Raw genomic sequence first — 56546 nt, 5'->3', positions numbered from 1 at the left:
CTCCCGCTGGCCCGCCAACGGCTTCCCGTGGGGCAGGGTCGGGTTCAGCCAGCCCGAGGGCGCCTACACCCCGCTCGCGGCAATCGGCGGCGCACCGTTGGTCGGCTTCGCAGTCCTGACATCCGGTTTCGGCCTCGCATGGCTGATCGTGCGCCTCCGCCGCGACGGCGCCACGCCGTGGACCGGTCTCGCACCCGCCGCGGCCTGCGCCCTCGTGCCGCCGCTGGCCGGCCTGGCGCTCTGGCCCGCTGTCGGCACCGGAGCGGAGGCCGGCAGCCGCACCGTGGCCGTCGTGCAGGGCAACGCACCGAACGCCGGCATCGGCCTGTTGGGCGAGCGCGAGACCATCCGCGCAGGTGCGCTGGCCGAGAGCGACCGGCTCGCCACCGGGATCGACCGCGGCGAGGTGCCCCGGCCGGACCTCGTCGTGTGGCCGGAGACCACCGTCGACGTCGTCGGCGGCAGGGACGCCGACGTCACCGCCGCGGTGGACGAACTCGGCGTGCCGACGCTCGTCGGATCGTTGTACCGCACCGACGACGGCAAGACCGACAACGCCGTCGTCGCCTGGCGACCCGGCGAGGGCCCGGGGGAGCGGTACACCAAACAGGAGCTCGTGCCGTTCTCGGAGTACGTGCCGATGCGGCAGATCGCCGCCTGGTTCACCCCGTTCGTCGGCAACACGCGGGACATGCGCTGGGGCGGCGAGCCCGGTGTGTTCGACATCGCGGGCACACGCGTCGGTACCGCGATCTGCTACGAGGCCGCCTACGACTATCCGTCGCGCGACGCGGCCGACGCCGGTGCCCGCATGATCGTGCTGCCCACGAACAACGCGTGGTTCGGCGACGGTGAGATGACCTACCAGCAGCTCGCGATGGCCAGGCTGCGCGCGGTCGAGCATGGCCGCGCCGTCGTCGTCGCCGCGACCAGTGGCGTGAGCGCCGTCGTCCGGCCGGACGGTACCGTCGCGCAGCAGACGGAGATGTACACGGCCGATTCGCTGGTCGCCGACGTGCCGCTGCGGGAAACGACTACGCTGGCGGACCGGTTCGGACCGTGGACCGAACGCGTGATGCTCGGCGCGGGTGTCTGCGCGGTGCTGGCGGGACTCGTCCTGCGGCGCCGTGCGGTGCAGACCACCGGCCGTGTCGGCTGACGCCGGCCGTCCGGGCACACGTCACGGAGGCAGAACCGGGTGAGAGCCCGGCGCGGCCACGATGCGGTGGCCGGTGAACCACGGCGCACCGGATGCCGGTGACGCCGCAACCGACACAGGGGAGACAGGGGAGCGACATGGCGGAGGGCGCGCACGCCGGCGAGATCGATCCTGTGCTGGTGATCGTCCCGACCTACAACGAGCGGGAGAACCTCACGCCACTCCTGCAACGTCTCCACGACGCGCTGCCCGAGGTGCACGCGCTCGTCGTCGACGACGGCAGCCCGGACGGCACCGGCGAGCTCGCCGACAAGTTCGCCGCCTCCGACGACCGCGTCCACGTGCTGCACCGCACGGAGAAGTCCGGGCTCGGAGCCGCCTACATCGCCGGTTTCCACTGGGGACTCGACCACGGCTACCGCACACTCGTCGAAATGGACGCAGACGGCTCCCACGCCCCGGAGGACCTGCCGCGGCTGCTCGCCGCACTCGACGAGTCCGACCTGGTCATCGGTTCGCGTTACGTGCCGGGCGGAGCGTTGGTCAACTGGCCGAAGCACCGCGAGGCGCTCTCGCGCGGCGCCAACCTCTATTCGCGGATAGCGCTCGGCGTGCCGGTCAACGACATGACAGCCGGGTTCCGCGCCTACCGCGCGCCGGTGCTGGCCGCACTGCCGCTCGGCGAGGTCGTCTCCGCTGGCTACTGCTTCCAGATCGACCTGACGCTGCGCACGGCCGAGGCCGGGTTCGACATCGTCGAGGTGCCGATCACGTTCACCGAGCGGGAGATCGGCACGTCGAAGATGAACGGCTCGATCGTCGGTGAGGCCATGCTGCGCGTCGCCCAGTGGGGCCTGCGACGGAGGCTGGGCCAGTTGCGCCGGCTGGTGACCCGGCGCTGACCATGCTCACCCCAGCCGACGTGGCCGCCGCCCGTGACCGGATCCGCGGCCACATCCGCACCACGCCGCTGCTGCAGGCCGACACCGCCTCGCTGCACCGGGACTCCCCGCCGCACGCCGACGCGGCGGCCACCGTGTGGCTCAAACTCGAACAGCTGCAGCACACCGGGTCGTTCAAGGCCCGGGGCGCGTACAACCGCATCCTCGCGGCGGCCGCCGACGGGCAACTGACCGAGGCCGGTGTCGTGGCGGCCTCGGGTGGCAACGCGGGCCTGGCCGTCGCACACGCCGCCGCCCGGCAGGGCGTGCCCGCACGCGTGTACGTGCCCGAAACGGCACCGGCGGTGAAACAGGCCAAGCTCGCGGACCTCGGCGCCACCGTCGTGGCCATCGGGACCAAGTACGCCGACGCCTACGACGCCGCGACGGCCGACGTCGCCGAGACGGGCGCGCTGTTCTGCCACGCCTACGACCAGCCAGAGATCTGCGCCGGACAGGGCACACTGGGTGCGGAACTGCTGGAGCAGACCGGTGGCGTCGACACGATCCTCGTCGCGGTCGGCGGCGGCGGGCTGCTGGCCGGCATCGCCGCGGCGACCGAGGGGCGGGCCCACGTCGTCGGTGTCGAACCCCAGACGATCCCCACGCTGCACACGGCGCTCGCCGAGGGCACCCCGGTGGACGTCGACGTCTCGGGCGTCGCGGCCGACTCGCTCGGCGCCACCCGCCTCGGCGAGATCGCCCACGGCGTCGCCACCCGCACCGGCGTGTCCTCGGTGCTGGTCGACGACGCCGACATCGTCGCGGCACGGACGCTGCTGTGGCGCGAGTACCGCATCGCCGTCGAGCACGGAACCGCGGCGGCACCGGCGGCCCTGCTGGCGGGCGCCTACCGGCCTGTCGCAGGCGAGCGCGTCGCCGTCGTGCTGTGCGGCGCCAACACCGACCTGTCGGATCTCGTCTGACAGTTCCGCGGCGCAGTCCCCGGCGGTCCCAGGGAACGCCGGGGATGCGGTGCAAGACCCGTCGCCCGGAGACCGTCGCTCGGAGGCCTCCGGCGTGATCGGCCCGCGTCGTCCTCGGCAGGTCGACCATTCCGGACATCGGCCGGCGCCGAGCGAGCTACGATCACGCGAGGCGGCGCAGGCGGGAGGGCACGGACGATGACGATCCTGGCGCTCGGGCTGGCGCTCGCCGTGCTGGCCGGACTCACGGTGATGCAGCTCCTGCTCATCGGCGGCCGACCGGTCGGGGAGTACGCGTGGGGAGGCCAGCACCGAGTGGCGACACCCCGCCTGCGGCAGGCGGCCGTGGTCGCCGTCGTGTTGTACGCCGGGTTCGCTCTCTTGCTGCTGAGCCGAGCCGGCGTCCTGCACGGTGGCGACACCACGGCGATCGCGGCGGCCACCTGGGTGCTGTTCGCCTACTGCGCGAGCAGCATCGCGCTGAACGCGATCTCGCGCAGCCGGCGCGAACGCATCGTCCAGACGCCCGTCAGCATGCTGCTCGCCCTCGGCGTGCTGGTCATCGCGATCAACGGTCCCGGCGCCTGACACCGCAGCCCGCGCCGCACGACGCCGGTGTTCACCCCGCGACGATGCCGCGGTCGTCGTCGGCCGTGACCGCAGTCAGATGCCGCCGGGCCTGCTGCCCGGTCTCGATCCGCCCGGTCTCGATGAGGTTCTGCAGCGTCTCGAGCCGTGCCTGAGTGGTGTTGTCGGCAGGTTGGAACACCCGGAGGGTCAGGCGCGTGTTCTCGGCGACCGTGAACCCGAGAGTGTGGAGCATCAGGGTGCCGACGTAGGGATTTCTGATCTGCGGCTGGCAGCGGGATTCGACGCCCACGGCACCGGAGTCCCAGAGGTCGACGAACCGGGGGACGGTGCGCAGCCGCTCCAGCAGCGGCGGCCAGGCAGGGTCCGTGAGAGTGGTGCCGTAGACCCCGCGCATTCTCGCCACGAGTGCGGTCGCGTAGTCGTCGACGTTGACGAACGCGGCCCTCCATTGTGGATCGGCGAGAGTCAGCAGGACGTTGTTGCGGTCCTCCGGGGCGTAGGACTCGATGTCGTGCACCAGGTAGCGGTAGGACTGGTTGTACGCGCGCAGGAAGTACTGCGAGTCGGTCACCATGGCGGGAAAGGGCGACAGCTGGTCGAGCGTGGTGCGGAGCCGGTCCGAGATCGCCGATTCGCCCGCGTGGTCGGCCGCGGCGGTGTAGCCCGCCAGCCGGAACAGATGGGCACGTTCGGCGTGGCTCAGCAGCAGCGCGTCGGCGATCGATTCGAGCACGGTGATCGACGGCTGCACGCGGCGGCCCTGTTCCAGCCACGTGTACCAGGTGGTTCCGACGTTCGCGAGCACCGCCACTTCCTCCCTGCGCAGCCCGGGAACCCGCCGCCGGGTGCCTGGCGGCAATCCGACCTCGGCCGGTGTGACACATGCGCGCCGGCTCTTGAGGAACACGCCGAGCTCCTCGCTACTCGTGGCCATGCCCCGATTATGCGTCCCGGCATGTCACCGAGGGTGGTGCTCGCGCCACCAGCATGCCGACACACTGGGCGCGCGAGGTGCCCGCCCGCACGCTCGAGGCATGACAACCACCGATGCACCTCCGGCCGACCCCGAGGTCGGCATCGCGGCCCTGTGGCCGCTCTACCTCGGCTCGTTCTTCTCCACATCACTGATGGCGCTGTCCAACACGGTCGCTCCGGCTACGCAGGCCGCGCTCGGCGCCACGGATTCCGAACTCGCCCTGGCGACCGCCGCGCTGGGCGCGGCCTTCGCGTCCGGCCTGGTTTTCGCCGGCCGACTCGGCGACCGCATCGGGCGCAGGCTCCTGTTCCGCAGCGGCATCGCGTCGATCGCGGTCGCCTGCGTGCTCGTGGCCTTCGCACCGAGCGTGCCGGTCCTCGTGGCTGCCCGGTTCGTTCTGGGTGCCGCTGCGGCGGTCACGCTGCCGCAGGTGCTGGCGACGATCCAGCACACCTTCGACGGAGCCGCCCGGGCGCGCGCGATCGGGTGGTACGGCGCGTCCTCCGGCTTCGGCACCATCGGCGGACTGGCCACGGGTGGCGTGCTGGTCGACGCGCTGGGCACGGCCGGTGGGTGGCGGGCGTCGTTCCTGGCCTTCGCCGTGTTCGCCGGCCTCGGCTGGTTCGGGTCGCGCCGGGTGCCGGAGACCCGGAGCAATGCACCCGGCACCCTCGACCACACCGGCACGGTCCTACTGGCCGTCGGACTGTTCACGCTGATCGTGGGCCTGTCACTGGGTCCGGGCCGGGACTGGTCCGGGGACGTGCTCGCCGTGCTGGGCCTGGCCGTGGTCGCGTTCACCGCGCTCGGCGTCCACCAGTGGCGGCTCGAACGGCGGGGCGGCGAGCCGGTCCTTCCCCCGTCGGTGCTGGGCATGCCTGCCATGCGGATCGGTCTCGCGATGGTGGTGATCTTCTTCGTGGGTTTCGGGGCGTTCATGTTCGACTTCGCGCTCATCACCCAGCGAGGCCACGGCCTGTCCGTGCTGGAATCGGGTGCTGCGCTGCTGTTGTGCTGCGTCGCCTTCGTCGTCGGCATGCGGCTCACGCCGCGGGTGGTCGGCCGGTTCGGCGGTCCGCGTGTCCTGGCCGCGGCGGCGTTGGCCCAGGCCGTGCTGCTCGCGGTCATGGCCACGATCTCGTTCGTCGGCCCCGCCGGGCGCTGGTCGTGGGAGTTGTGGTTCCAAGTGCCGGGAACCGTCTACGGCGTGGTGCTGGCGTTGGAGTTCGGACCGTTGCTCGGTGTCGTGATGGACGCGGTGCCGAAGGAGATCGCCGGTCTCACTGGCGGACTGTTCTCGACGATGCAACAGGCGAGCGTAGCGATCGGTGTGGCCACTCTGGGCGGGCTGCTGACCACGATCGCGGCGACCTCGGGGTTCGACACCGCGTTCGGCGTGGTCGCTGTGATCAACATCGCCGGTGCACTCGGGTTCGGTGCGGCGGCCGTCGTGCTCGGCCGGCGGAGCCGCGCGCAGGGGGCCGCGCAGGGGGCATAGTGCGGCCGGAGCCGGCGATGCACCGGCCGCGACCACTCCGGACCCTGCGTCGCTGACGCTCGGCCCGCACCGTCACGACGAGGAGGATCTCAGTCCGCATGGCCGGTCCCGGGAAGTTCGGCCTCGATGTGGGCGATCAGCTCAGATGGGCGACCACGTTCACGACCGTGCCGCCGGGATCCTCCACGAAGAAGCGGCGCACACCCCACGGCTCGTCGGTCAGCGGATAGACGACACGCAGACCTCGCCGCATCACCTCGGCGTGCGCCGCGTCGACGGCCGCAGGCTCGCCCACGTCGATCCCGAAGTGCGGCGAAGGGTTCTCCATCCCTCGTGGAGGGATCAGGACCTGGTCGGAGGGATCGGCAGGCGACGCCAAGCCCAGGACCGGCTCTTCCATGACGACCTCGAACCCGAACACCGCGACGTAGAACTCCCGGGACGCCGGAAGATCGTCACCGTCTGCGTAGGGAATGACTCTCTTGATCATGCACGCACGATCGCATGCCGCCGTGCGGTTGGCTTGGAGAAATCGGAGGCGCTGCTCGCGGCCGCGGTGACGGCTCGGGCCGGTGCGACGAGCTCGGGTCGGGCGGTGGCAGGGGAGCGAACGGACCCGGACAGACGTTGGCGCCCGCACCTCAAATGAGATGCGGGCGCCAACGATGTGGTGGGAGCGGAATCTCCGGCCGACGACCCGGACGAGCCTCGCCTCGGCGGGGCCGTCAGCGACGCCGCGTCACGCGCGGCCCCGGCGGGCCTTCAGCTCCTCGAGGCGCTCGTTGAGCAGTTCCTCGAGTTCCGGCACCGACCGGCGTTCCAGGAGCATGTCCCAGTGCGTACGCGGAGGCTTGACCTCCTTCTGCTCCGTCTGACCGCCCTCGATGATGTCCGACTCACTGCCGTGCAGTCGGCATTCCCACGTCGCGGGGATCTCGGCGTCGTCGGAGAACGGAACCTCGAACTCGTGGCCCTTGGGGCACGCGTAGCGCACGCTACGCCGCGGAGCGAGGTCGTGATTGCGGTCGGTCTCGTAGCTAACCGCTCCCAACCTGCTGCCACGGAGAACACGGTCGGCCATGATGAGTCCTTTCAGTCGGCTCCTGGCGGAGCCCGGGTCATGCTCACCGAGTGCAACGAACGCCGCCGCCGGGTTCATTCCCCGTACGCCGGATCGTAACCCACGGCACTCGGTACACCCGCCGCGACGAATCGCGCCGGGACAACGGTCTTCTCCCGAAAGGGAGACGGCAGCCGCGCTCGTATGACGCTCCGATGGCGCGCTTCTCGGACACACCCCCGCACGGGGGACCCCGCGGGTGCGGGGCCGAGCCGATCGTCAGGTCAGCCGCAGCTGACCGTGGCCGGAACCGGCAGGTCCGAGATCTCCGAGGCGGTAATGCCGCCGACACAGTACTTGGTAACGCACCGTAGTGCTGTCGGTCTGCGAGGGTGGTGTCGTCCGATTCACCTCCGCGATGGACACCTCGCCGTCGTCGTCCGAGGTGTGGGCCACCGCGGGTGACACGGTCAGGGGAGCGCCCGGCGGGTTCGGCGTGGCGCCGTCCGCGCCGGGGGCGTGCGTGTCGCCGGCGGTCTCGTGCAGCGGCTGCGCGTCCTCGGTCACGTCTGCCGTGTCGGCGACGACCACCGTGTCACCGGTGCGCTGCACTTCGTCGCCGTACACCCGCGCGTTGAACCGGCCGGGCAGTCCACACCAGCACAGCACCTCCACCTGCACCGGCTGCAGCTCGTCCGCGAGTTCGAACAGCCGCCGCGCGCCGGGGAACAGCCTGCTGCGGAAGTCGGTCGCGATGCCGAAGCAGTACACGTCGATCGTGGCCTCGTCGGCGAGCTCGCCAAGTTGTTCGACCTGGGCAGGGGAGAGGAACTGCGCCTCGTCGACGATCAGGTAGTCGACGTGCGTGCCCTGTTCCCACGCCTGCCGCACCACGCTGCGCAGATCCGTGCCCACGTCCAGTTCGAGTGCCTCCCGCGTGATCCCGATCCGGCTCGTGATCTGGCCGGGCCCGGAGCGGTCGTTGCTCACCAGCAGCAGTCCCTGTCTGCCCTGCCGCGCCAGATTGTGATCGATCTGCAGCGCGAGGGTCGATTTCCCGCAGTCCATCGGACCGTACGAGAACTTGATCTTCCCGACGTTCGGCACCTCGCGGCGCGAACCCCAGGCGGGGACCGGGGAAAGAGCGTCGGTCGGGTCTGCTCCGGGGCTCTCGAGCGCTGTCACGCCGGAGAACCCTAGCGGCCGGCGACGCTACAGCACCTTAGGCTCCTCGTTGCCGGCCGCCGCGATGGCCCTTCTCACAGGCACCAGCGCCACGAGGACGAAGCCGGCCACGAAGAAGATCACCAGGGCGATGATCGCGTACCGGAACGACCCCGTCGCCTGGCCCACGCCCGCGAACACGAGCGGCCCCAGCCACGACGTGCCACGCTCACCGACCTCGTAGAGCGAATAGAACTGCGCTTCCTTGCCCGCCGGGATGAGCTGGCTGTACAGCGATCGCGACAGCGCGTTCGTGCCGCCGAGAACCAGGCCGATCCCGACGGCCAGCGCGTAGAACTGCATCGCCTGGCCCTCCTCGACGAAGTAGGCGAACACCAGCACCAGCACCCACACGGCCAGGCTCGCCAGGATCACCTTCTTCGCTCCGAATCTGCGAGCCGCGAAGCCGTGCAACATACCGCCGATGTAGGCCACGAACTGGATGACCAGCACCGTCGCGATCAGCACCTGGTCGCTGAACCCGAGCTCCTCCGTGCCGTACTGCGCAGACACGCTGACCACGGTGTTGATGCCGTCGGTGTAGACGAGATATGCGCCGAGGAAGCCGAGCGTCAGCGGGAGGGCCTTCGCCGCCTTGAACGTGTCCTTCAGCTCCACGAATCCGGCCGTGAGCACGCGGAGGCCCTTCTCGCCGCCGTGCGGGCTCTGGTGTTCCTGCAGCCTGCGCAGCGGGATCAGCGTGAACAGGGCCCACCACAGTCCCGAGGAGAGATAGCAGATCCGCACCGCGGTCGACTCGCTCACGCCGACCATGTCGCGACTGAGATAGAAGGCCAACTGCAACGCGAGTGCGACACCGCCGCCGAGGTAGCCGAACGCCCAGCCCTTGGCCGAGACGTCGTCGCGCTCATCGGGTGTCGCGATCCCGGGCAGGAAGGCGTAGTAGGTCACGATCGAGGCGCCGTAGCCGATGTTGGCCACGACGTAGAGGACCGCTCCCAGCTCCCATCGCCCGTCGTCGACGAAGAACAGCAACGCCGACGCCGTCGCACCGAGGAACGCGAACCCCGCGAGGATCCTCTTCTTGCGCTGGCTGCGGTCGGCGATCGCGCCGGCGATCGGCAGGATCAGGACCTGCACGATCGTCGCGACAGCCAGCAGGTAGCCCCACAACGACCCGGCGGGGAACGACAGCCCGAACGCCGAGATGTCGCAGTCGACGAGCCGGTTCTCGCCGCCGTCGGGACCGGTGCAGGCGGCCGCGCCGTTGCGTGCGACGTCGGCCCGCGCGGCGTCGGCGGCGACGGAACTCATGTACAGCGCGCCGAAGACGGTGATCACCGACGTGTAGAACGCCGAGTTCGCCCAGTCGTAGAAGTACCAGCCGCGTTGCTCCCGTTTTCGCTGTGCGGGATCGGCGGGCGGTTGCGGGCCGGGCAACGTGCTCGTCATGCGGTGTCGGTGTCCTTCGATGTGGTCGTGGTCGTTCGCGTGGGCCGGATCGGCCACGCCTGTCGCCGTCGGTGTGACGCCCGGGCCGCGGTACCGGTGCCACCGGCCCGACGTTCGGCGGTGCCGTGCATCCGGGTGATCCCGGGTGTCGTAGCAGTATCCCCCGCGTGTGGTATGTGATACTGCCGTTTCCAGTGTGACTGTTGTGGCGGTTGTCCGGTTTGCTTACCGTGCCGTTATGAACAGCCGCCGACTCCGTGGCCTGGCACGGGGATCCACCAGACTGCTCCTCGTCGCCCTGGCCGCGCTCGGCGCGCAGTTCGCGCTCGCGGTACCCACGTCAGCCGATCCCGACCGCGCCGACTGGGCCAAACTGCGTATGTGCGAGTCGACCGAGCGGTACCACGTCAACACGGGAACCGGATACTACGGCGCCTACCAGTTCGATCTGCCGACCTGGCGGAGTGTCGGCGGCACCGGTAGACCCGATCGGGCGACGCCGGCCGAACAGGATTACCGCGCGCTGTACCTGTACCGCATGCGTGGCTGGCAGCCGTGGGAGTGCGCGGGAATGGTCGGGTTGGCTGACGACGTCGACGCACGGAGCAAGGTGGTGCCGAGTCGCGGCGAGTCCGCATACATCGGCGGCAGGCAGCCCGCGGCACCGTCGCCGAGTCGGCCGGCCATGCCGGACTGGCCGGGCGTGGTCTACGCCTACGGCGACTGCGCCCCGCAACTGCGCACGTTCCAGTTGCGCATGAACGACTTCGGCTACGACTTCGAGGGCACCGGCTGCTATTACGACGAGACGAAGGAAGCAGTCCTCGACCTGCAGCGGGCCAACGACATCCGCGATTCGGGCAGGCTCGGCCCCAAGACCTGGAAGGCCGCGTGGGAGGGAACCGCGCCGCCGCGGTGAGGACGGCCGCGGCGGCGCGGTCTCAACCATCCGCGGAGTCCGCGCTCCCGGCCGGGTCGGGGGCGGCTTCCGACCGCTCCGTGGTCCATGCGCCCCGCTCCTGCAGCACCTCGCGCAGCACGTCGGGACGGTCGGTGATGATGCCGTCCACTCCCTGGTCCAGCAACGTGCGCATCTCGTCGGCGTCGTCGACGGTCCAGACGTGCACCTCCACACCGGCGCTGCGCGCCGCGCGCACGAACGCGCGGTCCACGACCGTCATGCGGCCCTGCCGTCGCGGCACCTGTGCCATCGACCCGCGGGAGAAACGGCCGAGCCGCAGGAACGGCGCCCAGCCGTTCGCCCACAGCACGGCCACCGAACGCGGGCCGCACGCGGTGAGCAGGCGCTCGCCGCCCAGCGCACGCAGCCGTGCCAGCCGGGAGTCGGCGAACGCCGCGGCCGCGACCCGGTCGAAGGTGCCGGTTCGCGTCAGCACCCGCACGAACGGCTCGACCGCGTCGTCGGCCTTTACATCGATGTTGAACCGCACATCCGGCAGTTCTTCGAGGACGTCCTCGAGCCGCGACACCGCCACACGGCCGTCGATCTTCGCGCGGCGGACCGCTTCCCACTGCTGTTCGGCGATGGGGCCGGTGCCGTCGGTAGTGCGGTCGAGCAGCGCGTCGTGATGCACCACGACGACGCCGTCGGACGTGGCGTGCACATCCGTCTCGACGTACCGGTAGCCCTCCTCGGCCGCGCGCCGGAAGGCGGGCAGCGAGTTCTCGAGTCCGTCGAGCTCGCCCACGTGCCAGCCGCGGTGAGCCAGCGCGCGGGGGAACGTGTCGTCGAGATAGGGATGCGGATGCCGATGCCAGGTATGCGCCACGCCGTCCAGTCTGCCGGACCGGCGTGGCCGCGGCATGGACTGCGCATGGCCGTCTAAGGTCGGAGTGGTGAGTGAGGCACCGTCCCGCGAGGAACTGCAAGCTCTGCGTACACCCGTGCCGCAGCACTGCGGCTGGTGCGGCCGCGCCGTCGAACAGCCCGCTGCGGCAGGGCGTCGGCGACGGTACTGCGGCCGCTCGTGCCGCCAACGTGCCTACGAACGTCGGACGGCCGTCCAGCGCACCGGACTTCCCGAGGATGCCGTGGTGCTGTCGGGCGCAGAGGTCGCGTCGCTGCAGGACCGGCTGTTCCAGCTCCGCTGCGCCGCCGAGGACGTCGCCACAGCGGCCGCGGACGGCGCTGGACCGGACGAGCTCGAGAAGCTGTCCACCGAGGTGGCTCGCATCGCCCATGACATCGAGGCGCTCCGCTGAGTCGGCGTGGTCGACGCGTGGCGGGCTGGCGCTGTGGGGTGTTTGGGCTGTGGGGTTTGGGCTGTGGGATGCGATCACGCATGCGTCGCTCACGGACGTGACGGTGCTCGGCGCGCGATGAGCAGTCGCCGTCGTCAGCGACAACCACCCGCCGCTGAAACACCCGCCACTATTTCGACACCGTGACAAAACAGCGGCGGGTGTCCGGACCTTCGATCCGAAGGGGAGAGGTGCCGATCAGCCGCGATAGAGCTTCTCGTGGTAGCGCTCGCCGTAGTGGTCGTCCAGTTCGCCGAGTGTCATGTCGGTGTTCTCGACCCGATCGGCGATCATGGCGCGCCGCGGCAGATCGTCGGGACGCCAGGATTCGGGCTGCCACAGGCCGGACCGGAGGAACGCCTTCGAACAATGGAAGAAGATCTGTTCGATGTGGACGACGACGGCCAGTACGGGCCGGTGACCTTTGACGATCATGTCGTCGAAGAACGGCGCGTCACTCACGAGTCGTGCGCGGCCGTTGATGCGCAAGGTGTCACCGCGGCCCGGGACGACGAAGTTCAGGCCGACGTGCGGGTTCGCCAGGATGTTGCGGTAGCCGTCGGCACGGCGATTTCCCGGCCGTTCCGCGATGGCGATCGTGTGGCCGTCGAGTACGTGCACGAGACGGCCCGCCGGGTCGCCTTTCGGTGAGACGTCGCAGCGGCCGTCGGAATCGGCTGTCGCCAGGAAGCAGAACGGCGACATGGCCAGCCAGTCCCGGTCGATGTCGGTGAGCTCGGTGCGTTCCTTGGTCCAGGCGCGTGGCTGGGGTTCACCGAGCAGCTCCGTGAGTGCCGCGGCGTCGGTGATCTCCGCATGTGCGAGCGTGGGAGCTGCTGTGTACGTCGCTGTGTGCGCCGTCGTGAGTGCTGCCGTGGGTGCAGTGGCGTCCTGGACGGCTGTCGTTCGGCCCGTGGCGATGTGGTCGTCGGCGTGGTCATCGGTGGTCACCGCATCGAGGCTACGGAGGCCGGCGCCGCGGGCACAGATGTCGCGGACCTGTCGGCCGCTGTGTCGGGGCCTGTCCAGCGGTTTTCGTGTGTGTCCGATGCCGCTATCCGGATCCACACCGCCGTTATACGAGTGCCGATAATGCACATTATGTTAAGTAGTGTTCTGAGGGGCGCCCCCGGCCGCTCTCCGGCCGAAGCGCGCCAGGCAGTGCCACAGCTGTTTGATCCACTGCCGTGGATGCTCCCCGCGCCGTGCGGCGTCGCCGATGACGTTCGGGGTCAGCACGGGTGCCAGTTCCCGCGCGAGTGCGACGATGTGCGCTCCGCGGTACGACTCGTCGATGTCGTCCGGTGCAGCCAGGAACCCTGGATGGAACTCGACGCGCCAGCCGGTCCGTGCGGCCGCCTCCGTCACGTCGGTGTCGGCGAAGCACGGATCGCGCCGCCGTAAGGACGGCACCACGGTTCCATGCCCCGTAGACGGGCCGCTCCGACGCCGGTCAGTGGTCGTAGTGGCGATGGAACAGCCTGCTCTCCCACTGTCACCGGTCCCCTCCCGGAAATGCGGTGAGCCCACCGTTGGAGACACCGGTCGTGAACTGTGACCGGTAGACGTTGTCCGCTGCGAGCGATTGGATGATCTTCTGCCCGCCGTGTGGTCAATCGGGGTGGAACTGCAGGGTCACGGCCTCGACGCGGGCGGCGGGCCGCATGTGGTCGTCACCGTGGGCACCCATGGCCGCATCGTAGGCATCCGCTCCCCTGTTTCCAGGATCTCAATTGAGCGGGCTGACCGAACGGTCGGTCTCGGTCCGAACCTGTGGTCGCAAGCGTGGCTGCTTCGTCCGCGTCCGTCCCCGCCTTACACTGCTCTCCCCTGTCACTTGCCGTTGTGGCGGGCCGGAGGCCGCCCGCGAGAACGGCGTATCCGATGGCAGAACCGTAGACTGACGACAACGGCCGCCGGCGCGGACGAAGGAGGCACATGGGCCACCGACACCCGGTGACGCGGGTCGTGCTCGCCGTGGTCGGCAGCGTGGTGCTGCTGATCGGACTGGCACTGCTGGTGCTGCCCGGCCCGGGACTGCTGCTGGTGCTCGCCGGGATGATCGCCCTCGCGGCGGCGTTTCCCGCGCTGCAACGCTACATCGAGCCGGTCAGAGCGCGGGCGATGCAGGCGGCCGAGAGCAGCGTGGCGACTCCGCTGCGCATTGCCGGGTCGGTGCTGGCCGGACTGGGGCTGATCGGCGCCGGGGTCGTATCGGGACTCGTGCCCCAGCTGCCGCTGGCGGGGTGGGCCACCGGCGTGAGCTTGATCATTTCCGGGATCGTGTTGCTCGGCCTGCTCTACTACAGCCACCGGCGCGTGCGGTCAGGTTCCGCATACGCCAGCGGAAGCCGCGAAACCCGCTAGGCGGCCCCGGCACTCTTGGCCGGTGGTCCCTATGAACGCCAACGGTCACGAGGGTTGACCGTACGCTCGCGGTGGTTCGTGGTTCGCGTTCGTTTCCACGCCGGAGACGCGGGTGGGCCGGTGAGGATCCCGGGTGGAGATACGCACCGCCTCTCCCCTGTCCCGTACGGCACCCTGCTCCGTGTGGTGCTCACTCCGTGCGGACCGATGGGCGACACTCGGCCGCGGTGCGCTTCAGTCCCGGTCGCGACCTTTGGCGTCGAGTGCGGCCGCTTCCTCCGGGGTCGGCGCGGTGCCGCCGAGGTGTGCAGGCAGCCACCAGCGGTCGTCCTCGCCGGCAGGCCGGTCCGGGTAGCCGGCCTGCAACTCGTCGAGGATCGCCTGGAGCCGCACGCGGAGGTCGCTGCTGAGCGCGTCGGGGTCGTCGCCGGGTGTCGGGCGCAGCGGCTCCCCCGCGTGGATGTGGATCGGGACGTGCCGCTTCGTGAGCTCCTTCGGACGCCCCTTCGTCCAGAGCCGCTGCGTGCCCCACAGCGCCATCGGCACGACCGGCACGCCCGCGTCGGCGGCCATGCGCACGGCACCCGACTTGATCGGCTTGATCGTGAACGACCGGCTGATCGTCGCCTCCGGGAACACGCCGACCACCTCACCGGAGCGCAGTCGGTCGACCGCTTCGTCGTAGGAAGCCTTGCCCGCTCCCCTGTCCACCGGGATGTGGTGCATCCCGCGCATGAGCGGACCGGCGATCCGGTTGTCGAAGATCTCCTTCTTGGCCATGAACCGCACCAGCCGCTTCGCCGGCTGCGCGCCGAGACCGCAGAAGATGAAGTCCAGATAGCCGATGTGGTTGCAGGCGATCACCGCACCGCCGGTGCGCGGGACGTGTTCGGTGCCCGTCACCCGCAGTCGGTTGTCGAGCACACGGAACATGGTCTTGGCCGCCAGCACGACGGGCGGGTAAACGATCTCTGCCACACCGTCAGGCTACGCAACCGTAGGTTTACCCGCTCGTGGCTGGGTCGCCGATCACAGCCGCCACAGCTGGCGTGCCGCGGCCAGCGACGCCTGGTAGTCGTCGTAGCCCGACCGGTAGAACTCGGCCGCCGACGGGTCGAACTGCACGGTGCGCGAACTGGCGGCCCAGCGTTCGGCGTCGTACGGCTCGCCCAGCGCCTCGGCCGCCACGAGGACCGCTCCGCGTGCGCCCACACCCGGGTCGCTCGGGATGACGATCGGCCTGCCCAGCACGTCGGCGAAGATCTGGGTCCACTCGGCCGAACGGACCCCGCCCCCGCAGGCGTACAGCGTCCCCGACAGCCCAGCGGCGTCGAAGCAGTGCCGGGCGGCGTAGGCGATCGACTCGCACAGCGCGCGCACGATGTCCGCCGGTCCGTGTTCGAGGCTGAGCCCGGAGAACTGGGCGCGTGCCGCCGCGTCCACGAACGGCGCCCGCTCCCCCGACGCCGACAGGAACGGCAGCGCGCGGACCCCGCCCGCGCCCGGGCCGCTCTGCGCCAGCAGTTCGCCGATCCGCCCGACCTCGATCCCGAACATCCGGCACGCCCAGTCGATGCTCGCGGTACCGACCATGGCGGGCATGGCTCGCAGATACTGCCCCTCGTCGGGCGTCGACAGGAACATGCCCGCGGGTTCGCCGTCCGGGTCGAACGTGGCGTCGCCGGTGAGTACCTGGCACGCGAGCGTCGTACCGGCCGTGAGGATGCCGTCGCCCGGTTTGCGCACGCCCGCGCCGATGGCGCTGGCCGGCAGGTCGAACGGTCCCGCCGTCACCGGCAGGCCGGCGGGGAGCCCGAGCAGCTCGGCGCCGTGGGCGTCGAGAGCGAACACGCTCCTGGGCGCGGCCGGTTCGGCGAGCAGATCCCTGCGGTGCGTGAGGCCGCACGCGGCGATGGCCGCGTCGTCGTAGCGGCGGGTCGCAGGGTCGAGGAACGGCAGCGACGCGTCGGACACGTCGACGGTGATCTCGCCGGTGAGCCGTTGCAGCACGGCGTCGACGCAGTACCCGGCGACTGCCGCACGGTCCAGTGTCTCCGGTTCGTGGGCGTCCAGATACGACAGCACGGGGCCTGCGCAGCCGGGGAACATGCCCGATCCGGTGCGGCCGAACACCTCCGAGGACACGCCACCGGCCTGCCATTCGGCCAGCAGTGCGTTCGCCCGGCCGTCCAACCAGGACACGGCGGGACGGACGGCACGGCCGTGCTCGTCGCGCAGCCACACGCCGTCGCCCTGGCCGGTGAGCGCGACGGCGCCGACCGGCTCGGCCAGCTCGGCCGCGACCTGACGCACCACCGTCGCGACGGTGCCGACGACCTGGTCGAGGTCCTGTTCGACGCGGCCGCCGGGCAGTTGGACGAGCTCGGACGGGGTGCACGCCTCGGCGACGGCCAACCCGTCGTCGTCGAACGCGACGGCCTTGGTCAGCGAGGTTCCGATGTCGACGCCGATGATGCGGGTCATCGCAGCACTGCCGGGTTGGCGACGTTGCGCAGCTGCTCGCCGCGCGCGTAGCGGCCCACCTCCGCCGCGACGATCTCGGCGGCCCGCTCCGCGGTCTGCTTGCTGCAGCCGGCCAGGTGCGGCGTCGCGATCACGTTGGGCAGGTCCCGCAGTTCCCAGTCGGCGGGCGGCGGCTCCTCGTCGTACACGTCGAGGGCCAGCGCTCCGAGCTTGCCGCTGCGCAGCAGCCCGGGCAGCGGGGCGTAGTCCAGCAGGCCGCCGCGAGCGGAGTTGACGAGAACCGCGCCGTCGGGCAGCAGCGCCAGCTTCTCGGCGTCGATCAGGTGCCTGGTGTCCTCGGTGAGGCGTGCGTGCAGGCTCACGACCGGGCTGCGCCGCAGCAGGTCGTCGAGGTCGACCAGCTCGGCACCGTCGGCGGCGATCCGGTCGGGGTCGGCGAACGGATCGGCGACCAGCACGCGGGAACCGAAGGCCACGAGTACCTTGGCCACCCGCGCGCCGATCGCGCCGTAGCCGACCAGGCCGACCGTCGTGCCGTCGAGTTCGAGACCTGCGTTGGGGTAGGCGTAGTAGTCCCCGCGCCACTGCCCGCCGAGCAGTTCCGCGGACGCGGTGGGGATGCGGCGCATAGCGGCCAGGATGAGACCGAGGGCGAACTCGGCAGCCGCGGCCGCGTTGCGGCCCGGCGCGTACGTCACCGCGACACCGGCCTCGGTGGCAGCGTCCAGGTCGACGTTCACCGGGCCCCCGCGGGAGACGGACACCAGCTTCAGCTGCGGTGCCGCGGCGAACACCTGTTTCGTGAACGGGGCCATCTGCGTGACCGCGACCTCGGCGTTGCCGAGCGCCTCGATCACCTGTTGTTCGGTGCCGCTGGCCTCCTGCACCCCGCCGACCGGGCCGAACGGTTCGACCGGCCAGGGCAGCGACAACCGCGACAGCTCGGCGTCGGGGACCTGGCCGCGCACCGCGTCGGCGAGCAGCTCGGTCCTGACGAACTCGTCTCCTGCAGCGAGTATCCGCAACGTCATTGTTCCTCTCGGTGCTGGGTTCCCGGTACCGCCGGACTCAGGTCGCGGCGCCCGCTTGTTCGTAGTCGGTGATGTGGGCGACCTTGGCGGCGCTGGCCGAGGCCGGGTCGAAGGTGTAGCCGAGCCACTCGCCGACGATCCGTTTGGCGAGTTCGGGGCCGATCACGCGGGCCCCGAACGTGATCACCTGGCAGTTGTTCGACTTGACGGACCGTTCGGCGGAGTAGGAGTCGTGGGCCACGGTGGCGCGGACACCGGGCACCTTGTTCGCCGAGATGGCCACGCCGATGCCGGTACCGCAGACCAGTACCCCGCGATCGGCCTCGCCCGCGGCGATCTTCTCGGCGGCGGCCAGTCCGAGCACGGGATAGGCCCGGTGGTCGTCGGGTCCGTCGACGCCCACGTCGATCACTTCGGTGACCCGGTCGTCGGCGGACAACAGGTTCCGCACCTCGTTCTTCAATCCCACGCCGGCGTCATCGGCCGCGACGACGACTCGCATCAGTTCTGCCCTCCCAGTACGTCGCCGACCGCGGTGACGAGGAGCGCGAACGACGTCGCCCCCGGGTCGGCGTGTCCCTTGCTGCGTTCTGCCAGACGTGCTGCGCGGCCCTTGCCCGGCAGCAGGTCGGCGGTCTCCTGTGCTGCGGCCGTGGCCGCCTGGGCGGCCTTGCGCCACGCGTCGGCGATGCCGGAGCCGGTGTGGGTGCGGAGTGTGGCGCGGAACGGTTCGATCGCGTCCAGCATGGTCTTGTCCCCCGGCTGGGCCTTGCCCAACGCGGTGAACGCCTGCACTGCGCTGTCGACGGCGTCGGCCAGCGTCTCGGCGGTGATGTCGCCGCGCAGCCCCGCGCCGGTTTCGGCCAACAGCACCCCGTACAACGCGCCGGAGGCGCCGCCCGCCGCGTCGGCGAACGCCGTGCCCGCGGCGAGTAGTTGCTCGGCCGGGTTCTCGCAGGTGCGTGCGGCCGCGACGGCCGCGCGCATGCCGCGGGTCATGCCGAGCCCGTGGTCGCCGTCGGCGGCCACGGCGTCGAGCCTGCCGAGCGTGTCCTCGTTCTCCTCGATCAGGCGGAGCGCGGCGGTGAGCGCCCTGTCCACGGTGCTCTCCCCCGCAGCCTGCGGTGCGGCCAGCGCGTCGTCGACCGTGATCGAGGGCCGCACCGGCGCGGCCGGTCGGCCGTCGCTGCGGTATCCGGGGGACGAGCACGGTGCGGCGTACAGCTCGGCCAGTTCGTCGTCGAGGACCATGGCCGACAGTGACACGCCCGCCATGTCGAGGGAGGTGACGAACTCGCCGACCTCGATGTGGACGGGATCCAGACCTGCGGCCGTGAGACGTTCGTGAATGCGCTTGTAGGTCACGAACATCTCCTCGTACTTGGTGCGGCCGAGTCCGTTGAGCAGGACCGCGATGCGGCCGTCCCCGCTCGGCAGCTCCGGCAGGAGACCGTCGACGAGCTCGTCGGCCAGTTCGGTGGCTGCCAGTCTGCCGACGGTGCGCACTCCGGGCTCGCCGTGGATGCCCAGGCCGAGCTCCATGTCGGTGTCGGCGACGGTGAACAGTGGTTCGGTGGCTCCGGGCAGGGTGCAGCCGCCGAAGGCGGCGCCGAACGTGCGGGTGCGGGCGTTGGCCTTCACCGCTGCGGCGTGCACGCCGTCGAGGTCGTCGCCGCGTTCGGCCGCGGCGCCTGCCACCTTGAAGACGAAGAAGTCGCCCGCCACGCCGCGACGGCTCGCGGGGTCCTCGGCGGGGCCGCTGGCGACGTCGTCGGTGACCAGGATGGTGCGGCTGTCGATGCCCTCGGCGGCCAGCCGTCGTGCCGCGAGTCCGAAGTGGAGCACGTCGCCCTGGTAGTTGCCGTAGCCGAACAGGACCCCGGCGCCGCCGTCCGCCTCTCGCGCGGTGCGGTAGACCTGCTCGGCGCTGGGGCTCGTGAACACGTCGCCCACGACGGCGCCGTCGGCCAGTCCGTGACCGACGAGGCCGGCGAACGCGGGGTAATGTCCGCAGCCGCCGCCGATGATCACCGCGACCTTGTCCTGCCTCGGTGTGTCGGCGGCGACGACGCCGTAGGCGTCCGGAACCTTGCGCACCTCACGTCCGTACGCGGTGACGAAGCCGTCGACCCAGTCCCGTTTGAAGGTCTCGGCGCTTCCCAGCAGGGTCATGATCGCACCAACTCTCCGGCGAGGTAGGCGAGCAGGGTTCGGCGGACGTCGTCGTTGTCGGCCGCAACGGCGGCCGCGAGTTCGAGTGCGTCCGGCTTCGGTGGGTAGGTCGGGTTGGGCAGTGCCACGACGGTGAGTCCGGCGGCCGCGGCCGCCCGGATCCCGTTGCTCGAGTCCTCCACCCCGAGGCAGCGCGTGCCCGGCAGCCCCAGCCGCGAGGCGGCCTCGGCGTACACATCGGGGCTCGGCTTGCCCCGCGGCACCTCGGCGCTCGACACGGTGGCGCTGAACTCGCCGGTCAGGTCGTGCGTGGCCAGCACGGCATCGATCACCCGGCGCGCCGCCGAGGACGCGAGCGCGATGGGTGCGCGGGCGGCGACGCCGCGCACCATGGCGTCCGCACCGGCCAGCAGGGGCGCCTCGCCCGCCTCGATCGAGGCGATCATGCCGTCGACCACCGCGTCCTCGACCTGCTTCGTGGTCTCGGTCGTGCCGCTGCGGTCGGCGAGATACGCGGCCCATTCGGGCGCGCTCATCCCCTGCACCGTCGCGGTGTCCTCGGCCGTCCATTTCACACCGTGTCGCGCGGCGTAGGCGACCCAGTTCTCTTCCCAGAGGTGTTCACTCTCGACCAGTACTCCGTCGAGGTCGAACACGACCGCGCCGAACGTCATTCACAGCCCCTTTCACGTCGCAGATGTTAAATTAACACCAGAGTCGCGATTTGTCATCGGAGGTTCTGCATGGGAGCTCGACTACTGCTGGTTCGGCACGGGGAAACCACGTGGCACGCCGAGAACCGGTACGCGGGAAGCAGTGACGTGGCACTGACCGAGCGCGGTGCGGCGCAAGCCGCGGCGCTGGCCCGGCGCATCGCGGGCGCCGCCGAACCTCCCGTGGCGATTCACGCCTCCCCGTTGCGCAGGGCGATGGCGACGGCCGAGCCGGTCGGCTCCGCCCTGGGCCTGCCGGTCGGCGTCGAACCGGAGCTGCGGGAGGCGCACTTCGGCCTGGCCGAGGGCCGCACGCTCGCCGAACTGCCGGCCGCCGTGGTCGAGCGGTTCCGCGCCGACCCGGTCGCGGGCGCCTTTCCGGACGCCGAGCCGCCCGCGACGGTTGCCGATCGCGCGGTGACCGCCCTCGCCGGTATCGCGGAACGGGCCGAGGGTGCAGGGGGTCGAGCCCTGGTGGTGGCACACAACACCCTGCTGCGGTTGGCGCTGTGCCGGCTCCTCGGCATCCCGCTGTCGAACTACCGCCGCGCACTGCCCCGGTTGGAGAACGGCGCGATCACCGAGGTCGGCATCGAGGCAGGACACGCCAGCCTGTACCGGCTGAACGCGCCCGCGGAATGAGATGCTGGGCCGCGTGACGGAGAAGAGCGACAAGAGTGCGGGGCAGCGCGCCGGCAGGCAGCAGCGCATCACCGACTACGTGGTGAACAACGGCTCGGCGTCGGCGGCGGAGCTGGCCGAGTTGACGGGTGTCAGTGTGATGACGGTCCACCGTGACCTCGACGAGCTCGCGCGCCGCGGCCTGCTGCGCAAGTTTCGCGGCGGGGTGTCCGCACAGCCGTCGACGGTGTTCGAGAGCAACTCCGAGTACCGCCTCAACGCCAACGTCGACGCCAAGGCCGCCATCGCCCGGCAGGCACTGACCTATGTGGAACCGGGGATGTCGATCCTGCTGGACGACTCGACGAGCGCCCTCGCGCTGGCGAAGCTGCTCGGCGAGGTCACGCCGTTGACCGTCGCGACGAACTACCTCCGGGCGATCGACGTGCTCAAGGACGTCGAGGACGTGCGCCTGATCGCGATCGGCGGCGACTACTCGCCCACGCACGACGCCTTCCTCGGCATGCCGTGCCTGGAGGCGGTCGAACGGCTCACCGTGGACACGACGTTCGTCTCGACGTCGGCGATGAACACCGAGCTGACGTTCCATCAGGAGCCCGAGATCGTGATGGTCAAGCGGGCCATGCTGCAGAGCGCGCAGAACCGCGTGCTGCTGATGGACTCGAGCAAGATGGCACGCACCGCACTGCACCGGCTCGCGCCCGTCACCGACTACCACCGGCTGATCGTGGACTCGAGCACCCCGGAGGCGACGGTGGAGGAGCTGCGTAACCGCACGGAGGTGGACGTCGCGCCGCTCTGACGGCGCCACGGAAACCTGAAATCACATCTTGTCTGTGAACATCACATGGGTGATGATGCTTCGAGCGACACCCATGGAGGCAAGATGACTGCGCAGACAACACCGACGTTGTCCGGATCCGGCGGAGGGTTCCGCGGGTTACTCGAGAAGTGGGGCCTTCCCGCGCCGTTGCTGTTCGGCTACGTGGGCCTGCTCCTGTTCATGATCGGTGACGGCGTCGAATCCGGGTTCATCGCGCCGTTCATGGCCGATCACGGCGCCGGAACCGACATCCGCGCGTCGTACGTGATCACCGTGTACGGCGTCGCCGTGATGCTCGCGTCCTGGCTGTCCGGCGCCCTGTCCGAACTGTGGGGGCCGCGCCGGGTCATGATGCTCGGCCTCGCCATCTGGCTGGTGTTCGACGTCCTGTTCCTCGCGATCGCGGTCACCGGTGAGAACTACGCACTGATGATGGTGTTCTACGGTATCCGCGGGTTCGGCTACCCGATGTTCGCGTTCGGGTTCCTGGTGTGGATCACGGCAGTGGCACCGGTCGCGCGGCTGGGAGCCGCCGTCGGATGGTTCTACTTCGCCTTCACCGGCGGACTGCCGACCCTGGGCTCGCTCGTCGCGAGCGTCACCAACCCGATCTTCGGCCACTACGGCACGCTCTGGCTCTCCATCGGCATCCTCGGACTCGGCGGCCTGGTCTGCTTGCTCGGCGTGCGGGAGCGCACCGGCTTCCAGCGCCTCGCTCCGCCCGAGGTGAAACCCGTGCAGAGTCTAGTCTCGAGCGTGTCGATCGCGTGGCAGAAGCCGCAGGTCGGGCTCGGCATGATCGCGCGCGTCATCAACACCGCACCCGAGTTCGGCATGCTCGTGTTCTTCCCGACGATCTTCGCCCACCAGATCGGCTTCGGCGAAGCACGTTGGCTGCTGCTCGTGTCGGTCATCTACGGCACGAACATCGTGTTCAACCTGATCTTCGGCGTCGTCTCCGACAAGATCGGCTGGCGCACGACGATCTTCTGGTTCGGCGCCGTCGGCTGTGCCGTCTCGATCCTCCTGCTCTACTTCGTGCCGCTCGCCCTCGGTGCCGACTACTACTGGGTGGCCCTGCTCGTCGGCGCGCTGTACGGGGCGACGCTGGCAGGGTTCGTGCCGATCTCGGCGTTGCTGCCGTCGCTGGCGCCCGAGAACAAGGGCGGTGCGATGGCGTTGCTGAACCTCGGTGCCGGTGCCGCGACCTTCGTCGGGCCCGCGATCGTGAGCCTGTTCCTCGGGCCGACCGGAGCCGCAGGCGTGGTGATCATCTTCTCGGCGCTGTACGTGGTGGCCGCGGTGATCGTGCGGTTCCTCAAACTCCCGGAGGCCACCGAGGAGGCCATCGCGAAGGACACGAACCTGCAGGCGGTCACCGAGGAGGTCACCGACGAAGCGGTGGTGCCGCGGTGACGGTCGTCGGCATCGACGTGGCGACCGCGGGGGTCCGGGCCTTCGCGGTCGCCCCCGACGGGGCTGTTCTCGCCCGCGCCGCCGCGGACCTGCCCCGCCCCGTCCGTTCGCCCGAAGGGCACAGCGAGCAGGACGCCCGCACCTGGTGGCCCGCGGCGGAGTCGGCGATCCGGCGGGTGTGTGAGCGTCCCGAGGTGGGCCCGGTCGAAGCGGTGGCCGTGTCGGCGACGTCCGGCACGATCGTCGCGGTCGACCGTCACGGCGAACCGGCGTCACCCGCGCTCATGTACGACGACCGGCGGGCCGCGCAGGAGAACACCGTCGCCGCGGAGGCCGGTGCCCAGCGCTGGGCCGCACTCGGAATGACGGTCTCCCCGACCGCGGCGCTCGGCCGGATCGCGTGGCTGCACGCGGCGTACCCCGACGCGGCCGGCGTCGTGCACACACCCGAGCTCATCGGTGCGGCGCTCACGGGCCGGCCGGTCGCCGCTGACTGGTCGCACACACTCAAGAGCGGTTACGACCCGGTCCGCGGCGAGTGGGCGTGGGAGGTGTTCGACGCACTGGGAGTGCCGGCGTCGTGGCTGCCCGAGGTCGTGGCCCCGACCCGCCTGCTCGGTGAGACGCAGCGGCCCGTCGCGGGACTGCCGAAAGGATGCCCGGTGGTCGCAGGCATGACCGACGGCTGTGCCGCGCAGCTCGCCACCGGCGCGGCACAGCCGGGCCGGTTCGTGGGCATCCTCGGGACGACGTACGTACTGAAAGGCGTCACCGAACGGCTCGTCGCCGACCCGTGGGGCGCGTTGTACAGCCATCGGCATCCGGACGGTTGGTGGCTCGCCGGCGGCGCGTCCAACACCGGCGGCGAGGGCGTGACCGGTGATCTCGCGCGGCTCGACGACGAGGCGGCCGCGCGTGGCCCGGCCCGGATGCTGGCCTACCCCTTGGCACGGCACGGCGAACGGTTCCCGTTCCCGGCACCGGAGGCGACCGGATTCGTCGTCGGCGATCCCGCCGACGACGTCGAGCTCCACCGGGCCCGGCTCGAAGGCGTCGCGTTTCTCGAACGTCTCGCGCTCGAACACATCCGTGACCTCGGCGTGGACGTCCGCGGGCCGTTGCTCGCCGCCGGGGGCGGCAGTGCGAGCACGCTGTGGACCACGATCCGCGCGACCGTGACCGGCCGGAGCATGCAGGTGTCGGCGCACGCCGAGACCGCCTACGGCGCGGCGCTGCTGGCCGCAGCAGGCACCGCGCCCGGAGGACTGTCGGAGGTGTCCGCGCGGATCGACGCGGGTGGCACGGTCGTCGATCCCGACCCGGCACAGCGCGACCGGCTCGAGGAGTCCTACCGGCGGTTCACCGCCGAACTGCGTGACCGGGGCTGGCTTCCGGAATGAGCCGCGGCCGGGGCCGGTCGCAGCCGCGCACGGCGCCGGTTCTGCCGGTTGCCCCGGGCAGTCGCGCGGTCGAGTGGCCGTCGGTTCGGTGTCGTACCCGGTGCGGCGGTGCCGTGCACCCGTCACAATGAGCGCATCCGACGAGCGGACGACGCCATGACTGATCGTGACACCACGGCCCACGATGCGCCGGCGTTGCCGGCGGTGGTCGACCGGGCCACTTTCCAGGCCGAACTGGATGAGCTGCGCGTGCGGGAGAAGGCGCACACCCGCGAGGGTGACGCGATCGCCTCGGCGCGGCGGCGGCTGCCCATGGTCGAGATGGACGCCGGCCTGGAGCTGCTCGGCCCTGTCGGGCCGCTGACCCTGCTCGACGCGTTCGAAGGCCGCCGACAGCTCATCGCCTACTACTTCATGTGGAACCCCGGCAGACCCGCGGCCGAGCAGTGCGAGGGCTGCACGGTGTACACGAGCCAGGTCGGCGAACTGTCCTATCTGCACTCCCGCGGCGCCACCTATGCAGTCTTCTGCCAGGGCCGCAACGTCGCCGTCGACGGGGCCGACGCCCGGGTGAGCTACGACGAGAGCCTCCGTTATCGCGACTTCATGGGCTGGGACATGCCGTGGTACTCGGCACAGCCCTCCCTCGACGCGCTCCTCGTCGGTCGTGAGATCGGCTTGTTCCACCTGGTGTGCTACCTGCGAGACGGTGACCGTGTCTTCGAGACCTACTGGACCACACGCCGCGGCGTCGAGGCGATGGACTACAGCTGGGCGCTGCTGGACCTGACCGTCTACGGGCGGCAGGAGGCCTGGGAAGACTCGCCCGTGGGCTGGCCGGTCGAGTGGGAGGCCGACGAGGACCAGTACCGGACCGACGGACGGCCCACCGCCCAGTGGTCGCGACTCGACGCCGGACGCTCCGACGAGCTCGGAACCACGGGGACGGGGACGGCATCCGGACCTCACTGTCACTGACAGCACCGTTCGCGTGCCGGTGTCGTGGCGGTCCGGTACTCCGCAGCGGGTGTCGCCGGATACGGACCGGCCGACAGCGCCCTGAGCGTTGAACGGTGATCATCGGCCGGTCTAGAATGCCGACCATGCTTGCTGTGCGGAGCGCCGACGCCGATCGCGTGTTCGCGGTCTTCGGCGACCACAGCTATCGCATGGACCTTCGCGGCTGACCAGCGCCCGGCACCGCACCCGCGGTGTGTCGGATGCCCGCGGTGTGTCGGCGTCCGCGACGTCCCGGCGCTGTCCCGGCGTTGGCGCTGTCGCGAGCCGGTGACGTCGCAGTGTGCAGCGCTCCGGCGCGTGTGTGTCGTCCGGCGCCACGGTGTCCGATCGCCCGGTGGTTGCGGTGCCTGCCTCGGTGTGTCTGGTTCCAGCGGTCGCCTTGCGGGGTCTCGCCCCGGCGTTCCGCTCGTCGCGAAGGGTTTCGTTCATCCATGTCCATTCCGCTGCCCGAATCCGGTCCGCTGATCGATCTGCACCGGCATCTGGAAGGTTCGATCCGGCCGTCCACGGCGCACCGCCTCGCCGCGCGGGCGGGCGCCCGTGCGTCCCGGAGTGAGTTCGTGGCGGGCCGTGAAGGCGACCTGCTCCCCTACCTGGCGAAGATCGACAACGCCGCGAAATTCGCGACCATGACCGACGACTGGTGGTGGATCACCCACGAGGCCGTGGCGGACGCCTGCGACGACGGGCTCACCGCGGTCGAGTTCCGGTTCAGCCCACAGTTCATCGCCGCTCAGACAGGGCTGGAGGCCGACGCCGTCATCGAAGTCGTCACCGATGCCGCCGCGGGCCACGGGCTGCCGATCGACGTCGGGCTCATCGGCATCGTCGTGCGTGACGAAGGCCCGGACTCTGCCGGTCGGCAGATGCGCAGGCTCCTGCGGCACGCCGACCGGCTCGTCGGTGTCGACCTGGCGGGTGATGAGGCGGGATACCCCGTCGCGCAGTTCTCCCCCGCGTTCGGCCTGGCCCACGACGCAGGCGTGCCGGTCACGATCCATGCCGGCGAGGCGGCCGGTCCGGGGAGCGTGTGGAACGCCGTCCGGGAGCTGCGCCCGATGCGGATCGGCCACGGAGTGCGGTCCGCCGAGGATCCGCGGCTGCTCGACCACCTCGCCGCCCACGGCATCACGCTCGAGGTCGCGATCACCAGCAACGTGCAGACCGGTGCGGCCGAGAACCGGCGGCACCACCAGCTGGGCACCCTCGTTGCAGCGGGCGTGCCGGTGGCGCTGTGCACCGACAACCCGTCGGTCAGCAACACCCGCCTGAGTCGCGAGTTCGACATCGCACGAGAGCTGGTGGGCGCCGAGGCGGCCGAGCGCATCCGCAGACACGGGTTCACCGCCCGCTTCGGCCGCCGTACGCGGCGCTAACCTGAGGCGGTGCCGCCATCGCCGATCGTGTCGTCCCTCCGCAGCGCCGGATGCGTGTTCGCCGAGGACGAGGCCGCGCTGCTGCAGGACGCGGCCACCGGCCCGGCGGAATTGGAGCGGCTGGTAGCACGCCGAGTGGGTGGCGAGCCCCTCGAGTACGTGCTCGGCTGGGCCGCCTTCCGCGGGCTGCGCGTGGCGGTCGATCCGGGCGTGTTCGTGCCGCGGCAACGGACCGGTTTCCTCGTGGAGCAGGCCCTCGAGGTGCTGCCGGCCGGTGGTGTCGTCGTCGACCTGTGTTGCGGGTCCGGCGCGCTCGGTGCGGCGGTCGCGGCGGAACGTCCCGATGCGACGGTCCATGCCGCCGACCTCGACCCTGCCGCGGTGCGGTGCGCCCGCCGGAACCTGCCCGGTCGCGTCCACGAGGGCGACCTGTTCGCCGCGCTGCCGCCCGGTCTGCGGGGCACCGTGGACGTCGTCGTGGCCAACGTGCCGTACGTGCCGTCGGAGGCGATCGCGTCGATGCCGCCGGAGGCCCGTGACCACGAACCGGGGATCGCGCTCGACGGCGGCGCCGACGGGCTCGACACGCTCCGCGCGCTCGCAGGTGAGGCGCCGTCGTGGCTCGCCCGCGGCGGCCACGTGCTGAGCGAGACCAGCGAGCGGCAGGCCGTCGGCGCGGCCGCGGCGTTCGCCGGGGCGGGGCTCGTGCCGCGCGTGGAGCGGTGCGAGGACCTCGGCGCCACCGTGATCATCGGCCGCAGCGCGCCGTAGGCGCCACCCGCCACTAGTGCCCGCCCTGGGAGCCTTCGACATCGGGGCGGGCGTGCGGGTTGCGGATGACACCGACGATGTTGCCGAACGGATCGCGCACCGACGCCGTGACGAAACCCTCGCCCCGATCGATCGGGCCTTCGTGTTCGGTGGCGCCCTTCGTGAGCAGTTCCTCGTAGGCGGCGCGCGGGTCGTCGACGTGCCAGTAGAGGACGATGCCGCCGTCCCCGAGTCGGTGCGGCGCGTAGCGCGCGTCGATGATGCCCAGCTCGTGCTGCTCCGGCCCGATCCGGAACTCGATGTACGCGGGAGGCCCGTCGAGCGGGCGGACGAAGTAGGGCTGGATGCCGAGCAGATCGGCGTACCAGTCGCTCGCCTGGGACACGTCGTCGGCGAACAGGCTGACGGTGCTCATGCCGTGGAACACGGTGACTCCTCTGGTCGGACTCTGCTGGTCGGACTCTTCTGGTGGGAGCTGGCCGGGTGCTGTGTGGACTCTCCCGGTCGACCGGGGCCGCCGTGGACGACCGCTGCCGTAGGGAACCGTTGTCTCACCTACCCCTGACAAAACACGTGAGCTGAACCACCGGCCTCGCGACGAAACGCCCGCGAGCGCGAGAATGAGCGGACGCTTACCACGAGGAGTCCGTTGTGACAGAGTCATCGACGTCGCAGGCCGTGCCGCAATCGTCCGAGCAGGAGCCGGTGTTCGCATCGGTCGACGAGGTCGTCGAACGCCTGGCAGGGGCCGGATACCTCGCGTCGAACGCCGTGGCGACCACGGTGTTCCTCGCCGACCGGCTCGGCAAGCCACTGCTGGTCGAAGGTCCTGCCGGGGTCGGCAAGACCGAGCTGGCCCGCGCCATGGCGGCCGCGACCGACAGCGAGCTGATCCGGCTGCAGTGCTACGAGGGCATCGACGAGTCACGCGCGTTGTACGAGTGGAACCACGCCAGTCAGCTACTGCGCATCACGGCGGCCAAGGACGAGAGCTGGGACGCCACCCGCGAGCACGTGTTCAGCGAGGAGTTCCTGCTGTCGCGCCCGTTGCTGACGGCGATCCGCAACGAGGACCCGACGGTGCTGCTCATCGACGAGATCGACAAGGCGGACGTCGAAGTCGAGGGGTTGCTGTTGGAGGTGCTGGGTGACTTCCAGGTCACCGTCCCCGAGCTCGGCACGATCACGGCGACGCGGCGGCCGCTCGTGGTACTCACCTCGAACGCCACGCGCGAGCTGTCCGAAGCGCTGAAACGCCGATGCCTGTTCCTGCACCTGGACTTCCCGCCCGCCGAGCTGGAACGGGACATCGTCACACTGCGCGTGCCGCAGCTCGACACCGAGCTGGCTGCCTCGCTGGTGCGGGTGGTCGGCGCGCTGCGGGAGCTGGAACTGCGCAAATCGCCGTCGATTGCCGAGTCGGTGGACTGGGCGCGCACGCTGCTGGCGCTCGGGGCGGACACGCTCGACGAGCAGGTCGTGCGCGCGACGCTCGGGGTGATCCTCAAGTACGAGACCGACCAGCGGAAGGCACTGTCCGAACTGCGACTCGACCGGGTGCTCTCCCCCGGTGACGCCACCGACAGCGTCGCGGCCGCCGCAGGAACGGCGTCGTCCGGAAACTTCTCGCCCGAGAACGCCGCGTCATGACGGCGCACGCCGTGGCCGGCAGGCTCGTCGAGTTCGCGCACGCGCTGCGCGAGCACGGCATCGCCGTCGGAACCGGCGAGACGGTCGATGCTGCGGCAGCCGCCGAGGCCGTCGGGTTGGCCGACCGGGAGCGGCTCCGCGAAGCCCTGGCCGCGAGTGTGTTGCGGGGCGCGGCCCAGCGGCCCGTGTTCGACGGTGTCTTCGACCTCTACTTCCCCACCGCGCACGGCACGTCGGAGACCACGGTCGACGAGCCCGCCACACCGGCCCGACTGCGTGATCAGCTTCTCGACGCTCTCGTGGCGGGGGACGACGCGCGCGTGCGTGCGCTGGCAGCCACCGGAATCGACCTGTTCGGCGGCTACGGCGCGGCCTCCGGCGGACAAGGTGGACAAGGCGGGCAGGGAACGCAGGGCACCACGGGCGAGGCAGGCGGGAACGGCGGTTCTGCCGCGCGGTTGAGTGGTTGGTCGGCGTATCAGACGTTGTCCGAGGTGCGCCCCCAGGCGTTGCGGGCCCGGTTGCGGGACGCGATCCGGGAGGCCAGAACCGACGGCCTGGACGGCGAGCCGGCGGATGCGCTGGCCGATCGTGAGGCCGCCGCGGGGATCGCGGCCTTCACCGACCACGTGCGCGCGGAGGCGCGCAGGCGAACCGCGGAGCTACGCGGCCGGGACCGGATCGCGCGGCACGCCGTCGCACCGCAGACCGACCTCGTGTCGTTCACGAGCGCCACGGCGGAGCAGTTCGCCGAGATGCGCCGCGCGGTGCAGCCGCTCTCTCGCAAGCTCGCCACCCGGTTGGCGGCGCGGCGCAGGCGGGCGACGCGCGGCCGCATCGACCTACGGCGCACCGTGCGCCGGTCGTTGGCCACCGGCGGGGTGCCGATGCGTCCCGTGATGCGCCGCAGGCGTCCCGGCCGCCCGGAACTGGTGCTGCTCTGCGACATGTCCGGCTCGGTCGCGGGATTCGCCCAGTTCACCCTGTTGCTCACGCAGGCGCTGAGCGACCAGTTCTCGAAGGTCCGCAGTTTCGCGTTCGTCTCACGCACCGACGAGATCACCGAGCTGGTGCGGGCCGGACGGGACGAACCCGAGAACCTGGCCGACCGCATCGTGGCCGAGGCCGATCTGACGCAGGTCGGCATGAGCAGCGATTACGACGGGGCGTTGCAGACGTTCGCCGACGGCTGGGGCGACGTGCTCGGCCCCCGCACCAGCGTGCTCATCCTCGGTGACGGCCGCACCAACGGCGCCCCGCCGAACCTTCCCGCGTTGCGGGCGATGGCCGAGCGTGCGCGGCACGTCTACTGGCTCAACCCGGAGCGCGAGTCGTCGTGGGGCACCGGCGATTCGGAGGCGCACCGCTACGCGCGGGAGGTGCCGATGTTCGAATGCCGCACGATCCGCCAGCTGTCCCGGCTCGTGACCCGGCTGCTGCCCGACTGATCGGCCAACCCGGTCGGCGGGCGATCAGTCGGCGGCCTTCATCGCCTCGGTCAGCGCGGCCGCCTCGTCGTCGGTCAGCACGACGTCCATCCTGCGCAGCTCGTCGACGATGTCGTCGTGGTCGAGCTCGGTCTCGTCCTTGCTGCCGTCGGGACGTTCGACGACACGCTTGCGGCCGAGGAGTTTCGTGCTGACGCCCGGTTCGAGCCGCATCACGATGAGCCCGCCGGTGAACGGCGACTTCGGGTGCGTGGCGACGTAGTGGTTGAACACCTCGTAGTCGATGGGGCGCTGAGGCGCCTCGTCGAACGCGTGGAGCGGCTCCCAGCCGTCGGCCGTCCGCTTCTCGAGCGTCCACGTTCCGTCGTCGTGACTGAGCCGGTTCGCCCACCCCGCCTGGTCCACGACGACCCCGTCTTCGAGCGGCATGGGGTGCAGCACGCCGGCACCGAAACCGACGTCGGCGAGATAGGACGTGCCGTCGACGGTGACGCGCAGGCTCATGTGGGATCTCGGGCCGTTGCGGTGCGGTTGTACGCGTGCCGTCAGCCGCGTGACGCCGTAGCCGAGACGTTCGAGTACGGCGGCGAACAGCAGGCTGTGCTCGTAGCAGTAGCCGCCGCGGTGCCGTGTGACGAGCTTGGCCTGGATCGTGTCGAGGTCGAGTGACGGGGATCTGCCGGTGAACGGGTCGACGTTCTCGAACGGGATCGTCAGCACATGCGCCTCGTGCAACGCGGTGAGCGCTGAGAACGACGGCGGCTCCGCGGGGCGGCCGATCCGTGCAAGGTAGGCGTCGAGATCGAGGGCGTCGATGCCCCACGGATCGGTGGACGGGACGCCGGTGTCGGTGCTTGCGGAGGCGGTCTGCGCTGTCATGGGTTCAGCCTCGCACCTCCAGCGCACTGGAGGTCAATGCGACAGTGGCGGCCGGGCACGGAGCGGACGTGAGTTGTCGCACGCCGACCTCGGGCGAACCCCGTACGAACTACGCAAATCCCCTCGCCTGATCGGGCTAGGTGCTGCCACGGCCGGGAATATGTAGTTGCATCAATCAAGTTATTTGTTATGTTGAGTCAACCGGCTTACGACTCTCGTCGTCACAACTCTGTCCTTACTCAGGGGGTTCATCACGTCCGCGCACGCCCAGACCGTCGAGGATCCCGACGCCACGATGTCCAAGCGGGAGATCATGCAGGCCTTCATCGGCCTGCTGCTCGCGCTGCTCGTCGCGATCCTCTCGTCGACGATCGTTTCCAACGCCCTGCCCCGCATCATCGCCGACCTCGACGGCACCCAGAGCCAATACACCTGGGTGATCACCGCGATGCTGCTGACCTCGACGGCCACCACGCCGATCTGGGGAAAGCTCGCCGACCTGTTCAGCAAGAAGCTGCTGTACCAGCTCGCGATCGTCATCTTCACCGTCGGCTCGGTCCTCGGCGGCTTCGCCGAGTCGATGCCGGAGCTGATCACCTACCGCGCCATCCAGGGCATCGGCATGGGCGGCCTGCAGGCACTCGTCCAGGCGGTCATCGCCGCGATGATCTCGCCGCGTGACCGTGGCCGCTACTCCGGCTACATCGGCGCGACGTTCGCCGTCGCCACGGTGTCCGGCCCACTGCTCGGCGGCATCATCGTCGACTCGCCGCTCGGCTGGCGCTGGTGCTTCTGGGTCACCGTGCCCGTCGCCGTGATCGCGCTGATCGTACTCGGCAAGACGCTCAAACTGCCCGTGATCAAGCGGCAGGTGAAAATCGACTGGCTGGGCGCGACGCTCATCGTCGGCGGTGTCGCCCTGGTGCTGATCTGGGTCTCGCTCGCCGGCAAGGAGTTCGACTGGTGGTCGCCGACGACCGCCGCGTTCCTCGGTGGCGCAGCCGTTGCGCTGATCCTGGCCGTGTTCGTGGAGACGAAGGTCTCCGAACCGGTGGTGCCGCTCAAACTGTTCCGCAACCGGTCCTTCTCGCTCACCGTGATCGGCACGCTCGCCGTCGGCACGGCGATGTTCGGCGGCGCGGTCTTCCTGGCGCAGTACTACCAGATCGCGCGCGGTTACTCGCCCACCGAAGCCGGCCTGATGACCATGCCGATGGTGCTCGGCATGTTCCTGTCAACAACGATCTCGGGCCAGGTCGTGTCCCGTATCGGCAGGACGAAGCCGTTCCTGGTGGGCGGCGCGTCGATCCTCGTCGTCGCGCTGGGTCTGCTCGGCACGATCGACAGTGAGATCAACCTGGCCCAGATGGGCGTCTACCTGGCGCTGATGGGTATCGGAACCGGCTGCCTCATGCAGAACCTGGTGCTGGTCGCCCAGAACACGGTCGGCATGCGCGACGTCGGTTCCAGCACCGCCGTGGTGACGTTCTTCCGCACGCTCGGCGGCTCGGCGGGTGTGTCCGCGCTCGGCGCGGTGCTCGCGCACAACGTCTCCGACTACATCGCCGAAGCGGCGGCCGCCCGCGGTATGCCGATGAGCGGTGGGGCAGGTGGCTCCGGCGGGAGCACGCTCGACGTCGAGGCGATGCCCGCACCCGTGCAGGCCATCGTGCGGTCGGCCTACGGCGACGCCATCGGCGACGTGTTCCTCATCGGTGCCGTCGTCGCCGTCATCACGCTCATCGCCGTGATGTTCATCAAGGAGACGCCGCTGCGCAGCACCCTCGACATTGCCGAAACGAAGGACGAGGACACCGCCGGTGCCGCGGAGGCTCCCGCCACCGACCGGATTCCCGCCGCCGCGACGGCAGTCGGGCCGGCGCAGTCCCCCGTCCCCGCCGCACGTGCGGCTGCGGACATGCCTGCGCCCGGCCCCGTGGCCGCGGTGCGGGACGGTTCGGCCGCCGGCCGGCGAGCCACGGTGCACGGCGTCGTCACGGCAGCGGGCTCCCCCGCCGCCGGGGTCACGCTCACGCTCACCGACTCCTCGGGGGCACAGGTCGACCTGGCACGGAGCGGCGACGACGGAGCATTCCGCGTCGGCGCCCGCGAGCCGGGCCGGTACATCCTCATCGCTGCCGCCGAGCACCTCCAGCCGTCGGCCCAGTCGGTCGAACTCGGCGGGACCCCGCTTCGCCGCGACATCGCGCTGACGGGCTCGGGCCAGGTCACCGGCCGCGTCCGGACCCCGCAGGCGCGGCCGGTGGGCGGCGCGACGGTCGTGCTGACCGACGTCGGCGGCGACGTGCTCGACGCGAGCCTCACCGGAGGCGACGGCTGGTACCGGTTCCCCGACGTGGCCGGCGGCACCTACACCCTTGCCGTGACGGCCCAGGGCTACCGGCCGCAGGCAACGCCGGTCCGCCTGGCCACCGGCGAGCGCGTCACCCAGGACGTCGAGCTCAGCGCGGCGGGCCATCTGGAAGGAATCGTGCGCTCGGAGCTCAGTGGCGCGGCGGTCGCCGAGGCTCGCGTGGTGCTGCTCGACGAGGTCGGTGAGGTCGCGGGCGTCACGATGACCGCCTCCGACGGCACCTACCGATTCGACGATGTCGAGCACGGTCACTACACGGTGATCGCCAGCGGCTACGGTCCCGCCACGGCGACGGTCCACGTCGGCGTCGAACACGGCAGGCAGGACTTCGACCTCGGTTATTCGACCGACGGCACTCCCTCGTCCCGCGCCGGGGCGTCCCGTGACCGGAGGGCCGAGGACACCCCGGTTCGGGGTGACAGCGTTCCCGGCGTTCCCGGCGAGCCGGACGCCTGACGACGAACCGAGGACGGGAGGTGGGGCGGTCGTCGCGACCGCCCCACCTCCCGCGCCGACTAGACTTCGCGATCATGTCGACCCCGCAACGACCGCCGCTCGCCGCGGCCCTCGACCTCGAACCCCACCCGGAAGGCGGCTGGTACCGGCAGACGTGGGTGGCCGGCCACACGTTCCGTCCCGAGGGCTATCCGGGCGAGCGTTCGGCGGCCACCGGCATCCACTATCTGCTCGCGCCAGGTGAGGAATCGGCGTGGCATCGGGTCCGCAGTGACGAGCTGTGGCTCTGGCACCGCGGCGGGCCGCTCACCCTGCAGCTCGGCGGCACCGGTGACGAACCAGCGTCCGAACCGCAGACCTACACGCTCGGCCCCGCGGTCGAGGACGGCCAGCACCTCCAGGTGCTCGTGCCGGCCGGTGTGTGGCAGACCGCCAGGCCCGCAGGCGACGCCGAGGCGCTCGTCTCGTGCATCGTCTCCCCCGGCTTCGACTTCGAAGATTTCGAACTGCTGCCGAGTTGACACGACTCGGCCGTGATCACACGAGAGGGCGCCGGGCTCGCAGCCGAGCCCGGCGCCCCGTGTCGCGATGAACGACCGCTGTTACAACCGGACGCGCATCTTGTAGGCGTGGTGGTCGGAACCCCACTTCGGCCGCTGCAGCGCCTTCGAGTGCGGCACGTTCGTCGGCGCGTACATGTGGTCCAGACGCACTCCGCGGACGCCCTTGATCGGCGTGTACTTCAGCGGGGACGGCATCGACAGCGCCTTGCGCCGGTTGAAGTCCCCCACCACGAACAGCTGTGCGTTCGGGTGGTTCGAGTGCAACGTGCGGACCTTGCTGCGCAGCTTCCGCATGTGGGTCCGCCAGCGATCCCGCCGCTCCGGATGCTTGGACCACGCACCGGAGATGAGATGCGTGTTCACCACGATGACCTTCTTGTTCGTGCCGCGCAGCTGCAGCTTCACCCACGTGACGAAACGCGCGGGCGTGACGCCGGCCTCGCCCGGGTGCGTCCGCTTGTAGCCGGACGCGAGCTTCTCGAACCGGTGGCTGCGCCACGAGATCGGCACCTGGTGCGAACCGGCCGAGTTCGGGCCCTTGGCGAAGTAGTGCCGATAGTTGTCGGGAAGCTGGCGCTTGAGCTTGTTCTTCGACGCCGTGCCCTTGACCTCCTGCCAGCCGATGATGCCGGCGAAGTTGTGATAGTCGACCGCGCCGCGCAGCGTGTTGTGCGTGCCGATCGTGATCCGTGGATCCACTTGCGCGGTGGCCGGTGCCGCCGCGGCCGGCGGAGCGAGGGTCGCCCCGAAGACCGCGCTCAGCGCCACGACGCCGAGCTTCACTCGTTTCCTCATGATTACGAAAACCCCCAGGTTTCCTTCGTCGGCCGAGATGTGACCGTCGGTTGTGTCGCTGTTCGGTTGTCGTTGTTCGGTTGTGACGACGTCGGTGTCGCCTCGAGCTCCGGCCGCCGGCTGCGGCCGGAGCTCGAGGCTACGACGCCGAGGCGGACACTACGGTTGCAACCGGGCACGGGGAACCTTCGCCGGTAGGCGGTGTCAGCGGTAGCGGTAATCCCGGTGCGTGCCCGATCACAGGCGCCCGATGACTAGAGTCATGACCATGTTCGAGCGGTTCGTCGCAGTGGGAGATTCGTTCACCGAGGGGGTCGGCGACGACGACCCCGTTTACCCGAACGGTGTCCGCGGGTGGGCCGACCTCGTGGCAGAGTCCCTCGCGGCGGCTCACCCCGGTCTCGGCTACGCGAACCTGGCCGTGCGCGGCCGATTGCTCGGCGAGGTGGTGGCCGAACAGCTCGACCCCGCACTCGCGCTGCGCCCCGACCTGGTGACGCTCTACGCCGGTGGCAACGATCTGATGCGGCCCCGGCCCGACATCGACGGTCTCGCCGAGGTCTACGACGAGGCCGTCGGCAAGCTCGCCGCGTCGGGGACGACGGTGGTGCTGTTCACCGGCGTCGACGGGGTCGACGATCCGGTGTTCCGGAAGCTGCGGGGCCGCACCGCCGTCTACAACGAGCACGTCCGGCTCATCGCGGCGCGGCACGGTGCGCTCGTCGTGGACATGTGGGCGATGCGCGAACTGCGGGACCGCCGGATGTGGTCCGACGACCGCATCCACCTCGGCCCCCACGGCCACCGGGCCGTCGCGTCGGCCGTACTCGACGCCCTCGGCGCCCCGCACACACTGCGGCCCGCCGACCTACCGCCCGTCCCCGCGGAGACGCCTGCGCAGCGGCGCAGCGAGGACCTCCGGTGGGTCCGCACCCACGTCGTCCCCTGGATCCACCGGCGGCTGACCGGCACCTCCTCCGGTGACGGCGTCGCACCGAAGCGGCCGACCCCGGAGCCGATCACACCCCGCTGAGGCGCGCGTCGAGGACTCGCGGCCCCGCTCGCGGGCCGCCTGCCAGCGGATGCACGCCGCAGCCGGTCACCACGGCGAGGTCGCCCACCGTGGTGCGGACCGTTACTCGGTCATCTCTCCCAGCGGGGCGCTGTCCTGTTCGAGCTCGTCGAGCCAGCGCAGGAACGCGCGTGCGGATGCGGTGTGGTGCGGTGCGTCGAGCGGGCGGAGCAGGTAGTGGGCTTGACGCATCGGCCACGTCCGGTCGAGGGCGAGGCTGACGCGACCGGTGCGGACGGCGGTGCGAGCGAACCGTTCGGGCACGACCGCGCAGACATCGTCGGCGGCGGCCATCTCGAGTGCGGCGAGGCTGGTGTCGACGGTGATGGCGCGCTCGGGCTCCACCGCATCGCCCGGCAGGATCCGCTGCCACACGTCGTCGAAACCGAGTACCTGGACTCTGGGGCGGGCGGCGAGATCGGCGTGCGAGGTGACCGGGCCGTAGCGAGCCAGATGCGCCGGTCCGTGCACGACCACGGCGTGGTCGTGGTGAAGCAGCTCGCTGCTGACGCCGGGCCAGGGGCCGCGTCCCTGGTGAATGTCGACGTCGACTTCACCAGGGGGCAGCGCCTCGGACCAGATGGCACACACCAGGCGCAGGTCGATGGCCGGATGCACCTGCTGGAACTCGTGGATTCGGGGCGCCAGCCAGGTCGTCGCGTACGACACCTGAGTGCGCACGGTGAGCTGTTCGCGTCGCACCGCGCCGAACAGTCCGCTGGTCGCTACCGCCAGCTCCTCGAAGCTGTCACGGACCGCGGGGAGATAGGCGCGGCCGAGCTCGGTGAGTTCCACGCTGCGCGCCAGCCGGTCGAACAGACGCACCCCGAGGTGGGTTTCCAACGTCCGGATGCGCTGGCTGACCGTCGCGGGCGAGAGGTGCAGTTCACCGGCCGCGGCGGCGAAGCTCTCCAACCGGGCAGCGGCTTCGAAAGCCTGCACACAGGGAAGCGGAGGAAGTGGTCCATGCACTGCCACGAGGATACGGCCGCCCGTGTTGAGGCTTGGTTTTTTGACATCTCAGGGCCGATACACATTGTTTGAATGAGGGCTGATGCTCCGGTCAGGCTGATGATGAACCGACCGACCGAAGGAGATGCCGATGATCGAGGCCACGCACCTCACCGGCGCCGGCCCCGTCGCCGGGAGCGTCGAACCGGAGGGCACCCTGACTCTCGGGGAGCGCAGTCTGTCGCTCGTGCTGGACGGCAGGGAGCGTCACTTCCATTACGTGTGGCTCCGCGACAACAGCTGGGCCGCCGCCGACCGTGTCTTCCTGTCCAGCGAGCGCAAACTCTTCACGCCCGCCATCGCCACGACCGTTGCGCCGACCGAGGCCGAGTTCGACCCGGACAGCGGGTTGTCCGTGCGGTGGACCGACGGCCAGCAGGCGCGGTACTCCGCGGAGTGGCTGCGCCGTCACGACTATTCCCAAGCTCCGCGGCACGGCCGCCGCCACGCTGTGACCCTGTGGGCCGAGACCGACGCCGAACTGCCTCGCTTCTCCCACGCCGACGTCGTCGACACCACCGATGGGCAACTCGCCTACCTCGATGCCGTGGCCGAGCACGGCGCGGCGATCGTGACCGGTGTCCCCTCGGCCGACCACGAGGTCGAGCGATTCGCCGAGACCATCGGGCACGTCCGGGAGGTCGCCTTCGAACGGGTCCACAACGTCCGGCACGACCCCACCGGTTACAACGTCGCCCACACACCCGAGGAACTCAAGCCGCACACCGACCTGCCCAGCTACAACTGGCCGCCGTCCATCCAGCTGCTGCACTTCCTGACCAACGAGGCCACCGGCGGGGAGTCGACCCTCGTCGACGGCTGGGCCGCATTGGCCGAACTGCGCAGGCAGGCGCCCGGGCACTTCGACACGCTGTGCCGGGTGCCTGTGCCGTACCAGTTGTTCAGCGAGGAGGAGGACACGTGGGCCGAGAACCCGATGGTTCAGCTCGACACCGACGGCAACGTCAAGGTCTTCCGGTTCTCCAACCAGCTCGCCCAGCCCCTGTCGATCCCCTTCGACCAGGTCGAGTCGTTCTACGACGCCTACCGCCACCTGGGGACCATCATCGACTCCGGTCGACACCGGGCCACGTTCAAGTCCGACGGCGGTGACCTGATCACCGTGCATTCGCACCGGGTGCTGCACGGCAGGTTGCCCTACGATCCGGCCAGCGGTGCACGCCACCTGCAGGACGTCTACATGGAGTTCGACGACCTGCTCGCCCGTCGCCGCGTGTTGCGGGGTGAGCACAAGCCCCTCGCCGCCGAGCGGCGTGACGTGACCGGGGAGGTCGCATGACAACCGACCGAGATCCCGGCCAGGCGCCGACCGTCGGATTCACGGCGATGGCCGACGGAACCGCTCAGGACTACGAGTTGCTCGCCCGGTACGAGGAGGCCGAACTCGCCCGGTTCCCGGACCGGATCCTGAGCTGGCTTCGGGGTATGGACGACCACTCCGGTTACCAGGTCACGCGTCTCGAACACAGTCTCCAGGCCGCTACCCGTGCCCACCACGCCGGTGCGGACGAGGAGACCGTCGTGTGCGTACTGGTTCACGACATCGGCGACATGCTCGCTCCGGCGAATCATTCGGAGGTCGCCGCCGCCGTCGTCCGTCCCTACGTGTCCGAACGCAACCACTGGATCCTCAAACACCACGGAGTGTTCCAAGGCATCTACTGGTTCCACCACGTCGGCGCCGACCCGCACATTCGCGAGCGTTGGGCCGATCACCCGTGGTACCGGGACTGCGTCGACTTCTGCGCCGACTACGACCAGAACTCGTTCGACCCCGACTACCCCACCAAACCACTGGAGTTCTTCGAACCCATGGTCCGCCGCGTGTTCGCCCCGGACCGCGTCAGCACTCCCGAGCTGGAGTAGCGGCCCTGCCATGTCGCCGGCGGATCCGCTGTCGGCTGACCGGTGCCCCCATCGGCGGCGGCCCCGCCGCGGTAGGGGTCGCCGCCGATGGCACGCCGCTGAGGTCCGGCCCACCGGCCGCGCGCTGCCGGCGACGGAGCCACTGCGTCGCCGGCAGCGCGAGTATCACCGCGAGCAGGTACCCGGCCGCTACCCTGCCCCATGGCGAGCGCCGAGATGCCGGTCCGTCGAGCGCCGGACGGTGCTCGACCGAGTCGCGGGCACCCGGGTGGTCCGGGTGCCGGGGGAAGAATCGTGCATGCCTGGCCCTTGATCACAGGTCCGCCGGTGGTGTCGGATACGGGTCGTGTCACCTGAGCTTCCGAATGCCGAGCACCGACCACGTAGCCGAACTCGGCCCGGAGCCCAACGCGGTGGTGCGGTCGCAGAGCGGCCACGCCGATGCCCCGGCCGCCGTGCCCGTCGGGAGACGTGATGCGCGAGTTGTACCCGCACATCGAGCCGCACGCCACGGGAATGCTCCCCGTCGGCGAAGGGCACGAGCTCTACTGGGAGGAATGCGGCAACCCGGCTGGTAAGCCCGTCGTGTTCCTCCACGGCGGACCCGGATCGGGGTGCAGGCCCGGTCATCGACGCATGTTCGACCCCGAGCGATACCGGATCGTGCTGTTCGACCAACGCGGCGCGGGACGCAGCACCCCCAACGCCGGGCGGATCGACGCCGACCTGACCAGCAACACGACCTGGCACCTCGTCGACGACATGGAAAGCCTGCGCACGCATCTCGACGTCGATCGATGGCAGGTGTTCGGTGGTTCGTGGGGCAGCACGCTGGCCCTGGCCTACGCCGAACAGCACCCCGACCGCGTCACCGAACTGGTGTTGCGCGGGGTGTTCACGGCACGACGCAAGGAACTCGACTGGAGCTTCCGGGGCAGCTCCGCATTCCTGTTTCCCGACCGGTTCGAACAGCTCCTGGAGCCCGTCCCGCACGACGAGCGCGGCGATCTCATCGAGGCCTACCACCGGCTGCTGTCCGATCCCGATGAGTCGGTCCGCAGGTCGGCAGCCATCTCCTGGGCACAGTGGGAAGCCGACACCGCCTACCTGCGCCCGAACCAGGAGTTCGTCACCGGATTCACCGACCCCGACCACGCAGCCGCGCTCGCGCGGATCGAGGTGCACTACTTCCGCAACCTCTGCTTCCTCGAGGACGGCCAGTTGCTGCGCGATGCGCACCGGCTGGCCGGTATCCCCGGCGTCATCGCACAGGGCCGCTACGACGTGGTCACACCACCCGTCAGCGCGTGGGATCTGCACCGGGCCTGGCCCGACTCGGACCTGGTCATCGTGCCCGACGCCGGTCACGCCTTCGACGAGCCGGGCACGCTCGAGGTGCTGCTCGACGCGACCGACAGGTTCGCACCCGACTGACCCACCGCGCGGGTGCCGTGCCGGCGGCGGGCCTCGGTCCTCGTTATGTCCCCGCTGCCTCGGACTCCAGAAGTTCGACGGCCCGAGCGACACCGTGTTCGGCCCGGATCTGCTGTGCCACGTCCTCTGCACGTCGGCTCCGAGCGACGTCGGTGGCGGCGCGCCGGATGGCTTCGGACAGTGTGTCGGCGGCGAGGTCCCGCACCGGGATGGGCTCCGGGGCGAGACCCATGGCGTGCAGTCGTTGCGCCCAGAACCGTTGTTCCACATGGAAGAAACAACCCACCTGAGGACGTCCGGCCGCAACCGCCGCGCCGGTGGTACCGGCACCACCGGCATGAACGACAGCGGCGACGCGGGGGAAGAGCCAGTCGTGCGGAACCTGGTCGACGACGAACACGTCGTCGACCTGTTCCTCCAGTCGTAGGCCGCCCCCGCCGGAGGCGAGAACCGCCCGCACCCCGGCCCGGCGGACGGCCTCGCTGACGAGCCGTCCCACCTGCGCCGGATCGGTGTTGGGCATACTGCCGAACCCGATGAACACGGGCGGCTTCCCCGTCGCGAGGAAGTGAGACAACTCGGGTGAGGGCACCGGGTCTTCGCCGCTGTCCAGGAACCAGAACCCCGTGGTGTGCACCCAGGACGGATAGTCGGCAGGGGGCGGAACGATGTGCCGGCTGAAGGCCTGCAACAGGGTGGCCTGCGTGCCGTCCGGGCGCCGCAGGGAGTCGTGGCGATATCGGCGCCGGGACAGCCCCAAGGTGTCGCGTCGCCACCTGTCGATCGCACCGGCGAACGAGCGCAGCGCCAGCGCGTTGAGGCGGTAGCTCATGCGGTTACACACCGCGGGAACCCGCATCGGCAACATCAGGTTCGGAAACGCGCGCGTGGGCACCCAGACAGGCTGCAGACCGACCGGGACCGCGGGTACACCGAGGTACTCGGCGACATGGTGGGCGGGACTGTTGGCCTGATGGACCACGAGATCGGCACCGCCGTCGGCCGCGGCAGCCATGTCCGTGAGCACGCGAGCCATGGCCGGCTTGGCCTCCCGCAGCACACTCAGCATCGCCGCGATCCGTCGCCCGTTCCCGCCCTTGCCTGCAAGGACCGGCTCGAGGCGCCCGGGATCGTCCAACATCCGGTTCGGCCCGTCGTCCAACGCCGCGAAGCGCACGCCGTGCTGCTCGACGAAGGGGCCGAATGCCGCAGGCGCTGCCAACACTGGTTCGTGACCTGCGGCGAGTAAGCCCGTCGCCAACGCGACGAAGGGCTGTACATCACCCCGAGTGCCGTGCGTGACGAGCAGGACTCGCATCCCGGTCTCCCCTCTCGCTCCCTGTGGCGGGCTTTGCCACGAGCCCCGATGCGTTCGATCCATGATGGCTCCGCTGTCCCGTTGACGAACCCGTGCCGCACCGGCCGGACGTCCGAGCCGGCGCACGATCCGCGATGCAGCAACGGGACCGCGGCTGCCTCGTCGGGCGCGGTCACTCCCGGCCCAACCGGCCGGTTGGCCCACCGCTGCAGGAATCCCCGACCACGCCGGCGATCTGTTCGCGCGGCTGCTCGTGCCGACCGGCGCCCAGGCAGGACTCGACAACCGGCGACCTGCGCCACGGTTCGTTACCGTGCGCGCATGCCCATCAGACTCGAGAACATCGGCATCGCCGTGCGCGATCTCGACGCAGCGATAGCGTTCTTCACCGACCTGGGGCTGACCGTCCTCGGCCGTGACACGGTCAGCGGGGAGTGGACCGAGACAGCCGTCGGCCTCGACGGCAACCACGCCAACATCGCCATGCTCCAGACGCCGGACGGCACCGGTCGTCTCGAGCTTTTCGAGTACATCCACCCCGACGCCATCGAGACGGCGCCCACGCTGCCCAACGAGATCGGCATGCACCGAGTCGCCTTCTCGGTCGACGACATCGACGCGGCTCTCGCGGTCGCCGCGCGGCACGGTTGCCACCCGCTGCGCGGCGTGGCCACCTACGGGGACGTCTACAAACTCACCTATGTCCGTGGCCCGAGCGGCATCATCCTCATGCTCGCCCAGGACCTGACGAAGAGCTGACCCCGCGTCGATCCCCACGGACTTACAGTCCCGCAGGAGTGCACTGTGCCGCAGGCCCGTGCCGATGGCACGGAGCTGGCAGTGCGACGCCGCCCTGGACGTAGGCGGCTGGAACGCGGTGCGCGGCGTTGACCGGATCGCCCGGCACGATGTCCACCGCCGAGATGTCCACCACCGAGGCGCGCACACGGGTGACGACCGGCGTGTGCGAGACCTGTTTCCCGTGGACGCGGTGTGGCGGACCGTGGTCCGGCGCACCGCTGGTCGAGGTGGTTCACGTGCTGGTCAGAAGCGTCCCCGGGGCGGACCGCAGCGCGTCGAGGACGGCCGCGGCGGTCTCGTCGGCGTTCTGTCCGCTCGTGTCGAGGATGATCCCATCGGTTCCGACACATCGAAGCCGGGTTGCCTCGGCTGCTGCTCGAGTAGCCACCCGACGTTGGACGGCGGGCGATGCGCCTCGCAGTTCGTCGCCGGCCAGCAGCGCCGATTCACCGTCGGCTCGGCGGCGTACGCGGGCGGCCAGCGTCGCGGCGTCCGCGTCGAGATGCACGACGGTGACGGGATCGTCCGGCACGGCGTCCACCACCGAGGCGGGCTCGCGGGCCACGACGAGCAATGCCCGCGCCCCGGTCCGTCGATAGCCATCCCACAATGACCGGAGGGCAGCGGCCTGCAGGGCAGGATCCGGGCCCGGGTGGACGAACCCGAGCTGGCCGAGGTCCACGTAGGCGGTCACGACGTTGCGTCGCCAGAGGTCGCGCAGCACCTTCCAGCTGATGGTGGACTTGCCCACCGCGGTCGCACCGGTCACCACGGCCACCAGGGCCGACCGGAAGCTGCCATCGGAGGGAGCGGCGGGCAACGGAAGCACCGGAGCGGTACGCACGGTGGTCCATGCCATAAACGTGTCGACGGTGTCCGCCGGATTCTGCCCGGTCGTGTCGACCACCGAGCCTGTATCGGAACGGTCGAGCTCGTCGACCAGGTCGAACAGTTCCGTGAGCATCTCCGGCGACGATCCGCGTCCCAGGAAGCGCCGGCGCAGCTCTTCCCGCTCGCAGGTGAGCCGCACGTGCGTGAGATCGATGTGGGCCGCCTCGGTCTTGTGCATGAGGTACGGCTCGATTCCCTGCTGCGGATCCACAACGCCCGACACGAGCACCTGCTGCACACCCCGGCGACGCAGGGTGGCGACCATGCGCAGGAGGTTGTCGGCCTTGATCCGGTGGCTCGCGCCTCCTCCGCCGGGCGGTGGCCCGATCAGTCCGAGCTGGTCGATATCGACATAGGCGACGCTGCCACCTCGGTCGGCAATGCGTCGGTACAGACCCCAACCGGCTGTCGTCTTCCCCGTGCCAGGCGCCCCGCTCACCCACAGCACCGGCGTGTTGCTCGTGGTCACGTCGCTGACCGTAGCCCCGTGTGTCCAGCGATTTTCGCTGCACGCTCGAGGGCACACACTCCGGCCCGCTCCGTCTGTTCTGCCCCCTGCTCCGCCCGTTCCCGTCGGGTCGACGATCGACCCGCCACGTGCACCGTCCGAGGCCATCGAGTGTGCGTCGGCGGTTTTCCCGACGGCGCGGAACCGGCCTGGTTCGGTCCCCTCAGCGCCCTCTTCGAGTCCCTCGTCGGGACGTGGCGAACCCCCGATTCACTCAGCTACAAAATATACCTTCTGTAGCGAACTCTGGTTGTAGTTAGAACAATCAAAACCCAAGTTAGGAGATATATAATCTGTAAGTAGGATGGTCGCATGAGCGCGGAAAGTGCGACGGTGCACGTGACGGATCCGCAGGCGGCGCGGTGCGGGTTTCGGCACTGCAGAGAGCCCCTGCCGCCACCCGGGCCGCGCGGGGGACGGCCGTACGAGTTCTGCCCCGACCGCCGGTGGCCCGGGGACAAGACGTGCAAGCAACTGGCGGCCGCCGAACACGCGCTCCGCACTGCGCTCGGCGACACCGATCCCCCGACGGCGCTGCGCGAAGCGACCGACACGTTCGCCGAGACCGCCCGGCAGGTCCTGGAACCGCTGCAGACGCTCGGCGGTGCACTCGACGACGTCACGGCCCGCATGCAGGACGAGCTGAACGCCGCTGCCACCAGGGCGGACGAGGCGGACGCGGCCGCCGAGGAGGCCCGGCGTGCAGAGGCCGAGGCCGAACAGCGGGCGGACGAGGCGCTACGGCTCCGGGACGAGGCCGTCGCCGAAGCCGACCGCGCACGCGCTGACGCGGACGCGGCGCAGGACACCGCACAACAGGCCACCGCCGCAGCGGACGCCGCCGCGCTCGCACAGGCCCGCGCCGAGGCCACGGCCGAGGCCGCGGCCGACCGGGCCCGCACCGCGGAGGATCAGAACCGCGTCGTCCGTGCCCGGGTCGACGAGCTCACCGAACGTCTCGACGAGCTGCGCGGGCAGCTGGCGGAACGCACCGGTGAGCGCGACACCGCACAGGCCGCGCTCGACGAACACCGGGCGCGCAGCCGCGATCTGGAACAGAGCCTCACCGAGCGCCTGACGACCGCGACGGCCCAGCTCGACGAGACGCGCGACGCGCTGCGCCAGGCTTCCCAGCGGGAACGCGACGCTGCGCAGCGGGCCGAAGAACTCGCCCGGCGACTCGACGAGGCGCTGGCCGCCCAGCAGCAGGCCGACCAGGACCTGAGCAGCGTGCGCGGCGAACTCGCCGACCTGCGAGGCGAAGTGGAGCGACTCCGGACGCGGGTGGCCGAGTCCGATCGTGAGCGCTCCGCCACGGACGGCGTGCTCCGGCGCGTGCACCGGGCGGTGCTTGACGCCGGCGACGATCCGGCCACCCTCCGCGAGCTCGTACTGCGGGAACTCCTGTCCCGAGACGCACCGTCCGGCGACGTGCCACCGGACGGAGAGGGGTCCTGAACCGCGCCGGACCACCGATCGGCTGCGTCAGCTCGCAGGGCGGGGATGTCGTGGTGTGGTCTGGGTTATCCGCCAGAGCCGCCGAGGCAGTTCCCCCTCGCTGAAGGAGTGCACCTCGCGCAACCGCCAGCCACGGGCAAGGTCGTCGACGAGCTCACGAGAGAAGAAGTGCACGGCGAAGCCGCCGTGTTCATAGATGTCGTCGCCATGGGCCGTGCCGACGCCGTAGTGAGCGTCGCTGGTGTTGCGGACGGTGTAGACCAGAGTTCCACCCGGCCGCAACACACGTTCCACCTCTGCGACGACGGCACGGATCTCCTGCGTGGACAACGCCATGCACAGCAACATGTGCGCGAACACCCCGTCCACGGAGGCGTCGGGAAGCGGGAGCGGGTCGCGCGCATCGTGCACCGTGGTCCGGACCTGCTCGGCCACTCCTTCGTGGGAGGCCTGGGCGCGGAGTCGATCCAACGCGGTGCCGCTGAAATCGGTGGCGTGCACCGGGAAGCCTTCCCGTGCGAAGTGCAGCGAATCCCGGCCGTGGCCGGCACCCAGCTCCAGTACCGAGCCGGCACGCGAGGCGCTGAAGACCTCGGCCGCGTACCGGGCGGGCTCGGAGGGGCGCCAGCCGTACATCTCCGGGTGTGCCGTGTAGACCGACTGCCAGTGTTTCCGCTGGGCGCCGTGTAGCTCCTCGAGCATATCTTCAGTATTCCATGGATTTGTGGAACACTGCCACGTGTGGACGTCGACAAGGCCGATCTGTACGACGCCGTCGCCGGTACCGGCAAAGCCCTGGCGCACGGCAAGCGGCTCGAACTACTGGAACTCCTGGCCCAGGGCGAGCGTCCCGTGCGCGAACTGTCCCGAGCGGCCGGGCTGAAGCTGACGACCGCGTCGGCGCACCTGCAGATACTGCACGACGCGGGCCTGGTGACCACTCGCAAACGGGGAACGAGCGTGCTGTACCGGTTGACCGGCGCCGACGTGGCCGAACTGTTGTCGGTGCTGTGCCGGGTCGCCGATACGCACCGTGCCGAGGTGGAGAGCGTTCGCCGCGCCTACCTCGACACCGAGCAGGTCCGGCTGGTCGATCGTGAGGAGCTTCTCCGCGAGACCGCTGAAGGCCGGGTCCTCGTACTGGATGTGCGTCCCCCCGAGGAGTACGCGGCCGGGCACGTGCCAGGGGCCGTCTCGATCCCCTTGGAACAGCTTGCCGACCGAATGGCCGAGATCCCGCCCGATGTCGAGGTGGTCGCCTACTGCCGGGGGCGCTACTGCGTGCTCTCCCACGACGCGGTGCGCCTGCTGCACGACAGCGGACGCGAGGCCGCACTGCTGGAGGACGGCATCCTCGAATGGCGCCGTGACGGCATGCCCATCACCACCGCTGCGTGAACGACCGCCTGCCGAAGGGACCGGGGATGACCACCACGGCCGCACTGCATCCTGCCCAACGACGCATCCTCACCGTCCTGATCGCCGCCCAGATCCTCAGTGGGGCGGGACTGGCCGCGGGCATCACCGTCGGAGCCCTGCTGGCCGAAGACATGCTCGGCACCACTGGCCTGTCCGGCCTGCCCAGCGCCCTGTTCACCGCCGGCTCGGCCGTGGCGGCCGCCCTGGTCGGAGCGATCTCCCAGCGCCGTGGGCGTCGCACGGGCCTCGCGGCCGGCTACGCCACCGGGGCGGTGGGTGCGCTGGGCGTCGTGATCGCCGCCGCCGTCGACGACGTCGCCCTGTTGCTGGCCGCCCTCGTCGTCTACGGGGCAGGCACCGCCACCAACCTGCAGGCCCGCTATTCCGGCGCCGACCTCGCCACACCCGCGCACCGGGCACGTGCGCTCAGCGTCGTCCTCGTGGCCACCACACTCGGCGCGGTCGTCGGTCCCAACCTGGTCACCCCACTGGGCGCATTGGCCACGTCGTGGCACATTCCGCCGTTGGCCGGCCCCTTCTTGCTGGCCACCATCGCCTACGGAGCCGCCGCAGTCGTGCTCTGGGCGCTGCTGCGTCCCGACCCCCTGCTCACCGCACGTGCCGTGGCCGGCTCGGACCCGGCCGACCCGAGTCACAGCACTGCGGGCCACAGCGCGGCAGAACTCAGCGATACAGGACCCAGCGCGGCAGGACTCAGCGATACGGCATCCGGGGACTCGGCGGGCGACCGGCGCCGCGTGCTGCTCGGGTCCGCGGTGATGGTGCTGGCTCAACTCGTCATGGTCGCGATCATGACGATGACTCCGATCCACATGCAGCACCACGGCCACTCGGTCGGAGCCGCCGGAGTCGTCATCGCCGTCCACGTCGCCGCGATGTATCTGCCGTCGCCGCTGAGCGGCTATCTCGTCGACCGTTACGGCCGAATGCCCGTCGCAGTTGCCTCCGGCATCACCCTCCTGGTGGCAGGTCTGGTCGCCGGGTTCTCGCCACCGCAGTCGGTCACGCTGCTGGCGGTCGCCCTGGGCCTGTTGGGCCTGGGATGGAGCTTCGGTCTGGTCAGCGGCACCACGCTCATCACCGACAACACGTCACTGGCGACCCGCGCCAAGACTCAAGGACTGGTCGACGTCGCCATCGCAGTCGCCGGAGCAGGCGGTGGACTGGCCTCCGGCCTGGTCGTGGCCACCGGCAGCTACACCGTGCTGTCGTTGGGCGGAGGGGTGCTGGCCGTCGCGCTGCTCCCCGTGATCGCGCTCGCCACCCGCCCCCGCCGCACGTCGCACCGGGATGACCGGCCCACAGCCACCCCCACCGGGCACTGACCTCCGGCGAAGCCCCGCATCAGGTCGTCACCGGGGTCCGGTGTTCCCGGGAGATGGCTGTCCCTGCCGTGCGGGCGGCGTGCGCTCCACAGTGGAGTTGCGGGACAGTGGAGTCGCGGGGCCTCGGCACCGATTTCGGGGACCTGCCCGGCGGGGCCGACGCGGCGACAAGGGCCATCGTGGTCGCCGCTGATGTCCGGCGGGTGATACGTGTAGACTGATAAGTGGCCGATGAATTTCTGGGTTCGTGTTTTGTGCATGCTCGCAGGATGTTGATGCGGGCGAGCTTCTTTCTTTGGTGTAGCTGGAGTGAGCCGCCGTCTGAGATCGCCAGGCCCGGGCCTCCACACGGTGTGGTTGCCCGTCATACCCCCAGCTCCTGAAGGAGACAATCATGACCAACGGAACCGTGAAGTGGTTCAACTCGGAAAAGGGCTTCGGCTTCATCGCCCCGGACGAGGGCGGCCCGGACGTGTTCGTTCACTACTCCGCCATTGACGCGGCAGGCTTCCGGACCCTCGAGGAGAACCAGCAGGTGACCTACGACGTCAGCCAGGGCCCCAAGGGCCCGCAGGCCGACGTCGTGCGCGTGGCCTGATCCTCCCCGATTTCCTCCCCGGCTCGCACCTCGTGTGCGGGTCGGGGATTTCGGCGTGTCGGCATGCTTCCCCGCTCGCCACGTGAGGCGGGGGAAGGGGCGTGCCACACCCAGCGACCTCGGCACCCGCCCCGACCTCGGCACCCGCACGGACCGGCGTGACGACGCTGCCCTCGACCGGGCCGGCCGGTGCTGCGGCGACCAGACGCTGCGGCGACGAGACACTGCGACACCGAACGCCTCACGACGAAGGGCGGTCCGATTCCGGGGAGCCGTCACCTGAATCGTCCGCGAGCCCGGTGCCTGCCGTGTCGTACCAGGTTCCTGCCACGAGATCGACGGCGCTGCGCTGGGGATCAGGCGCGGCGTGGTCGTAGACCTTGCGCGTGGTGTCGATGCTGCTGTGCCCGACGTCGCCCTGTACGTGGGCGAGGTCCGCACCGGCCTCGACCGCGGTGGTGACGTAGAAGTGCCGCAACGCGTGCGGATGCATGGCGTCGGCGACCTCGGCCAGCTCCGGTCCCGCCGAGACTGCGACCCTGCGGAGCAACTGCCAGATCGCCTGCCGCTGGAAACGCCGTCCAGTGCGGGTGCGCAGCAACGGCCGGTCGTCGGCGGTGCCGACGTGGTCGCGTTGCACCGCGGTCTCCCGTGAGCCCACGGCCTCGCGCAGTCGCAGCCGGTACTCGGTCAGCGCGGCGTCGGCGGGTTCGCTCAGATACACGATGCGGGTCTTGCCGCCCTTGCCGTGCACCCGCAACGCCCGGCGGCCGCGCGTCACGTGCAGATCGGACTCGTCGAGCCCGCACAGCTCACTCACGCGCAGACCGAGGGTGAACAGCGCGACGACCGCGGCTGCGCGGGCGGTGTCCACCGGACCCGCTCCCCTGCGCGGCGCCGCCGCCGCGGTGTGCAGTGCACGTACCTGCCGTCCGGTCAGCGTGACGGTGGCCGAGGTGCTCGCCGCCGCGGTCGCCAGTCCGAGTCGCCGCCTGTTCAGCGCCGCCGGATTCCCCGTGACGAGGCCGATCTCGGCAAGGTACGAGTACAGGGTCTTCACGGTCGTGAGCAGACGATCGCGAGTGGACGGTGCAGCCCCGGCGGCGGACACGGCGTCGAGCCACGCCTTCACATGCGTGCTCGTGACCTGCACGGGGTCCACTCCCCGGGCGGCGCACCAGCGGAACCAGTGGACCGCGCGCAACCGGCCACGCGGCGCCGGTGGCGGCCGCCGGACCGAACCGCCATCGTCGTCACGACCGGGCGGGCTCAGTTGCAATGCGGCCGCGTAGGTCGCCACCGCTTCGGGCCAGCCGTCGCCCGCTGCCGCGGTGTGCCGGCCTCCGGTGTCCTGTCGAGCCCCGTCCGCTGTGGACGCCACGAGTGATGCCGGACCCGGCCCGGGGACGGTCGGGACCCAGTGTTCGACGTCGGTACTCGTGACGGGCAGTCCGAGGCCTTCGGCGTACGTGCGCCGGGTCTGCACGTTGCCGTAACCGGTGAGCCAGTCGGCGATCCCCGCGAGTAACGCGGCTGGATCGGATGACCCGGGCCACGGATCCGGCCCGGCCAACACCGACCGCGTGAGGGGAACCGGATGCTCGCTCATCACGACCGACCGTAGCGCATGACCACCGCCCCGGACCGGCAGGAACCGCCGCGGTGAAGGCGTGCGGGGATCGACACCGCCGAGTACGCCGAAGCTGCGTGATCACCACGCCCAGGTGCTGGCATTCGGCCATCCACCCCGGACTCGGACCGTCGGCGTCCACGTCGTGGCGTCGTCGTGCCGATCGGTGGCAGCAGGCGACCGGAGAGGGGGGCGAACACAGAAGGGCCGGTTCCCACACCATCCGTGGGAACCGGCCCTTCTGTGTTGTTGCTGACGCCTACTGCTGACGGGGCGGGCCACCGAACGGCGGGCCCTGCTGCGGCGGGTACTGCCCGCCCTGCGGCGGCTGCGGAGGCGGAGTCGGACCACCCTGCGGCGGCTGCTGCTGCCCCGGATTACCGCCGTACGGACCCGCGGGCGGCTGCTGCTGCGGAGCCTGCTGCGGCGGTGCGGGCGGCGGAGTCGGCTGTGCCGGCGGCGCCGGAGGCAGTTCCGGAGCCTCGTCCTTCTCCTCTTCCGCAGCGGCCTCGGGCTGAGCGGGCGACGGGGTACCGCCGCCGAGCGCCTGCAGTGCCGCGGGCGGCGGAGTGGGCGCCTGCGGAGTACCGTGCAGCGGGCCGACCTCCTGGCGCGCGACCTTCTCGGCTTCCCGCACGGCCTCGGCGACGCTCGGGTCCGACTTGGTGTCGAACCAGGACGCGACCTCCTCGTCCTCCAGCGGCGGCATCTCCGTGTCGTCGCCGGTGGGCGGCTCGTAGCGGAACACGCCGTCCTCGCCCGGGGCGCCGAGCTTGCGGGCGAAGCCTTCGAGAGCCTGGCCGTACTCGCTCGGAATCATCCAGACCTTGTTCGCGTCGCCCTGCGCCATCTGCGGCAGGGTCTGCAGGTACTGGTAGGCCAGCACCTCCGGGGTCGGCTTGCCCGCCTTGATGGCCGCGAAGACCTTCTCGATGGCCTTGGCCTGCCCCTGTGCCTGCAGATAACGGGCGGCACGTTCACCCTGCGCCCGCAGGATCCGCGACTGCCGCTCGGCCTCCGCGGACAGGATCGAGGCCTGTTTGGACCCCTCCGCCGCGAGGATCTGACTCTGCTTCTGACCCTCGGCGGTCTTGATGGCCGACTCGCGTTCACCTTCGGCCGTCAGCACCATGGCGCGCTTCTCACGGTCCGCGCGCATCTGCTTCTCCATCGAGTCCTGAATGGACGGCGGAGGATCGATCGCCTTCAGCTCGACACGGGCGACCCGGATGCCCCAGCGGCCGGTCGCCTCGTCGAGCACGCCGCGCAGCTGCTGGTTGATCTGGTCACGGGAGGTCAGCGCGTCCTCGAGGCTCATGCCGCCGACGAGGTTCCGCAGCGTGGTGGTGGTCAGCTGCTCGACACCGACGATGTAGTTCGAGATCTCGTACACCGCGGCACGGGAGTCGGTGACCTGGAAGTAGACGACCGTGTCGATCGAGACCGTCAGGTTGTCCTGCGTGATCACGGGTTGCGGCGGGAACGAGACGACCTGTTCCCGCAGGTCCACCTTCGCGCGCACCTTGTCCAGGAACGGCACGAGGAAGTTCAGGCCGGGACCGGCCACCATCCGGAACCGTCCGAGCCGCTCGATGACGGCCGATTGTGATTGCGGCACCACCATCAGCGCCTTCGCGACCACGACGATCACGAGCAGCGCGATGACGGCGACAACAATCAGTCCTGTTGTCTCCACCTAGTTTCTCCCCTTCACGGTGCGGACCGGGCCTGATGGCACGCTCGATCGCATGCGCCGTCCCGGTCGGCGGCTATTCGGTTCTGCGGAGCACTGTCGACCCGGCCCGCGCGGCGGGCGCGGCGGGCACTGCCCCGGATGCGGCCGTCACATCAGATCGCGGCGGACACGATGGCGGTGGCTCCCTGGATTTCCACGACGGTCACGTGCGTACCCGCCTCGATGACGTCGCCTTCGGTCAGGGCCCGTGCGGACCAGGGTTCCCCGGCGAGCTTCACCTGACCGCCGTGCGAGTCCACCTCGGACATCGCCACGGCCTGACTCCCCACCAGCGCCTCGGCGTTCGTCTTGATGCCGGGCCCCGCGAGGAAACGCCGTTTGAGTGCGGGCCGGACGAGCCCGAGCATGCCCGTCGAGACGATCGCGAACACGGCGACGTCGATGTAGATGTTGCCCGTGATCGCCTCCGCTCCGGCTGCGGCGAGCGCCCCGGCGCCGAGCATGAGCAGGACGAAGTCGCCCGACAGCACCTCGGTCACGATCAGAGCGATGCCGATGATGAGCCAGATGAGCGCCGCTGTCATGCGCACATGCTCCCAGATACGATTCGGCGAGATGAACCGGATCACAGTACGTGACCGAGGTGTGACCTCACTGGTGTCGCGGACGCCGCCCGTGCCCGACACAGTTCACCCGTTCGGCCTACGGGGTGCTCGGCCGCGGTGCGCGGACCCCGCGATACGTCGGGAGACGCTCCCGCTCAGTCGGCGGGCTCGGTGACGAAGTCGATGAGCCGCTCCATCGCACCGATGAGGGGCGTTTCGACGTCACGGAAACTCCCGACCGCGGCCAGTACCCGCTGCCAGCCCTCGTAGGTCTCGCCCCAGCCGAGCGCGTCGCACACGCCGCGTTTCCACTCGACCCCTTTCGGGATCCGCGGCCACGCCTCGATCCCGAGGACGTCGGGTTTGACCGCCTCCCAGATGTCCACGTACGGATGGCCGGTGATCATCACGTTCGGGTCGGTGATGCCGTCGACGATCCGCGACTCCTTGCTGCCGGGGACGAGGTGGTCGACGAGCACGCCGAGCCGTCGTCCGGGGCCGGTGCCGAACTCGGCGATCGCGTCCGAAAGCACGTCCACACCGTCGAGCGGTTCGACGACCACGCCTTCGACGCGCAGATCGTGTCCCCAGATGCGTTCGACGAGTTCGGCGTCGTGCTTGCCCTCGACCCAGATACGCGAGTCCCGCGCCACGCGGGCGCGCAGCCCGTCGACGTGCACCGAGCCGGAGGCCGACTGCGTGCGCTGCGGCGCGGCGGGCTGGGACGGTCGCGCCGGCACGAGGGTCACGGGCTTGCCGTCGAGCAGGAACGCGGCGGGGCCGAGGGGGAACACCCGGTGCTTGCCGTTCCGGTCCTCGAGTACCGCGTTGCCGTGTTCGAGCCGGACGAGCGCGCCGCAGAATCCGCTCGCCGGGTCTTCCACGACGAGGCCCGGCTCGGCGGGCACCTCGGGGATCTTGCGCTTGCGGGAACCGGACAGGATGTTGCCGTAGGAATGGGAACGCACGAATCGGAATCTAGCGGCCGGGGTAGTGGGATCCGGGGAGCGCCACACCCCTGCGGCTCCGGGGCGCTGGGATGCGGCCCCTGTCGTCGCACCGGCGGTCGTCGTGCGGGACGGGCCCCACCGGCCGGAGCGGGCTGTCGGTCAGAACAACGGCCAGGGAATCGCGCGCCATTCGCCGCTGGGAACAGGGAAAGCTCCCGCCTCGATCAGACCGTCGGTGCGCGTGGCGAGCGCGGCGATCTCGTCGCGGGTCAGGTGCTGCGACAGCGTGGTGCCGAGGTCACGGTCGAGTGCCCAGCGGAGTTTGCGCAGCTTGTCCAGCACGTCGTCACCCAGCGGTTCGCCCGCCCAGCCCCACAGCACGGTGCGCAGTTTCGGGTCGGCGTGCAGGCAGATGCCGTGGTCGATGCCGTAGCTCCGGCCGCAGGGCCCCGGCAGGATGTGCCCGCCCTTGCGGTCGGTGTTGTTGACGACGACGTCGAGGATCGCCAGCTCGCGCAGCTCCTCGTCGTCGGCGTGCGCCACCACGAGGGGCTGCCCCTCCTGATCTTGGGCACGGAGGACGACCAGCCAGTGGTCGGGCAACTCCTCGGGGGCGAGGACGTCGACCAGTTCCCGTTCGGTGACGTCGATCCAGAGCTGCACCATGCCGTCGCCGAACGGGCCGTCCCGCAGCACGGTCGGCGGCACCCTGCCGATCTCGGCCGCCTCGGCGATCAGCGCCGTGGCGACCTCACGGCCAGCCAGGGTGCCGTCGGGGAAATCCCAGAGCGGCCGCTCGCCGGTGACGGGCTTGTACACGACGTCGGCTTCGGCACCGTCGAGCTCCACGGTGCCGAACAGGGTCAGGTTCGACGCGTCGACTACCCGGCCCTGCACGTCGAGCCGGCCGCGCGTGATCAGCTCGACGACGGCTGGATCCGCCGGGTCGACGGTTCTGCCGGGCTCGTTGTGCGCCTCTGCCACGCCGGCTCAGCTTTCGTCGGTCAGTTCCGAGTCGCGCCGGTAGCCGTTCTGCCGCGGGCAGATGTGGCCGGCGGGGTCGAGCGGCTCACCGCACAGCGGACACGGTTTCCGGCCCGCGCCGACGACGCGGTCGGCGCGGGAGGCGAAGGCACGTGCGGCGGGCGGACTCAGGAACACCCGCACGGCGTCGGGGCCCTCCTCGGTGTCGTCCAGCACGACGGTCTCGTCCACTTCGCCCTCGGTCACGGCGAGCAGTTCGACCACGACGGCCTGGCTCTCGGCGTCCCAGCCCAGACCCATCGTGCCGACGCGGAACTCCTCCTCGACGGGCACGCTGAGCGGCTCGTTGTCGACCAGCTCGTCCGGGGCCTCTTCCGGCACCTCGGCGTCGAATCTGCTGGCGATCTCCTCGAGCAGCGAGCTCAGACGTTCGGCGAGCACCGAGACCTGCTGCTTCTCGATGGTCACGCTGATCGTCCGCGTGTCCTCGGTGGCCTGCAGGTAGCAG

At 70.4% G+C, this 56546-nt stretch carries 56 protein-coding genes (1 of these 56 running past the window's edge); 28 read left to right on the top strand and 28 right to left on the bottom strand.

Annotated features, from left to right (window positions below):
• From lnt to FB384_RS25000, 4 genes are all read left to right on the top strand, one after another.
• On the top strand, positions 1 to 1159 hold the 3' portion of the coding sequence (gene lnt, locus FB384_RS25015; protein WP_183787317.1) for an apolipoprotein N-acyltransferase. Its footprint begins 416 nt before the window's first position; only the last 1159 of its 1575 coding nucleotides appear in the window; its start codon lies beyond the left edge, outside the window; its stop codon occupies positions 1157 to 1159.
• Positions 1160 to 1296: 137 nt separating this feature from the next.
• Positions 1297 to 2061, top strand: coding sequence for a polyprenol monophosphomannose synthase (locus FB384_RS25010; RefSeq protein WP_183787307.1), 765 nt, complete (start codon positions 1297 to 1299; stop codon positions 2059 to 2061).
• A gap of 2 nt (positions 2062 to 2063) precedes the next feature.
• Complete coding sequence (locus tag FB384_RS25005) at positions 2064 to 3026, top strand: threonine/serine dehydratase (protein WP_183787306.1); 963 nt, start codon at positions 2064 to 2066, stop codon at positions 3024 to 3026.
• A 198-nt stretch (positions 3027 to 3224) separates the two neighbouring features.
• Complete coding sequence (locus tag FB384_RS25000; RefSeq protein WP_183787305.1) at positions 3225 to 3614, top strand: hypothetical protein; 390 nt, start codon at positions 3225 to 3227, stop codon at positions 3612 to 3614.
• A 31-nt stretch (positions 3615 to 3645) separates the two neighbouring features.
• On the opposite strand, the gene FB384_RS24995 is transcribed toward FB384_RS25000, so the two are convergent.
• On the bottom strand, positions 3646 to 4551 hold the full coding sequence (locus FB384_RS24995) for a helix-turn-helix transcriptional regulator (protein ID WP_183787304.1): 906 nt from the start codon (positions 4549 to 4551) through the stop codon (positions 3646 to 3648).
• Positions 4552 to 4651: 100 nt separating this feature from the next.
• On the opposite strand from FB384_RS24995, the gene FB384_RS24990 reads away from it, so the two are divergent.
• Positions 4652 to 6091, top strand: coding sequence for an MFS transporter (locus tag FB384_RS24990; RefSeq protein ID WP_183787303.1), 1440 nt, complete (start codon positions 4652 to 4654; stop codon positions 6089 to 6091).
• A gap of 136 nt (positions 6092 to 6227) precedes the next feature.
• Here the strand turns inward: FB384_RS24990 and FB384_RS24985 are convergent, their stop codons facing one another.
• The 4 genes from FB384_RS24985 to FB384_RS24970 form a co-directional block, all read right to left on the bottom strand.
• Positions 6228 to 6581, bottom strand: coding sequence for a VOC family protein (locus FB384_RS24985; protein ID WP_183787302.1), 354 nt, complete (start codon positions 6579 to 6581; stop codon positions 6228 to 6230).
• A 249-nt stretch (positions 6582 to 6830) separates the two neighbouring features.
• On the bottom strand, positions 6831 to 7172 hold the full coding sequence (locus FB384_RS24980; RefSeq protein WP_183652060.1) for an RNA polymerase-binding protein RbpA: 342 nt from the start codon (positions 7170 to 7172) through the stop codon (positions 6831 to 6833).
• Positions 7173 to 7430: 258 nt separating this feature from the next.
• Positions 7431 to 8336 carry a thymidine kinase gene (locus FB384_RS26580; protein ID WP_258935762.1) on the bottom strand — a complete coding sequence of 302 codons (906 nt, stop codon included), beginning with the start codon at positions 8334 to 8336 and terminating at the stop codon, positions 7431 to 7433.
• Positions 8337 to 8363: 27 nt separating this feature from the next.
• Positions 8364 to 9788: an MFS transporter gene (locus FB384_RS24970; protein ID WP_183787301.1), complete on the bottom strand. Its 1425-nt coding sequence runs from the start codon at positions 9786 to 9788 to the stop codon at positions 8364 to 8366.
• Positions 9789 to 10026: 238 nt separating this feature from the next.
• On the opposite strand from FB384_RS24970, the gene FB384_RS24965 reads away from it, so the two are divergent.
• Complete coding sequence (locus tag FB384_RS24965; protein WP_183787300.1) at positions 10027 to 10707, top strand: transglycosylase family protein; 681 nt, start codon at positions 10027 to 10029, stop codon at positions 10705 to 10707.
• A gap of 22 nt (positions 10708 to 10729) precedes the next feature.
• Here FB384_RS24965 and FB384_RS24960 read toward each other — a convergent pair whose 3' ends face one another.
• Positions 10730 to 11578: a glycerophosphodiester phosphodiesterase gene (locus tag FB384_RS24960; protein ID WP_258935760.1), complete on the bottom strand. Its 849-nt coding sequence runs from the start codon at positions 11576 to 11578 to the stop codon at positions 10730 to 10732.
• Between the two features lie 67 nt (positions 11579 to 11645).
• Between FB384_RS24960 and FB384_RS24955 the strand changes: the two genes are divergently transcribed.
• Positions 11646 to 12011, top strand: a complete 366-nt coding sequence (locus FB384_RS24955; RefSeq protein WP_372497669.1) for a hypothetical protein — start codon at positions 11646 to 11648, stop codon at positions 12009 to 12011.
• 237 nt (positions 12012 to 12248) lie between these two features.
• Here the strand turns inward: FB384_RS24955 and FB384_RS24950 are convergent, their stop codons facing one another.
• The 3 genes from FB384_RS24950 to FB384_RS27570 all read right to left on the bottom strand — a co-directional run bounded on the left by FB384_RS24950 (position 12249) and on the right by FB384_RS27570 (position 13644).
• Entirely contained in the window at positions 12249 to 12860 is a 612-nt protein-coding gene (locus tag FB384_RS24950) for an MSMEG_1061 family FMN-dependent PPOX-type flavoprotein (protein ID WP_183787316.1), read from the bottom strand.
• A 294-nt stretch (positions 12861 to 13154) separates the two neighbouring features.
• Positions 13155 to 13463, bottom strand: coding sequence for a DUF3626 domain-containing protein (locus FB384_RS26575; protein ID WP_221213645.1), 309 nt, complete (start codon positions 13461 to 13463; stop codon positions 13155 to 13157).
• Between the two features lie 82 nt (positions 13464 to 13545).
• The gene (locus FB384_RS27570) at positions 13546 to 13644 is read right to left on the bottom strand and encodes a DUF3626 domain-containing protein (RefSeq protein WP_372497697.1); all 99 of its coding nucleotides are present in this window, start codon (positions 13642 to 13644) and stop codon (positions 13546 to 13548) included.
• 344 nt (positions 13645 to 13988) lie between these two features.
• On the opposite strand from FB384_RS27570, the gene FB384_RS24940 reads away from it, so the two are divergent.
• Positions 13989 to 14417 carry a PGPGW domain-containing protein gene (locus tag FB384_RS24940; protein WP_183787297.1) on the top strand — a complete coding sequence of 143 codons (429 nt, stop codon included), beginning with the start codon at positions 13989 to 13991 and terminating at the stop codon, positions 14415 to 14417.
• Between the two features lie 234 nt (positions 14418 to 14651).
• Here FB384_RS24940 and FB384_RS24935 read toward each other — a convergent pair whose 3' ends face one another.
• Genes FB384_RS24935 through FB384_RS24910 form a run of 6 tightly spaced genes read right to left on the bottom strand, consistent with a single transcriptional unit; the run spans position 14652 to position 20778 of the window.
• Positions 14652 to 15395 (bottom strand): lysophospholipid acyltransferase family protein, encoded by a 744-nt coding sequence (locus tag FB384_RS24935; protein ID WP_183787296.1) that lies wholly within the window; start codon positions 15393 to 15395, stop codon positions 14652 to 14654.
• Between the two features lie 51 nt (positions 15396 to 15446).
• Entirely contained in the window at positions 15447 to 16901 is a 1455-nt protein-coding gene (locus tag FB384_RS24930) for an FGGY-family carbohydrate kinase (protein ID WP_183787295.1), read from the bottom strand.
• Positions 16898 to 17926, bottom strand: a complete 1029-nt coding sequence (locus FB384_RS24925; RefSeq protein ID WP_183787315.1) for a 2-hydroxyacid dehydrogenase — start codon at positions 17924 to 17926, stop codon at positions 16898 to 16900. The genes FB384_RS24930 and FB384_RS24925 overlap by 4 nt, the downstream gene beginning before the upstream one ends.
• A gap of 43 nt (positions 17927 to 17969) precedes the next feature.
• Positions 17970 to 18434, bottom strand: a complete 465-nt coding sequence (locus tag FB384_RS24920; protein ID WP_183787294.1) for a ribose-5-phosphate isomerase — start codon at positions 18432 to 18434, stop codon at positions 17970 to 17972.
• Positions 18434 to 20104, bottom strand: coding sequence for a dihydroxyacetone kinase family protein (locus FB384_RS24915; RefSeq protein WP_183787293.1), 1671 nt, complete (start codon positions 20102 to 20104; stop codon positions 18434 to 18436). Before FB384_RS24915 ends, FB384_RS24920 begins: the two co-directional genes overlap by 1 nt.
• Positions 20101 to 20778, bottom strand: coding sequence for an HAD family hydrolase (locus FB384_RS24910; protein WP_183787292.1), 678 nt, complete (start codon positions 20776 to 20778; stop codon positions 20101 to 20103). The genes FB384_RS24915 and FB384_RS24910 overlap by 4 nt, the downstream gene beginning before the upstream one ends.
• Positions 20779 to 20847: 69 nt before the next feature.
• Between FB384_RS24910 and FB384_RS24905 the strand changes: the two genes are divergently transcribed.
• From FB384_RS24905 to FB384_RS24875, 7 genes are all read left to right on the top strand, one after another.
• On the top strand, positions 20848 to 21459 hold the full coding sequence (locus FB384_RS24905; RefSeq protein ID WP_183787291.1) for a histidine phosphatase family protein: 612 nt from the start codon (positions 20848 to 20850) through the stop codon (positions 21457 to 21459).
• Between the two features lies 1 nt (position 21460).
• A complete protein-coding gene (locus tag FB384_RS24900; protein WP_183787290.1) occupies positions 21461 to 22261 on the top strand; it encodes a DeoR/GlpR family DNA-binding transcription regulator in 801 nt (266 codons plus the stop codon).
• Between the two features lie 84 nt (positions 22262 to 22345).
• Positions 22346 to 23698, top strand: a complete 1353-nt coding sequence (locus tag FB384_RS24895; protein WP_183787289.1) for an MFS transporter — start codon at positions 22346 to 22348, stop codon at positions 23696 to 23698.
• Complete coding sequence (locus tag FB384_RS24890; protein ID WP_183787288.1) at positions 23695 to 25098, top strand: FGGY-family carbohydrate kinase; 1404 nt, start codon at positions 23695 to 23697, stop codon at positions 25096 to 25098. The genes FB384_RS24895 and FB384_RS24890 overlap by 4 nt, the downstream gene beginning before the upstream one ends.
• 156 nt (positions 25099 to 25254) lie before the next feature.
• Positions 25255 to 26076, top strand: a complete 822-nt coding sequence (locus FB384_RS24885; protein WP_183787287.1) for a DUF899 family protein — start codon at positions 25255 to 25257, stop codon at positions 26074 to 26076.
• Between the two features lie 473 nt (positions 26077 to 26549).
• The gene (gene add, locus FB384_RS24880) at positions 26550 to 27494 is read left to right on the top strand and encodes an adenosine deaminase (protein ID WP_183787286.1); all 945 of its coding nucleotides are present in this window, start codon (positions 26550 to 26552) and stop codon (positions 27492 to 27494) included.
• A gap of 9 nt (positions 27495 to 27503) precedes the next feature.
• On the top strand, positions 27504 to 28265 hold the full coding sequence (locus FB384_RS24875) for a putative protein N(5)-glutamine methyltransferase (RefSeq protein ID WP_183787285.1): 762 nt from the start codon (positions 27504 to 27506) through the stop codon (positions 28263 to 28265).
• 13 nt (positions 28266 to 28278) lie between these two features.
• Here the strand turns inward: FB384_RS24875 and FB384_RS24870 are convergent, their stop codons facing one another.
• Entirely contained in the window at positions 28279 to 28680 is a 402-nt protein-coding gene (locus tag FB384_RS24870) for a VOC family protein (protein WP_221213644.1), read from the bottom strand.
• A gap of 236 nt (positions 28681 to 28916) precedes the next feature.
• Between FB384_RS24870 and FB384_RS24865 the strand changes: the two genes are divergently transcribed.
• Positions 28917 to 29915 carry an AAA family ATPase gene (locus FB384_RS24865; RefSeq protein WP_407676112.1) on the top strand — a complete coding sequence of 333 codons (999 nt, stop codon included), beginning with the start codon at positions 28917 to 28919 and terminating at the stop codon, positions 29913 to 29915.
• Positions 29912 to 31363, top strand: coding sequence for a VWA domain-containing protein (locus FB384_RS24860; RefSeq protein ID WP_183787283.1), 1452 nt, complete (start codon positions 29912 to 29914; stop codon positions 31361 to 31363). The genes FB384_RS24865 and FB384_RS24860 overlap by 4 nt, the downstream gene beginning before the upstream one ends.
• Before the next feature lie 24 nt (positions 31364 to 31387).
• Here the strand turns inward: FB384_RS24860 and FB384_RS24855 are convergent, their stop codons facing one another.
• Complete coding sequence (locus tag FB384_RS24855) at positions 31388 to 32242, bottom strand: arylamine N-acetyltransferase family protein (protein WP_183787282.1); 855 nt, start codon at positions 32240 to 32242, stop codon at positions 31388 to 31390.
• A 295-nt stretch (positions 32243 to 32537) separates the two neighbouring features.
• On the opposite strand from FB384_RS24855, the gene FB384_RS24850 reads away from it, so the two are divergent.
• On the top strand, positions 32538 to 35072 hold the full coding sequence (locus FB384_RS24850; protein WP_183787281.1) for an MFS transporter: 2535 nt from the start codon (positions 32538 to 32540) through the stop codon (positions 35070 to 35072).
• Positions 35073 to 35146: 74 nt separating this feature from the next.
• Entirely contained in the window at positions 35147 to 35593 is a 447-nt protein-coding gene (locus FB384_RS24845) for a cupin domain-containing protein (RefSeq protein ID WP_183787280.1), read from the top strand.
• 81 nt (positions 35594 to 35674) lie between these two features.
• Here the strand turns inward: FB384_RS24845 and FB384_RS24840 are convergent, their stop codons facing one another.
• On the bottom strand, positions 35675 to 36430 hold the full coding sequence (locus FB384_RS24840) for an endonuclease/exonuclease/phosphatase family protein (RefSeq protein ID WP_183787279.1): 756 nt from the start codon (positions 36428 to 36430) through the stop codon (positions 35675 to 35677).
• Positions 36431 to 36698: 268 nt separating this feature from the next.
• Between FB384_RS24840 and FB384_RS24835 the strand changes: the two genes are divergently transcribed.
• A complete protein-coding gene (locus tag FB384_RS24835; protein ID WP_183787278.1) occupies positions 36699 to 37463 on the top strand; it encodes an SGNH/GDSL hydrolase family protein in 765 nt (254 codons plus the stop codon).
• A gap of 102 nt (positions 37464 to 37565) precedes the next feature.
• Here the strand turns inward: FB384_RS24835 and FB384_RS24830 are convergent, their stop codons facing one another.
• The gene (locus FB384_RS24830; protein ID WP_221213643.1) at positions 37566 to 38444 is read right to left on the bottom strand and encodes a LysR substrate-binding domain-containing protein; all 879 of its coding nucleotides are present in this window, start codon (positions 38442 to 38444) and stop codon (positions 37566 to 37568) included.
• A gap of 160 nt (positions 38445 to 38604) precedes the next feature.
• On the opposite strand from FB384_RS24830, the gene FB384_RS24825 reads away from it, so the two are divergent.
• The 3 genes from FB384_RS24825 (at position 38605) to pip (ending at position 41834) form a co-directional block, all read left to right on the top strand.
• Complete coding sequence (locus FB384_RS24825) at positions 38605 to 39813, top strand: TauD/TfdA family dioxygenase (RefSeq protein WP_183787276.1); 1209 nt, start codon at positions 38605 to 38607, stop codon at positions 39811 to 39813.
• Positions 39810 to 40400: an HD domain-containing protein gene (locus FB384_RS24820; protein WP_183787275.1), complete on the top strand. Its 591-nt coding sequence runs from the start codon at positions 39810 to 39812 to the stop codon at positions 40398 to 40400. The genes FB384_RS24825 and FB384_RS24820 overlap by 4 nt, the downstream gene beginning before the upstream one ends.
• A 474-nt stretch (positions 40401 to 40874) precedes the next feature.
• Positions 40875 to 41834 carry a prolyl aminopeptidase gene (gene pip, locus FB384_RS24815; protein WP_183787274.1) on the top strand — a complete coding sequence of 320 codons (960 nt, stop codon included), beginning with the start codon at positions 40875 to 40877 and terminating at the stop codon, positions 41832 to 41834.
• Positions 41835 to 41877: 43 nt separating this feature from the next.
• Here the strand turns inward: pip and FB384_RS24810 are convergent, their stop codons facing one another.
• Entirely contained in the window at positions 41878 to 43152 is a 1275-nt protein-coding gene (locus tag FB384_RS24810; RefSeq protein WP_183787273.1) for a glycosyltransferase, read from the bottom strand.
• A gap of 321 nt (positions 43153 to 43473) precedes the next feature.
• Between FB384_RS24810 and FB384_RS24805 the strand changes: the two genes are divergently transcribed.
• A complete protein-coding gene (locus FB384_RS24805) occupies positions 43474 to 43911 on the top strand; it encodes a VOC family protein (RefSeq protein ID WP_183787272.1) in 438 nt (145 codons plus the stop codon).
• 274 nt (positions 43912 to 44185) lie between these two features.
• Here the strand turns inward: FB384_RS24805 and FB384_RS24800 are convergent, their stop codons facing one another.
• The gene (locus FB384_RS24800) at positions 44186 to 45313 is read right to left on the bottom strand and encodes an adenylate kinase family protein (RefSeq protein WP_183787271.1); all 1128 of its coding nucleotides are present in this window, start codon (positions 45311 to 45313) and stop codon (positions 44186 to 44188) included.
• Positions 45314 to 45664: 351 nt separating this feature from the next.
• Between FB384_RS24800 and FB384_RS24795 the strand changes: the two genes are divergently transcribed.
• Positions 45665 to 46810: a response regulator receiver protein gene (locus FB384_RS24795; protein WP_183787270.1), complete on the top strand. Its 1146-nt coding sequence runs from the start codon at positions 45665 to 45667 to the stop codon at positions 46808 to 46810.
• 27 nt (positions 46811 to 46837) lie between these two features.
• Here the strand turns inward: FB384_RS24795 and FB384_RS24790 are convergent, their stop codons facing one another.
• Complete coding sequence (locus FB384_RS24790) at positions 46838 to 47512, bottom strand: class I SAM-dependent methyltransferase (protein WP_183787269.1); 675 nt, start codon at positions 47510 to 47512, stop codon at positions 46838 to 46840.
• Between the two features lie 39 nt (positions 47513 to 47551).
• Between FB384_RS24790 and FB384_RS24785 the strand changes: the two genes are divergently transcribed.
• The 3 genes from FB384_RS24785 (at position 47552) to FB384_RS24775 (ending at position 50173) form a co-directional block, all read left to right on the top strand.
• The gene (locus tag FB384_RS24785; protein ID WP_183787268.1) at positions 47552 to 48208 is read left to right on the top strand and encodes an ArsR/SmtB family transcription factor; all 657 of its coding nucleotides are present in this window, start codon (positions 47552 to 47554) and stop codon (positions 48206 to 48208) included.
• A 26-nt stretch (positions 48209 to 48234) separates the two neighbouring features.
• A complete protein-coding gene (locus FB384_RS24780) occupies positions 48235 to 49575 on the top strand; it encodes an MFS transporter (protein WP_183787267.1) in 1341 nt (446 codons plus the stop codon).
• A gap of 394 nt (positions 49576 to 49969) precedes the next feature.
• The gene (locus FB384_RS24775; protein WP_183787266.1) at positions 49970 to 50173 is read left to right on the top strand and encodes a cold-shock protein; all 204 of its coding nucleotides are present in this window, start codon (positions 49970 to 49972) and stop codon (positions 50171 to 50173) included.
• Positions 50174 to 50414: 241 nt separating this feature from the next.
• Here the strand turns inward: FB384_RS24775 and FB384_RS24770 are convergent, their stop codons facing one another.
• From FB384_RS24770 to FB384_RS24745, 6 genes are all read right to left on the bottom strand, one after another.
• Complete coding sequence (locus tag FB384_RS24770) at positions 50415 to 51782, bottom strand: tyrosine-type recombinase/integrase (RefSeq protein ID WP_183787265.1); 1368 nt, start codon at positions 51780 to 51782, stop codon at positions 50415 to 50417.
• A 280-nt stretch (positions 51783 to 52062) separates the two neighbouring features.
• The gene (locus FB384_RS24765; RefSeq protein WP_183787313.1) at positions 52063 to 53427 is read right to left on the bottom strand and encodes an SPFH domain-containing protein; all 1365 of its coding nucleotides are present in this window, start codon (positions 53425 to 53427) and stop codon (positions 52063 to 52065) included.
• A gap of 224 nt (positions 53428 to 53651) precedes the next feature.
• Complete coding sequence (locus FB384_RS24760; RefSeq protein WP_183787264.1) at positions 53652 to 54083, bottom strand: NfeD family protein; 432 nt, start codon at positions 54081 to 54083, stop codon at positions 53652 to 53654.
• Between the two features lie 176 nt (positions 54084 to 54259).
• On the bottom strand, positions 54260 to 55072 hold the full coding sequence (locus FB384_RS24755; protein ID WP_183787263.1) for a DUF3097 domain-containing protein: 813 nt from the start codon (positions 55070 to 55072) through the stop codon (positions 54260 to 54262).
• Positions 55073 to 55213: 141 nt separating this feature from the next.
• Positions 55214 to 56038, bottom strand: a complete 825-nt coding sequence (locus tag FB384_RS24750) for an SCO1664 family protein (RefSeq protein ID WP_183787262.1) — start codon at positions 56036 to 56038, stop codon at positions 55214 to 55216.
• A 6-nt stretch (positions 56039 to 56044) separates the two neighbouring features.
• Positions 56045 to 56546: DUF3090 family protein (locus FB384_RS24745; RefSeq protein ID WP_183787261.1), on the bottom strand; the 502-nt coding region annotated here is incomplete at its 5' end.

This window comes from Prauserella sediminis (genome assembly GCF_014195435.1).
Classification (GTDB): Bacteria; Actinomycetota; Actinomycetes; order Mycobacteriales; family Pseudonocardiaceae; genus Prauserella; species Prauserella salsuginis.
This window is presented reverse-complemented; position numbering and strand designations above follow the sequence as displayed.

Bases quoted from the DNA above. Each gene is read 5' to 3' on its own strand.
- FB384_RS24895 (WP_183787289.1), top strand. From the start codon at position 22,346: ATGACTGCGCAGACAACACCGACGTTGTCCGGATCCGGCGGAGGGTTC.
- FB384_RS24900 (WP_183787290.1), top strand. From the start codon at position 21,461: ATGCTGGGCCGCGTGACGGAGAAGAGCGACAAGAGTGCGGGGCAGCGC.
- FB384_RS24835 (WP_183787278.1), top strand. From the start codon at position 36,699: ATGTTCGAGCGGTTCGTCGCAGTGGGAGATTCGTTCACCGAGGGGGTC.
- FB384_RS24850 (WP_183787281.1), top strand. From the start codon at position 32,538: ATGTCCAAGCGGGAGATCATGCAGGCCTTCATCGGCCTGCTGCTCGCG.
- FB384_RS24910 (WP_183787292.1), bottom strand. From the start codon at position 20,778: ATGACGTTCGGCGCGGTCGTGTTCGACCTCGACGGAGTACTGGTCGAG.
- FB384_RS24870 (WP_221213644.1), bottom strand. From the start codon at position 28,680: ATGAGCACCGTCAGCCTGTTCGCCGACGACGTGTCCCAGGCGAGCGAC.
- FB384_RS24775 (WP_183787266.1), top strand. From the start codon at position 49,970: ATGACCAACGGAACCGTGAAGTGGTTCAACTCGGAAAAGGGCTTCGGC.
- FB384_RS24820 (WP_183787275.1), top strand. From the start codon at position 39,810: ATGACAACCGACCGAGATCCCGGCCAGGCGCCGACCGTCGGATTCACG.
- FB384_RS24845 (WP_183787280.1), top strand. From the start codon at position 35,147: ATGTCGACCCCGCAACGACCGCCGCTCGCCGCGGCCCTCGACCTCGAA.
- FB384_RS24930 (WP_183787295.1), bottom strand. From the start codon at position 16,901: ATGACCCGCATCATCGGCGTCGACATCGGAACCTCGCTGACCAAGGCC.
- FB384_RS24790 (WP_183787269.1), bottom strand. From the start codon at position 47,512: ATGCTCGAGGAGCTACACGGCGCCCAGCGGAAACACTGGCAGTCGGTC.
- FB384_RS24985 (WP_183787302.1), bottom strand. From the start codon at position 6,581: ATGATCAAGAGAGTCATTCCCTACGCAGACGGTGACGATCTTCCGGCG.
- pip (WP_183787274.1), top strand. From the start codon at position 40,875: ATGCGCGAGTTGTACCCGCACATCGAGCCGCACGCCACGGGAATGCTC.
- add (WP_183787286.1), top strand. From the start codon at position 26,550: ATGTCCATTCCGCTGCCCGAATCCGGTCCGCTGATCGATCTGCACCGG.
- FB384_RS24780 (WP_183787267.1), top strand. From the start codon at position 48,235: ATGACCACCACGGCCGCACTGCATCCTGCCCAACGACGCATCCTCACC.
- FB384_RS24860 (WP_183787283.1), top strand. From the start codon at position 29,912: ATGACGGCGCACGCCGTGGCCGGCAGGCTCGTCGAGTTCGCGCACGCG.
- FB384_RS25005 (WP_183787306.1), top strand. From the start codon at position 2,064: ATGCTCACCCCAGCCGACGTGGCCGCCGCCCGTGACCGGATCCGCGGC.
- FB384_RS24765 (WP_183787313.1), bottom strand. From the start codon at position 53,427: ATGGTGGTGCCGCAATCACAATCGGCCGTCATCGAGCGGCTCGGACGG.
- FB384_RS24920 (WP_183787294.1), bottom strand. From the start codon at position 18,434: ATGCGAGTCGTCGTCGCGGCCGATGACGCCGGCGTGGGATTGAAGAAC.
- FB384_RS25000 (WP_183787305.1), top strand. From the start codon at position 3,225: ATGACGATCCTGGCGCTCGGGCTGGCGCTCGCCGTGCTGGCCGGACTC.
- FB384_RS24840 (WP_183787279.1), bottom strand. From the start codon at position 36,430: ATGAGGAAACGAGTGAAGCTCGGCGTCGTGGCGCTGAGCGCGGTCTTC.
- FB384_RS24995 (WP_183787304.1), bottom strand. From the start codon at position 4,551: ATGGCCACGAGTAGCGAGGAGCTCGGCGTGTTCCTCAAGAGCCGGCGC.
- FB384_RS24825 (WP_183787276.1), top strand. From the start codon at position 38,605: ATGATCGAGGCCACGCACCTCACCGGCGCCGGCCCCGTCGCCGGGAGC.
- FB384_RS24795 (WP_183787270.1), top strand. From the start codon at position 45,665: ATGAGCGCGGAAAGTGCGACGGTGCACGTGACGGATCCGCAGGCGGCG.
- FB384_RS24855 (WP_183787282.1), bottom strand. From the start codon at position 32,242: ATGACAGCGCAGACCGCCTCCGCAAGCACCGACACCGGCGTCCCGTCC.
- FB384_RS24760 (WP_183787264.1), bottom strand. From the start codon at position 54,083: ATGACAGCGGCGCTCATCTGGCTCATCATCGGCATCGCTCTGATCGTG.
- FB384_RS24915 (WP_183787293.1), bottom strand. From the start codon at position 20,104: ATGACCCTGCTGGGAAGCGCCGAGACCTTCAAACGGGACTGGGTCGAC.
- FB384_RS24770 (WP_183787265.1), bottom strand. From the start codon at position 51,782: ATGAGCGAGCATCCGGTTCCCCTCACGCGGTCGGTGTTGGCCGGGCCG.
- FB384_RS24980 (WP_183652060.1), bottom strand. From the start codon at position 7,172: ATGGCCGACCGTGTTCTCCGTGGCAGCAGGTTGGGAGCGGTTAGCTAC.
- FB384_RS24940 (WP_183787297.1), top strand. From the start codon at position 13,989: ATGGGCCACCGACACCCGGTGACGCGGGTCGTGCTCGCCGTGGTCGGC.
- FB384_RS24990 (WP_183787303.1), top strand. From the start codon at position 4,652: ATGACAACCACCGATGCACCTCCGGCCGACCCCGAGGTCGGCATCGCG.
- FB384_RS24905 (WP_183787291.1), top strand. From the start codon at position 20,848: ATGGGAGCTCGACTACTGCTGGTTCGGCACGGGGAAACCACGTGGCAC.
- FB384_RS24965 (WP_183787300.1), top strand. From the start codon at position 10,027: ATGAACAGCCGCCGACTCCGTGGCCTGGCACGGGGATCCACCAGACTG.
- FB384_RS24810 (WP_183787273.1), bottom strand. From the start codon at position 43,152: ATGCGAGTCCTGCTCGTCACGCACGGCACTCGGGGTGATGTACAGCCC.
- FB384_RS25010 (WP_183787307.1), top strand. From the start codon at position 1,297: ATGGCGGAGGGCGCGCACGCCGGCGAGATCGATCCTGTGCTGGTGATC.
- FB384_RS24970 (WP_183787301.1), bottom strand. From the start codon at position 9,788: ATGACGAGCACGTTGCCCGGCCCGCAACCGCCCGCCGATCCCGCACAG.
- FB384_RS24885 (WP_183787287.1), top strand. From the start codon at position 25,255: ATGACTGATCGTGACACCACGGCCCACGATGCGCCGGCGTTGCCGGCG.
- FB384_RS24805 (WP_183787272.1), top strand. From the start codon at position 43,474: ATGCCCATCAGACTCGAGAACATCGGCATCGCCGTGCGCGATCTCGAC.